This is a genomic window from Paracoccaceae bacterium Fryx2 (genome assembly GCA_032334235.1).
Classification (GTDB): Bacteria; Pseudomonadota; Alphaproteobacteria; order Rhodobacterales; family Rhodobacteraceae; genus JAVSGI01.
Genome location: JAVSGI010000003.1, coordinates 389843 through 446173 on the forward strand (window position 1 = coordinate 389843; position 56331 = coordinate 446173).

54 protein-coding genes, 1 tRNA gene and 1 other annotated feature (2 of these 56 only partly in view) are annotated in these 56331 nt (G+C 68.4%); of the genes, 39 read left to right on the forward strand and 16 right to left on the reverse strand.

The annotated features are described in order from the left end of the window. Positions 1-5, forward strand: the final stretch of a protein-coding gene (locus tag RNZ50_02940; GenBank protein MDT8854002.1) for a hypothetical protein. It extends 238 nt beyond the left edge of the window; 5 of the gene's 243 nt are visible here — the last part of the coding sequence; the start codon falls outside the window, past its left edge; its stop codon occupies positions 3-5. A gap of 169 nt (positions 6-174) precedes the next feature. On the opposite strand, the gene RNZ50_02945 is transcribed toward RNZ50_02940, so the two are convergent. The 3 genes from RNZ50_02945 to RNZ50_02955 form a co-directional block, all read right to left on the reverse strand. After that, positions 175-540 (reverse strand): DUF1127 domain-containing protein, encoded by a 366-nt coding sequence (locus RNZ50_02945; GenBank protein MDT8854003.1) that lies wholly within the window; start codon positions 538-540, stop codon positions 175-177. A gap of 158 nt (positions 541-698) precedes the next feature. Further along, a complete protein-coding gene (locus RNZ50_02950) occupies positions 699-1349 on the reverse strand; it encodes a GntR family transcriptional regulator (GenBank protein MDT8854004.1) in 651 nt (216 codons plus the stop codon). A 98-nt stretch (positions 1350-1447) separates the two neighbouring features. Next, complete coding sequence (locus RNZ50_02955; GenBank protein MDT8854005.1) at positions 1448-2134, reverse strand: SprT family zinc-dependent metalloprotease; 687 nt, start codon at positions 2132-2134, stop codon at positions 1448-1450. Between the two features lie 170 nt (positions 2135-2304). Here RNZ50_02955 and RNZ50_02960 point away from each other — a divergent pair, with 170 nt between their 5' ends. From RNZ50_02960 to RNZ50_02970, 3 genes are all read left to right on the forward strand, one after another. Next, on the forward strand, positions 2305-2640 hold the full coding sequence (locus tag RNZ50_02960; protein MDT8854006.1) for a TIGR02300 family protein: 336 nt from the start codon (positions 2305-2307) through the stop codon (positions 2638-2640). A 113-nt stretch (positions 2641-2753) separates the two neighbouring features. Next, positions 2754-2829 (forward strand) — tRNA-Ala (locus tag RNZ50_02965). 342 nt (positions 2830-3171) lie between these two features. Next, positions 3172-4593: an amidohydrolase gene (locus RNZ50_02970; GenBank protein MDT8854007.1), complete on the forward strand. Its 1422-nt coding sequence runs from the start codon at positions 3172-3174 to the stop codon at positions 4591-4593. A 695-nt stretch (positions 4594-5288) separates the two neighbouring features. Here the strand turns inward: RNZ50_02970 and RNZ50_02975 are convergent. Continuing rightward, positions 5289-6458 carry an MFS transporter gene (locus tag RNZ50_02975; GenBank protein ID MDT8854008.1) on the reverse strand — a complete coding sequence of 390 codons (1170 nt, stop codon included), beginning with the start codon at positions 6456-6458 and terminating at the stop codon, positions 5289-5291. Positions 6459-6515: 57 nt separating this feature from the next. On the opposite strand from RNZ50_02975, the gene RNZ50_02980 reads away from it, so the two are divergent. Continuing rightward, a complete protein-coding gene (locus RNZ50_02980) occupies positions 6516-6722 on the forward strand; it encodes a hypothetical protein (GenBank protein MDT8854009.1) in 207 nt (68 codons plus the stop codon). A 233-nt stretch (positions 6723-6955) separates the two neighbouring features. Here RNZ50_02980 and RNZ50_02985 read toward each other — a convergent pair whose 3' ends face one another. Both RNZ50_02985 and RNZ50_02990 read right to left on the reverse strand, forming a co-directional pair. Then, a complete protein-coding gene (locus RNZ50_02985) occupies positions 6956-7228 on the reverse strand; it encodes a hypothetical protein (protein ID MDT8854010.1) in 273 nt (90 codons plus the stop codon). A gap of 269 nt (positions 7229-7497) precedes the next feature. After that, positions 7498-8937: an HTTM domain-containing protein gene (locus RNZ50_02990; protein ID MDT8854011.1), complete on the reverse strand. Its 1440-nt coding sequence runs from the start codon at positions 8935-8937 to the stop codon at positions 7498-7500. A gap of 92 nt (positions 8938-9029) precedes the next feature. On the opposite strand from RNZ50_02990, the gene RNZ50_02995 reads away from it, so the two are divergent. Further along, positions 9030-9437 carry a DCC1-like thiol-disulfide oxidoreductase family protein gene (locus RNZ50_02995; GenBank protein MDT8854012.1) on the forward strand — a complete coding sequence of 136 codons (408 nt, stop codon included), beginning with the start codon at positions 9030-9032 and terminating at the stop codon, positions 9435-9437. Between the two features lie 262 nt (positions 9438-9699). Here RNZ50_02995 and RNZ50_03000 read toward each other — a convergent pair whose 3' ends face one another. Genes RNZ50_03000 through RNZ50_03020 form a run of 5 tightly spaced genes read right to left on the reverse strand, consistent with a single transcriptional unit; the run spans position 9700 to position 12474 of the window. After that, entirely contained in the window at positions 9700-10197 is a 498-nt protein-coding gene (locus tag RNZ50_03000) for a DUF2076 domain-containing protein (GenBank protein MDT8854013.1), read from the reverse strand. Positions 10198-10219: 22 nt separating this feature from the next. Then, the gene (locus RNZ50_03005; GenBank protein MDT8854014.1) at positions 10220-10930 is read right to left on the reverse strand and encodes a Bax inhibitor-1/YccA family protein; all 711 of its coding nucleotides are present in this window, start codon (positions 10928-10930) and stop codon (positions 10220-10222) included. Positions 10931-10947: 17 nt separating this feature from the next. Next, positions 10948-11715, reverse strand: a complete 768-nt coding sequence (locus tag RNZ50_03010; GenBank protein MDT8854015.1) for an anti-sigma factor — start codon at positions 11713-11715, stop codon at positions 10948-10950. Continuing rightward, positions 11699-12232 carry a sigma-70 family RNA polymerase sigma factor gene (locus tag RNZ50_03015; GenBank protein ID MDT8854016.1) on the reverse strand — a complete coding sequence of 178 codons (534 nt, stop codon included), beginning with the start codon at positions 12230-12232 and terminating at the stop codon, positions 11699-11701. The genes RNZ50_03010 and RNZ50_03015 overlap by 17 nt, the downstream gene beginning before the upstream one ends. Continuing rightward, the gene (locus RNZ50_03020) at positions 12229-12474 is read right to left on the reverse strand and encodes a hypothetical protein (protein ID MDT8854017.1); all 246 of its coding nucleotides are present in this window, start codon (positions 12472-12474) and stop codon (positions 12229-12231) included. The genes RNZ50_03015 and RNZ50_03020 overlap by 4 nt, the downstream gene beginning before the upstream one ends. Here RNZ50_03020 and RNZ50_03025 point away from each other — a divergent pair. The 5 genes from RNZ50_03025 to RNZ50_03045 all read left to right on the forward strand — a co-directional run bounded on the left by RNZ50_03025 (position 12473) and on the right by RNZ50_03045 (position 19165). After that, positions 12473-12817: a hypothetical protein gene (locus RNZ50_03025; GenBank protein ID MDT8854018.1), complete on the forward strand. Its 345-nt coding sequence runs from the start codon at positions 12473-12475 to the stop codon at positions 12815-12817. The genes RNZ50_03020 and RNZ50_03025 overlap by 2 nt on opposite strands. Before the next feature lie 224 nt (positions 12818-13041). After that, positions 13042-15672 (forward strand): protein translocase subunit SecD, encoded by a 2631-nt coding sequence (secD, locus tag RNZ50_03030; protein ID MDT8854019.1) that lies wholly within the window; start codon positions 13042-13044, stop codon positions 15670-15672. Between the two features lie 288 nt (positions 15673-15960). After that, the gene (locus tag RNZ50_03035) at positions 15961-16389 is read left to right on the forward strand and encodes a YqaA family protein (protein MDT8854020.1); all 429 of its coding nucleotides are present in this window, start codon (positions 15961-15963) and stop codon (positions 16387-16389) included. 288 nt (positions 16390-16677) lie between these two features. Beyond that, positions 16678-16733, forward strand: a sequence feature (sul1 is cis-regulatory element that is thought to sense ions involved in sulfur or methionine metabolism; They are found in Alphaproteobacteria). A gap of 69 nt (positions 16734-16802) precedes the next feature. Beyond that, a complete protein-coding gene (locus tag RNZ50_03040; protein MDT8854021.1) occupies positions 16803-18293 on the forward strand; it encodes a SulP family inorganic anion transporter in 1491 nt (496 codons plus the stop codon). Between the two features lie 11 nt (positions 18294-18304). Beyond that, the gene (locus RNZ50_03045) at positions 18305-19165 is read left to right on the forward strand and encodes a universal stress protein (GenBank protein ID MDT8854022.1); all 861 of its coding nucleotides are present in this window, start codon (positions 18305-18307) and stop codon (positions 19163-19165) included. A 198-nt stretch (positions 19166-19363) separates the two neighbouring features. Here the strand turns inward: RNZ50_03045 and RNZ50_03050 are convergent, their stop codons facing one another. Next, positions 19364-20293 (reverse strand): LysR substrate-binding domain-containing protein, encoded by a 930-nt coding sequence (locus RNZ50_03050; protein ID MDT8854023.1) that lies wholly within the window; start codon positions 20291-20293, stop codon positions 19364-19366. A 97-nt stretch (positions 20294-20390) separates the two neighbouring features. Here RNZ50_03050 and RNZ50_03055 point away from each other — a divergent pair, with 97 nt between their 5' ends. Beyond that, the gene (locus tag RNZ50_03055; protein MDT8854024.1) at positions 20391-21353 is read left to right on the forward strand and encodes a sodium-dependent bicarbonate transport family permease; all 963 of its coding nucleotides are present in this window, start codon (positions 20391-20393) and stop codon (positions 21351-21353) included. On the opposite strand, the gene RNZ50_03060 is transcribed toward RNZ50_03055, so the two are convergent. Then, on the reverse strand, positions 21307-22254 hold the full coding sequence (locus tag RNZ50_03060; protein ID MDT8854025.1) for a LysR family transcriptional regulator: 948 nt from the start codon (positions 22252-22254) through the stop codon (positions 21307-21309). The genes RNZ50_03055 and RNZ50_03060 overlap by 47 nt on opposite strands. A 110-nt stretch (positions 22255-22364) precedes the next feature. Between RNZ50_03060 and RNZ50_03065 the strand changes: the two genes are divergently transcribed. From RNZ50_03065 to RNZ50_03080, 4 genes are all read left to right on the forward strand, one after another. Continuing rightward, complete coding sequence (locus tag RNZ50_03065; GenBank protein MDT8854026.1) at positions 22365-23786, forward strand: form I ribulose bisphosphate carboxylase large subunit; 1422 nt, start codon at positions 22365-22367, stop codon at positions 23784-23786. 21 nt (positions 23787-23807) lie between these two features. After that, on the forward strand, positions 23808-24161 hold the full coding sequence (locus RNZ50_03070; protein ID MDT8854027.1) for a ribulose bisphosphate carboxylase small subunit: 354 nt from the start codon (positions 23808-23810) through the stop codon (positions 24159-24161). Positions 24162-24274: 113 nt separating this feature from the next. After that, positions 24275-25078 carry a CbbQ/NirQ/NorQ/GpvN family protein gene (locus RNZ50_03075; protein MDT8854028.1) on the forward strand — a complete coding sequence of 268 codons (804 nt, stop codon included), beginning with the start codon at positions 24275-24277 and terminating at the stop codon, positions 25076-25078. Positions 25079-25087: 9 nt separating this feature from the next. Beyond that, positions 25088-27325, forward strand: a complete 2238-nt coding sequence (locus tag RNZ50_03080; GenBank protein MDT8854029.1) for a VWA domain-containing protein — start codon at positions 25088-25090, stop codon at positions 27323-27325. A 69-nt stretch (positions 27326-27394) separates the two neighbouring features. Here the strand turns inward: RNZ50_03080 and RNZ50_03085 are convergent, their stop codons facing one another. Then, positions 27395-28753 (reverse strand): GntP family permease, encoded by a 1359-nt coding sequence (locus RNZ50_03085; GenBank protein ID MDT8854030.1) that lies wholly within the window; start codon positions 28751-28753, stop codon positions 27395-27397. A 530-nt stretch (positions 28754-29283) separates the two neighbouring features. Between RNZ50_03085 and RNZ50_03090 the strand changes: the two genes are divergently transcribed. From RNZ50_03090 to RNZ50_03135, 10 genes are all read left to right on the forward strand, one after another. After that, the gene (locus tag RNZ50_03090; GenBank protein MDT8854031.1) at positions 29284-30351 is read left to right on the forward strand and encodes a LacI family DNA-binding transcriptional regulator; all 1068 of its coding nucleotides are present in this window, start codon (positions 29284-29286) and stop codon (positions 30349-30351) included. Then, positions 30348-31406, forward strand: coding sequence for a sugar phosphate isomerase/epimerase (locus RNZ50_03095; GenBank protein ID MDT8854032.1), 1059 nt, complete (start codon positions 30348-30350; stop codon positions 31404-31406). The genes RNZ50_03090 and RNZ50_03095 overlap by 4 nt, the downstream gene beginning before the upstream one ends. A gap of 2 nt (positions 31407-31408) precedes the next feature. After that, positions 31409-32584 carry a Gfo/Idh/MocA family oxidoreductase gene (locus RNZ50_03100; GenBank protein ID MDT8854033.1) on the forward strand — a complete coding sequence of 392 codons (1176 nt, stop codon included), beginning with the start codon at positions 31409-31411 and terminating at the stop codon, positions 32582-32584. A 184-nt stretch (positions 32585-32768) separates the two neighbouring features. Further along, entirely contained in the window at positions 32769-34079 is a 1311-nt protein-coding gene (locus RNZ50_03105) for an extracellular solute-binding protein (GenBank protein MDT8854034.1), read from the forward strand. Between the two features lie 59 nt (positions 34080-34138). Beyond that, positions 34139-35086, forward strand: a complete 948-nt coding sequence (locus RNZ50_03110; GenBank protein MDT8854035.1) for a sugar ABC transporter permease — start codon at positions 34139-34141, stop codon at positions 35084-35086. Further along, positions 35083-36024 (forward strand): carbohydrate ABC transporter permease, encoded by a 942-nt coding sequence (locus tag RNZ50_03115; GenBank protein MDT8854036.1) that lies wholly within the window; start codon positions 35083-35085, stop codon positions 36022-36024. Before RNZ50_03110 ends, RNZ50_03115 begins: the two co-directional genes overlap by 4 nt. A 106-nt stretch (positions 36025-36130) precedes the next feature. Further along, the gene (locus tag RNZ50_03120) at positions 36131-36319 is read left to right on the forward strand and encodes a hypothetical protein (GenBank protein MDT8854037.1); all 189 of its coding nucleotides are present in this window, start codon (positions 36131-36133) and stop codon (positions 36317-36319) included. A gap of 4 nt (positions 36320-36323) precedes the next feature. Next, positions 36324-37421 carry an ABC transporter ATP-binding protein gene (locus tag RNZ50_03125; GenBank protein ID MDT8854038.1) on the forward strand — a complete coding sequence of 366 codons (1098 nt, stop codon included), beginning with the start codon at positions 36324-36326 and terminating at the stop codon, positions 37419-37421. Continuing rightward, positions 37414-38409, forward strand: coding sequence for an ABC transporter ATP-binding protein (locus RNZ50_03130; protein ID MDT8854039.1), 996 nt, complete (start codon positions 37414-37416; stop codon positions 38407-38409). Before RNZ50_03125 ends, RNZ50_03130 begins: the two co-directional genes overlap by 8 nt. 12 nt (positions 38410-38421) lie before the next feature. Next, positions 38422-40071, forward strand: coding sequence for a dihydroxyacetone kinase subunit DhaK (locus tag RNZ50_03135; GenBank protein MDT8854040.1), 1650 nt, complete (start codon positions 38422-38424; stop codon positions 40069-40071). On the opposite strand, the gene RNZ50_03140 is transcribed toward RNZ50_03135, so the two are convergent. Beyond that, positions 40043-40744: a GNAT family N-acetyltransferase gene (locus tag RNZ50_03140; GenBank protein MDT8854041.1), complete on the reverse strand. Its 702-nt coding sequence runs from the start codon at positions 40742-40744 to the stop codon at positions 40043-40045. The genes RNZ50_03135 and RNZ50_03140 overlap by 29 nt on opposite strands. Continuing rightward, the gene (menC, locus tag RNZ50_03145; GenBank protein ID MDT8854042.1) at positions 40741-41859 is read right to left on the reverse strand and encodes an o-succinylbenzoate synthase; all 1119 of its coding nucleotides are present in this window, start codon (positions 41857-41859) and stop codon (positions 40741-40743) included. The genes RNZ50_03140 and menC overlap by 4 nt, the downstream gene beginning before the upstream one ends. 114 nt (positions 41860-41973) lie before the next feature. Between menC and RNZ50_03150 the strand changes: the two genes are divergently transcribed. From RNZ50_03150 to RNZ50_03210, 13 genes are all read left to right on the forward strand, one after another. Beyond that, a complete protein-coding gene (locus RNZ50_03150) occupies positions 41974-42909 on the forward strand; it encodes a MurR/RpiR family transcriptional regulator (protein MDT8854043.1) in 936 nt (311 codons plus the stop codon). Next, positions 42906-44483: an ABC transporter substrate-binding protein gene (locus tag RNZ50_03155; protein ID MDT8854044.1), complete on the forward strand. Its 1578-nt coding sequence runs from the start codon at positions 42906-42908 to the stop codon at positions 44481-44483. The genes RNZ50_03150 and RNZ50_03155 overlap by 4 nt, the downstream gene beginning before the upstream one ends. 24 nt (positions 44484-44507) lie before the next feature. Continuing rightward, positions 44508-45434 carry an ABC transporter permease gene (locus RNZ50_03160; GenBank protein MDT8854045.1) on the forward strand — a complete coding sequence of 309 codons (927 nt, stop codon included), beginning with the start codon at positions 44508-44510 and terminating at the stop codon, positions 45432-45434. Beyond that, positions 45431-46282 (forward strand): ABC transporter permease, encoded by an 852-nt coding sequence (locus RNZ50_03165; protein MDT8854046.1) that lies wholly within the window; start codon positions 45431-45433, stop codon positions 46280-46282. The genes RNZ50_03160 and RNZ50_03165 overlap by 4 nt, the downstream gene beginning before the upstream one ends. Beyond that, positions 46279-47241 (forward strand): ABC transporter ATP-binding protein, encoded by a 963-nt coding sequence (locus tag RNZ50_03170; protein MDT8854047.1) that lies wholly within the window; start codon positions 46279-46281, stop codon positions 47239-47241. The genes RNZ50_03165 and RNZ50_03170 overlap by 4 nt, the downstream gene beginning before the upstream one ends. Beyond that, entirely contained in the window at positions 47234-48184 is a 951-nt protein-coding gene (locus RNZ50_03175) for an ABC transporter ATP-binding protein (GenBank protein ID MDT8854048.1), read from the forward strand. The genes RNZ50_03170 and RNZ50_03175 overlap by 8 nt, the downstream gene beginning before the upstream one ends. A gap of 14 nt (positions 48185-48198) precedes the next feature. Then, positions 48199-49704, forward strand: a complete 1506-nt coding sequence (locus tag RNZ50_03180) for a M81 family metallopeptidase (GenBank protein MDT8854049.1) — start codon at positions 48199-48201, stop codon at positions 49702-49704. Positions 49705-50073: 369 nt separating this feature from the next. Next, positions 50074-51927 (forward strand): phage tail sheath subtilisin-like domain-containing protein, encoded by a 1854-nt coding sequence (locus tag RNZ50_03185; protein MDT8854050.1) that lies wholly within the window; start codon positions 50074-50076, stop codon positions 51925-51927. A 15-nt stretch (positions 51928-51942) separates the two neighbouring features. Next, positions 51943-52467, forward strand: coding sequence for a phage tail protein (locus tag RNZ50_03190; GenBank protein MDT8854051.1), 525 nt, complete (start codon positions 51943-51945; stop codon positions 52465-52467). A 120-nt stretch (positions 52468-52587) separates the two neighbouring features. Next, on the forward strand, positions 52588-53256 hold the full coding sequence (locus tag RNZ50_03195) for a hypothetical protein (GenBank protein MDT8854052.1): 669 nt from the start codon (positions 52588-52590) through the stop codon (positions 53254-53256). A 771-nt stretch (positions 53257-54027) separates the two neighbouring features. Beyond that, positions 54028-54168, forward strand: coding sequence for a hypothetical protein (locus tag RNZ50_03200; protein MDT8854053.1), 141 nt, complete (start codon positions 54028-54030; stop codon positions 54166-54168). After that, positions 54165-55457, forward strand: coding sequence for a DUF4255 domain-containing protein (locus RNZ50_03205; protein ID MDT8854054.1), 1293 nt, complete (start codon positions 54165-54167; stop codon positions 55455-55457). Before RNZ50_03200 ends, RNZ50_03205 begins: the two co-directional genes overlap by 4 nt. Further along, positions 55454-56331: the 5' portion of an ATP-binding protein gene (locus RNZ50_03210; protein MDT8854055.1), read on the forward strand. The gene runs 979 nt beyond the window's last position; 878 of the gene's 1857 nt are visible here — the first part of the coding sequence; it begins with the start codon at positions 55454-55456; its stop codon lies beyond the right edge, outside the window. The genes RNZ50_03205 and RNZ50_03210 overlap by 4 nt, the downstream gene beginning before the upstream one ends.

Here is a 56331-nt window from a genome sequence, read left to right on the forward strand (position 1 = left end):
CCTGACCCCGCAACCGCGCCGCGCCGTCCCGAACGCAGTCGGCAGACGCCCTCGGCGCCTCGGGCGGCCGGGCCGGTCGAAATCCTTGCCAAAACCTTGATGTGTCGGATTATCTTCTTTGTTTTCAATGAGAAGCCGGAGTTTTCACGCGTGAAAACCCCGGCCCCGGCATCCTCAATGAACCCGAACCCTGCCCATTTCTGCATAGGCCGCTGCATTCGGGCAAAACCCGCAATCGGCCGGTTCCAGATCATCGGCATGGGCCAGCGCCGAAACGCAGACCTTGCGCGCGCCGCAGGTGGCACAGGTTTCCATCAGGTCGAGATACTCGGCATAGGCCTGCTGCAACTCGGCTTCGGTCAGGCCGAACACGGCGGCCATCTTCGCCATGCGCTCGGGCACGGCGGCGGGCATCCGCACGAAGCGGACCACCTGTTCGCGGGTCATGCCCATGTCGTCAAGCTCTCGGTCCGAAAGGTGGCTCACCTCTTGCAGGCTGCGCCACTGATCTATCATGGCCTGAATGCGTTCGCGGATCATCATCGGTCTCCAAGGGAATGTCTTGGTGGCAAGACCCTGCAGCAAGCCGTGGCGGCCTGCCATGACCTTGATCAAATGGTCGGCCGATCGCCTTCCCCCGGGCTGATCCTTGGGGGCTGCCGACCGCGACAGACGAATTTTCGTAGAAAATTCGCGCCTCACCCCGCCAGGTAGCGCAGGCCCTGCGTCACGTCTGTTCGCACCGCCAGGCGCAGGCCGGGTTCGTCCCCGGCCTTCAGGGCGGCCAGGATGACGCGGTGGTGGTGCGGCGGTTCGTTGCGCCGCAGCCGGGTGTAAAGTGCGCGCATCGTCGGGCCAAGCTGCAGCCACACCGTCTCGGCGATCGCCAGCATCGCCGGGGCCTGGGCGCGCAGGTAGAGCGTGCGGTGAAACTCGAGGTTGGTGCGGATGTAGGCCACCGCATCCTGCCGCGCCACGGCCTCGGCATTGGCGGCGTTGATCGCGGCCAGCCGGTCGATCAGCGCGAAATGGGCGCGCGGCATGGCGCGCGCCGCCAGTTCCGGTTCCAGCAGCGCCCGGATCGCCGCCAGTTCCTCGATCCGCTCCGATGTCAGCTGCGGCGTCGAGACCCGCCCCGAGGACGACAGCGTCAGCGCCCCTTCTGCCACCAGCCGCCGCAGCGCCTCGCGCGCGGGCGTCATCGAGACATCGAAGCTTTTCGCCAGCCCGCGCAGCGTCAGCGCCTGGCCGGGGGCAAGCTCGCCATGCATCACCTGGCTGCGCAGCGTGCGATAAACGCGGTCATGGGCGGCAAGCGTGCTGTCGGTGGGCGGGGTGGTCGGGGCCATGGTGCCAGGGGGTCAAAGGCGCGGAGCGCGCGGATCAGCGCATCTAAACACGCCATCGCCCGCATGGGAATGCCGCTGTCGGCGGCGCGCCCGCCCGGTCAGCCGTCGAACTGCCAGCCGTGCAGCGCCTGCCCTTCGCTTTTCAGCCAGCGCCGGGGCGCGGCGTGGCCGGGGCAAAGCTGCGCCACCACCGCCCAGAAGGCGGGCGAGTGGTTCATCTGCGCCAGATGTGCCACCTCGTGCGCCGCGACGTAATCCAGCACTGCGGGCGGCGCCATGATCAGCCGCCAGGAGAACATCAGCCCGCCCGCAGCGGTGCAGGAACCCCAGCGCGACCGGGTATCGCGCAGCGTCAGGCTGCGGTAGGGGCGGCCGAGGGCTGCCGCATGGCGGTCGCAGGCCTCGGCCAGCCGGTCGCGGGCCCGCAGTTTCAGGTAAGCGCCGACCCGGGTCGCCACCCGTGCGGCGTCGCCCGGCACCAGCAGCGAATCGCCCTCGATCCGGATCAGCCGCCCGGACCCGGGGCTCAGCACCAGCCCGTGCCCCTCGACCGGCACCACCGCCCCCAGCGCCACGCTGGCCGCTTTCGGCACGCCCGCCAGCGCCTTGCGGATCCAGCCTTCCTGATCGCGCAGGAAGGCCAGCGCCTCGGCCTCGCGGGCGCGCAGCGGCAACGACAGGGTGACGCGCCCGTCAAGCCGCGACACCCGCAACGAAAACCGCCGGGCGGTGGCCGAGCGGCGCAGGGTGATCTCGACAGGCGGGGCGCCGGGAAGGATGGGCATGGGGTCTCCGTGGCTGGCCTTGCCAGCATAGCCGACAGGGCGGCGGGCGAAAGCCCCGACGCATCCCCCGGCGGGCCGGATCGCGGGCGGTGCAAAAGCCTTTGACACCCGCCTGCCCTTGTGGCAAGCGACGCCTCTACTGCATCCGCCAGCCTTGCAAGGGGACCATCATGCCCAAGGAAGAATGGGGCACGAAGCGTATTTGTCCCACGACCGGGAAACGCTTCTACGACCTCAACAAATCGCCGATCGTCAGCCCCTACACCGGCGAGGTCGTCGATATCGAGATCGCGCGCCGCAAGATGGCCGCCGCCGTCATCTCGCGCGTTGTCCCCGAGAAGGACGACGACGTTCTGGTTGACGATCTCGAAGCCGATGACGATCTGCTGGAAACCGGCGTTGCCGATGACCCGGAACTGGATGACGACCTGCTGGAAGACGACGCCGACGACAACGTGTCGCTGGACGATCTGGCCGATGTCGCGGGCAACGAGGAAGACGTCTGACGAAAATCGGACGGTGCGCGATTTGGCGCGGGGTTCGGTGCTTTTCCTCTTGCACCCCTCCGCGCCCTCGCCTAAATACCCGCAGCGGCCCGGAAACAGGCCGCACCTCCGGTGGGGTCATAGCTCAGTTGGGAGAGCGCTTGAATGGCATTCAAGAGGTCCGCGGTTCGATCCCGCGTGGCTCCACCAAACTTCCCGTTAATCCTCAATGGCATGGGAAGTGCCTGACTTGAACGGAATGTCACTCGGACACCGCAAGTCATGACCCGATGTTTACGGCAGCAAAGCTGAGCCCGCCGGTCAGGTCGCGTTGTTCTGTCGGCAAACCTGAACGCTTAAGTGCCCGTCCATCGCGGCGAAGGCTGCGGCTTCCGTGGCTGTCAGAATGCCGACAACCGACCGGCGCCCGACGGCGCGAACCCGGGCGACGCAGCCCGGTGCGGGCCATGCTGCCACTCGCGGCGCATTGCGGGTTGCCTCTGCCGTGACCCGGGACCAGACTGCCGCCGCAAAACCGTGCCGGAGGCCGATGTGAAGAATACCCACCCGATCCTTGATGCCGTCGAGGCGCATCGCGCCGATCTGGCCGATCTGGCCGACCGTGTCTGGGCGACGCCCGAGCTGCTGTATGGCGAATACGCCTCCTGCGCGGCCCATGCGGATGTGCTGCGCGCCAAGGGCTTCCGCGTGACCGAGAATGTGGCGGGCATTCCCACCGCCGTGATGGGCGAGGCGGGAACGGGCGGGCCGGTGATCGCCATTCTGGGCGAATACGATGCCCTGCCGGGGCTGAGCCAGGTTGCGGGCCTTGCCGAGCCACGCCCGCTGATCGAAGGCGGCAACGGTCATGGCTGCGGGCACAACCTGCTGGGGGCGGCCTCGCTGCTGGCGGCCTGCGCGCTGAAGGACTGGCTTGCGGCCACCGGCACCCCGGGCCGGGTGCGCTACTACGGTTGCCCCGCCGAGGAAGGCGGCGCGGCCAAGACGTTCATGGTGCGCGACGGGGCCTTCGTCGGCGTCGATGCGGCGATCACCTGGCACCCCGACAGCATGACGCGGGTGGACGACCCCGAAAGCCTGGCGAACACGCGGATGGATTTCGACTTCACCGGCCGTGCCGCCCATGCGGCCGCCACACCGCACCTCGGGCGCTCGGCGCTTGACGCGGTGGAGCTGATGTCGGTCGGCGTGAACTACCTGCGCGAGCACATGGTGAATGGCGCGCGCATCCATTACGCCTATCTCGATGCGGGCGGCACGGCGCCCAACGTGGTGCAGGCGAAGGCGAAAGTGCGCTATTCGATCCGGGCGCTGGAACTGGCCGACATGCTGGCCCTCGTCGAGCGGGTGAAGGACGTGGCGCGCGGGGCGGCGCTGATGACGGGCACCGAAGTCGCGTTCAAGGTCTTCTCGGCGGTGTCGAACAACCTCGTCAACGAGGTGATGGACAAGGCGATGCAGCGCGTGCTGGACGAGTTGGGCGGCGTGCCGTTCGACGAGGCCGACCGCGCCTATGCCCGGGCCATCCAGGCCACGCTCGGCCCGGCCGACCGTGCCTCTCCCTACCGTGCCGTGGCGATGGAGCCGCGCGACGACGAAGCCCTGTGCGACTACATCGTGCCGCTGCGCCCCGGCGGGGAAAAGATGGTGGGTTCGACCGACGTGTCCGACGTGACCTGGACGGTGCCGACGACCGAGGTGCTGGTGGCCACCCACGCCATCGGCACCTCGGCGCACAGCTGGCAGATCACCGCGCAGGGCATGGCACCCGCAGCGCACAAGGGCATGACGCACGCCGCCCGGGCGATGGCCAGGCTTGGCCAGATGCTGTGCGACGACGCGGGCCTGCTGGCGGACGCCAAGGCCGAACATGCCCGCCGCCTGGCCCGCACGCCCTACCGCTGCCCCCTGCCCCCCGACCTCGCCCCGCCGCTGGTGCCGCGCCCCGCATGAGCCCTTCAGCCGCCGCGGCCTGACGCGGCGGCGATCTTCACCGAGGGGCGCTGTCGGCCCTGACACAGGCAAGGACCTGCGCGCGTCGGGGAAAAGGTGCGGCCTGCCGATACCCTCGCTGTCGCTTTAGGGGTTCGTTCTGAAATGAACCGAGGGAGAATCGTCTCGACAGACCGCAAGGATCTCAATAGCTTGCAACGGTGTCATTTCCTGTCAGGGCCTGATCAAGCCGTTCCGCGCGCGATTCTGTCCGGCAAGACAAAGCGCTTTATTCTGGCGGCGACCCGCCCGCATGTCGATATCGTCCTATCAACGGGACGGCCCATCTGGCCGAGGTCGCGATCCACGCCAACCCGTTTCGCACTCCAGCACTCGAGTTAGGCAAGCGAGGCGCCTGTCGCGAACAAGATAAACGCGAAGATGCTTGCGGGCGTCGGCTGACTTTTTCCGAGCGCCCAGACCCGGATTGCGCGACGATGCAAAGATGCTGCATTTCGCCGCCCGATTGTCAGGGGTGTACGTGCCTTGGACAAGCGTCGGCAACGGCCAGAACTGCGGCCTTGATTGAGATGTGTCGCCATGCAGCCAAGGTCGGCCCATAGCCGCCGGTCGACCCGCACGGCTCCGATCGTTAGCTTTCTCCTTGCCCCGGCAGACAGTCCTGTCTTGTGGGTCCGCTGACGGCCGGTCAGCCTTCAAAGCTGTGACGCCCACCTCGGATGCTCCTCATCAATGACGAACCTATGCGTATGGTGCCTCTGACCTTCCAGATGCGGGTGGTCAAGCGGCAGGTTTTCGTGGCTATGCCCGATGGCGTCAGGGTCAGTGGCCGGCCAGAGGCGCAACACCGCCACCACACCCGCCGCGCCGATGCCTGCCAGGACCAACGCCGCGGCAGATAGCCCGGCGCCGGCGCCGATCCAGCCTGCGAGCGGATAGGTGACAAGCCAGCCCGCGTGGCTGAGCGCGAATTGCGCGGCAAAGACCGCGCCGCGGTCGGCCTCGCGGGCGGAACGGTTGACGATCCGCCCGATGGGGGTCTGGGTCAGCGAAAAGCCGAAACCGATGACGGCCCACAGTGCGATCAGCGCGGCAAGGCTGCCCACCAGCGGCACCAGCGCCACGCCAGCGACCATCAGAGCGGCACCGTTGATCATCACCGGGCGGTCGTCCATCCGGGTCAGGATGCGCGGCAGCAGGAATGCGGCCAGCATCGAGCCTGCGCCAAAGCCCGCGAAGGCGAGCGCCACGGATTCCTCGCCTAGCCCCAGCCCCGCCTTCACCAGGACGACGGTGTTCACATAGACCATCGCACCAGCCGCGGCGACGGCGGCCTCCATCACCATCAGCCCGCGCAGGCGGGGGGTCCGGGTGTAGATGCGGATGCCCTTGGTGACATCAGCCCGGAACCGGCCACCCCCGGCCCGCGTTCGATCGGGCAGGCGCGCGGTGACCACCAGAACCGCCGAGGCAACGAACCCCGAGACCGTGCCCGCGAACAGCACCGGAAAGCTGACCACCGTCAGTAGCAAGGCCGCCAGGATCGGAGAGGCCAACTGCTCCAGATCCTCGGCCAGCCGGAGGAGCGAGAGGGCGTTGGTATACTCGTCCTCGTCGTTCAGCACATCCGGGATCACCGCCTGAAACGCGGGCGTGAACCCGGCCGAGGCCGCCTGCAGCGCGAAGATCAACACATAGACCTGCCAGACCTGATCGACGAGGGGCAGGCAGGCGATCACGCCCGCGCGGATCAGGTCCAGCGTCACCAGGAAGGCCCGGCGCGGCAGACGTTCTGCGATGGCCGCCGCCACCGGGGCCAGCGTGACGTAGGCCACCATCTTGATCGCCAGCGCCGTGCCAAGCACCGCACCCGCATTGTTACCGGCCAGTTGCCAGGCCAGCAGCCCCAGCGATGGGACGCGGTGAAGGGGACGCGGGCCGTCTGGGCGGTCGTCATCGCAATCTCTGTCGCGCAGTTCGCCGTGACTTATCTCGCACCGATCCAGGCGATACCCGGAACCGAAGCGGTGCCGCTGGCCGACGGGCCGCTGATTGTCGCAATCGTTGCGTGCTTCCTTGCGATCATCGACATCGAAAAAGCAGATCAGGCTGGGGCTTCGGAGAATTGACGCTTGAATCCCGGCCCCCCCTTGGCCTTTGGCCCCTCGCGGCAGCGTCAGGGGGCGCTTTCACCCAACGCGATCATCCTGATGTTTGACGCTGACAACCTGACTGGATGGCACCCGCGCTCGCGGGGCTGGGGGTGTGGCACGTTCGGGGGGCCGGTCACTTCATCCGCGGCGCTTCACCCCGAAATGCGGGCGGGCCCCGTAGGGCCCGCCTTCAGGCCCTTGGGGCGCGATCAGTCGTCGTCGTCATCGCGGCCGTTGTCGTCATCGTCGTTGCGGCCGTTGTCGTCGTCGTCGTCGCGGCCGTTGTCCTCGTCGTCGTCACGGTCCCACTTCTTGCCCTTCTTGCCCTTCTTGGCCTGGATCTGGAACAGATCGGGCGTGGTCAGGCCGTTCACTTCGAACAGCTCGACGAACGTCGGAAGCGGCACGGCCTGGGCCGGGGCCGTCGCTACGGCCATGGAGGCGGCCACACTGGCAGACAGCAGGAACTTTTTCGTAAGCATCGTCTTCTCCTTTGTTTGTGGTTGCAGCGTATGAATGAAACGGGCGGGCAGCGGCCTTTATTCCTTGCGGTTTCATTTCCGGGCCATGTCGGCCACCGCTGCGCGACGCATCGTCATGGACGGTCCGGGCAGCGGGTCGCCCCGCACGCTGATCCCGGGCTGCACGGTCTTTCTGCGGAACTTGTCCCTGGTGCCGAAGGTCGGGCCTGGTGCCGGGACACCAGGGCGGGCGTGCTGCGCCACCCCGCCCGCCGGGCGACGCTCGTCGCTCAGCCCCCGGCAGCGACGGTCGCGTTGTTGGCGCGGTCGGCCAGCCGGTTCTGCCGGACGCCCCAGACGGGTTCCTCCAGTGGCAGCACCCAGGCGTCCGGGCCGAACGGGTTGATCGGCACTGCCGTCAGGTCGGCCTCCGGGTCGATGTAGCGTTGCGGCGGGCGACCGTTCAACGACTTCACGATGTCCGCGCGCACCGCCACATCGCCGTGGCCGGTCGCACGCCAGACCTGTTCCAGATACCCGGCGAACTGGTGGATCATGTCGGGCCGCACGATCATCTTGCTGGCCTGGCGCCGGGTCAGAAAAGCCTCGGGGTCAACCTGCCATTCGGTGCCGTCGGCTGCGGTCACGCGAAACGCGGCATCGGCGCTGCGGTCATAGATCCGCATCCGCCACGAGAACTCGTGCCCGTCGCCGGTCCAGCGCACCTCGGTCGGGAACAGGCCCGCGCGCAGCGGCAGCGCCACCTGGACTGCCATCCAGACCACAATTCCGCCCAGCGCCACAGCCGGCAGGGCACGCGGCGCGGGCAGAGCGGGTGCGGCATAGGGCGGCAGCGCCTCGAAATGCCCGAGGGTCCAGCGTGCCAGCTGGCGTGGCCAGTCGGGCGCAAAGAAGATCGTCGTCGCGGCAATCGTCAGCCAGGGGAAGATGCCGATGTTGAAGAACTGCGCATTGGCCGCATGGAAGAAGCAGTAGACCAGAAAGGTGGCAAGCCGCGTGCGCTGCCACAACAGCAGCGGCGCGCCGACCAGATGCAGCGCGATGGTGCCCCAGGTGCCCGCGAGAATCACCCAGTCTTGCTGGAACAGGAACCCCAGCAGGGAGTCGTCCGCCTGCGCGCGCAGCCACAGACCCAGCGGTTCGCCCGCCAGCCAGTCGGGCGTGAGCTTCACCAGGCCCGCGAACACCAGCATGATCTCCATCTGCGCGCGCAACACGAAGACCGCCGCATAGGGCACCGTCGCCGGCCCGGCCTGCGGTAGCCGCCTGGCATCGACCGACAGCGCCCGCGCCGCGGGCAGGAAGCACATCAGGATCAGGAACAGGATGATCAGGTAGAAATGGTTCAGATACTCGGCCCGGTCGAGCAGGAGGAAATAGCTGAACAGCACGGTCAGCGCGATGATCGCCATCCGGTAGAACAACCCGATCATCACGAAGAACGCAGCCGCGCCCATCGCCAGCCAGGCCAGATGGATCCAGGGCTCGGGCAGCGGGGCCACCCAGCCGAAGCCGGGATAGATGAAGTGGAACTCGGGCTCGACGAAATAGCGGTAGATCCGGTCATACCTGACGAACCGCCAGCAATCCCAGACCAGCAGCGCGCCCATCGCGATGCGGAACGCCGCCAGCGACAACGCCGGAACCGGCGTTGCCAGCCGGTTGCCCATATCCTGCAGATTGCGGTTCAGGGTGGAGGTGAGGGGCATCTTCCTGTCTCCTTCTGTTGCATGCTGCGGGAATAACGCCCCGTCGGTCTACGTTATTCCGGGTGTGGCATTTCAGGATGGAGAAACTGCGGATGGCAGAGTCGGCGCCCCGGATCGAGGTGATCTATGACGGGCAATGCCCGTTCTGCTCCTCCTATGTGCGGATGGTCCGGCTGCGGGCCGAGGCGGGGCGCGTCGACCTTGTCGATGCCCGTTCGGCCGACACGCGAGTGGCCGAGATGCGAAGGGCGGGGTTCGATCTTGATGCGGGCATGGTGGTGCGTCACGGCGGGCAGGTCTTTCACGGCGAGGCGGCCATGCGCCACCTGTCGGTGCTGTCGGCACCGGGCGGCCTGTTCAACGACCTGATGCGCCGCATCTTCCGCTCGCCCCGCCGCGCGGCCGCGCTTTATCCGGTTCTGGCACGGGGGCGGCGGTTGACGCTGCGCCTGCTCGGCCGCCGCCCGCTTAAGGATCCGGGGCGGGATGCCGGGGAATGAGCCCGCTGCGGATCGGCCCCGCAGGCAACGAAGTATTCCGGTTCGGCCCGGCTACGGTCTGGGTGTGACAGTCCGCTCGACCGCATATTCGCTGGAAGATCAGGTGTATCAAGGGCACACGAACCGCCGCACATGCCGAGCGGGGCGGTGCCATGGTCGGGCGCCAAAAAAGCGGGGCCGCGATGGCGCGGCCCCTCGGCAGTCGGATCAGATCATCGCAAAGGCGGGCTTCTGTCGGCGTGCTACCTGCCCACGACGGCGCTCATTCCCAGCTGCTGTCGTCGTCGAAACCGGCATCCTGATCGGCTTCGGCCTCCGGCTCTCCGGCCTCGGCCGGGCCGGCGAACATGCCCCCGATCGCATTGGCCAGCAGCACACCGCCCGCCACGCCCATCGCGGTCTGCGCAGCCCCGGCTAGGAAGCCGCCGCCCTGGCCCTGCGGCATCGGGGCCGGCCTGCGTGCCGGTGCGGGGGCAGGCCCGCCGCCGAACAGCCGGCCGAACAGGCCGCCGCCCTGCCCGGCGCCCTGCTGCGACGCCGCAAGATCGGCCTCCAGTTCCTCGATCCGCGCCTGGGCAGAGTTCAGCGCATGTTCCTGCACCACGATGGTCTGCGCCATGAAGTAGGGCGCGGCGGGCTGGCGGGTGATGGCAGCGGCGATGAGCCGCTCGGCCTCGCCATCGCGCGGGGGGCTTTGCCCTTCCACCCGGGCGAGCTTGTCGAACAGCCCTTCGATGGCCTGCCGGTCGTTCTGGTCCATGAGTCTTGCGTCCTTCTTGCTGTCATTCTTCGCGCTGGCCGGTCAGGCTCAGCAGAAGCTGGAAGATGTTGATGAAGTTCAGGTAAAGCGACAACGCCCCCATGACGGCCATCTTCTGCCGGGTCTCGTGGTCGTGCTGCTGGGCGTATTGCAGCTTGATCGCCTGCGTGTCCCAGGCCGTCAGCCCGACGAAGACCAGAATCCCGATGATCGAGATGGCAAACTGCAGGGCCGAGGAGCCGAGGAAGATGTTGATGATGCTGGCGATGATCACCCCGATCAGGCCCATCATCAGGAAGCTGCCGAACTGGGTCAGGTCGCGTTTCGTGGTGTAGCCGTAAACGCTGAAGGCGGCGAACATCGCGGCCGCGCCGAAGAAGGCCCGGCCGATCGAAACGCCGGTGAACACCAGAAAGATCGAGGCCAGCGACAGGCCCATCACCGCGCAGAAGGCCCAGAACAGCGTCTGCGCCGTGGCGGCCGACACCGACTCGATCTTGAACGACAGGAACAGGATGAAGCCCAGCGGTGCGAGCATGACCAGCCATTTCAGCGGCGTGGTGAAGATCGGCACGTAGAGCGCCGGAACCGAGGCGACCAGAACCGCGACTATCCCGGTCAGCGCAAGGCCGAGGCCCATGTAGTTGTAGATCCGCAGCATGTGGGCGCGCAGGCCCTGGTCATAGGCGGCGGCGGGGGCAAAGCCGGCGTGGCGGCCCTGGATTTCGGGCATGGTATCCTCCTTGGGGGTCAATAAAGGCTGCCGCTCAGCTCTTCGGCCGCGGCGGTCAGGCGTTCGGCGTCACCGGTTTCGGCGATCAGCACATGGGCGGTTTCACCGATCTGGAACCAGACGAGCGGCAAGGTGCCGTAGGGCTCGGACCGGGGCAGCGTCACCGCGAAGGCGCCGGGGCGCACCGCGAAATGCGCGACCCGGCCCAGATCGGGCGTGTCGAACACGATCTCGATGCCAGGACCCTGCGGCGAAGGAAAGACCTGCGCATCCAGCACCGTCCAGTCCGGCGCGAAGGCAGGCAGCAGGATGCCGGTCATCGCGCGCAGTTCCTCGGGGTCAAGATCGGGCACCTCGGGCATCGAGTGCATGTTGAAGCGGATCGCGCTGACATCGCGCGCGGCCAGTGCCGCGGCCACGAACTCCGGCGGCCCGGCAGAGGCGTTGACGGTCGCGACTCCCAGCGGCAGCAGCCCGGCCCAGCCCAGCCAGCCGACCCCGGCCAGCACGGCAACCGGCGCAAACCGCAGGGCGCGGCGCATCAGCCCGTCACGGCGCAGCCCGCGCGACAGCCGGTCCGCGGCTTGCCGCGCGCCCGCCGACCCGGCGTCGGTCAGGGCCAGACGCAGTTCCCGCTGCAGATGCAGATCCTGCATCACCCGCGCCGCCGCCTCGGGGTGCCGCGCCAGATGCGCCTCGACCCGGACGCGCTGCCAGTCGTCGACCTGGCCATCGACATAGGCGGCCAGATCGAGATCGGTGACCGGTTCAGTCACGTTCTGCATCGCGCCCTCCCACCACTCGCAGGCCCGCGGCCCCGGTTTCGCCGTCCTCAAATGCTCTCAGGCTGGCGCGGGCTCGGGCCACGCGCGACATCAGCGTGCCCACCGGCACGCCTGCCACCTGTGCGGCCTCGGCATAGGTCAGCCCCTCAAGCGCGATCAGCGACAGCGCCTCGCGCTGCTCGTCCGGCAGGCCCAGAAAGGCACGCCGCACCTGGCCCAGCCGCACCACCGCTTCCTGCGGTGCGTCGATCGCCGTGGGAGCCAGGGCCGCCACCGCCGCCTCGCGCCGCGCCTCGGCCTGTCGGCTGCGGCGCCGGTCGATGAAGGCATGGCGCAGGATGGTGAAGAGCCAGCTTTTCAGGTTGCCGCCCGTGCGGAACATGCGCCGCTGCTCATGGCCGCGCAGCAAGGCCTCCTGAACCAGATCCTCGGCCTCTGACGGATCGCGCGACAGCGCAAGCGCGAAGCGCCGCAGGGCGGGCAACTGGCCGACGATGTTTTCAGGTTCGTTTGTCATCCTGCCAACCTTACGGAGCCGGAGAGGAGTCTTGTCCATCGTCGGGAGGTTTTTTTTCCTGCCGCCGATTGCGTTCCGGCTGGCCCGTCCGGCCGCGCGCCTTCCGGGCCGCTCTTCGGCACGCCCTTGCCGGCGATGGTGCGGGCAGATTCCGCCTCGGGCGGGCCGACCGCGTGATTGCCAATCGGCGCGATAGATGAGACACCAAACGCCATGGCCTCCGTCGCAATGATCACCAGCATGACCCGCCGGGCCTTCGTCGCCTGGGTCATCGTGCTGACCCTCGTCTGTGTCTGGGGCGCGGGACCGCGGGCGCATCTTTCCGCGCCAATGATGGCGGGGCAACTGGCCGCCCTTGGCGCCGCCACGTCGCCCGATCTGGCTGCGGTGCAGGTCAAACCCGGTCTTGTCCAGCGGGCGGCTGACGAGCGGCCTGCAACCGGCCCGCATCTGGCGCTGCCGGGGGCCGATTTCGGGGCGACGCCCGAACGGGTGATGTCGGCGGATGGGGTTGCGCCGGACTGGACGCTGCCACCGGACCGTCGGCCTCGGCTGCCCGAGCCGCGGGCGCCACCCGCCGCCTGACGCACCGGCATGTCGCGGGGCCGCGAGTCGGCTCTGCCTGCGTGCGATGCTGCGCCGGCGATGACGCGAAGCCCGGGCACCGGGTCGGTTCCTCCGTGCCGCAAGGCACGGGCGACCGCCCCGCGTGACCTGCGGCTTGCACGTCGCTTGTCCCAATTCTTGATGTCGACCCCGTCCCGCCGAGGGCGCGCCCCCGCAGGACGCCGGGTCACAAGGACATGATCATGTCGAAAACCCTGCTTTCGAAACGCCTTCTGATCTGGGGCGTCTGTCTCTGGGGGCTGCTGTTTGCCCTGCCCAATGCCTTCTATCCGCAGGTGGAGCGGCACAATGATGCCGTCGCGGTGCTGATGGAAAACGGCGCGCTGCCGCCCGACCGGCAGGCCGAACTGGATGGCTGGCCGTCCTGGCTGCCCTCCGGCCTGGTCAGCCTCGGGCTCGACCTGCGCGGCGGCGCGCATCTGCTGGCGGAAGTTCAGGTGGCCGAGGTCTATGCCGCGCGGATGGATGCTCTCTGGCCGCAGGCCCGCGACGCGCTGCGCACCATCCGCGATCAGGTCGGCGGCGTGCGCAGGCAGGCGGCCGCCCCCGGCGAGTTGCGCATCGCGCTGTCCGATCCCGCCGGGATGGAGGCCGCCCTTGCGGCGGTGCGGGCGCTGGCCACGCCGGTTGTCAGCCTCACGGGCGTCGGGCAGACCGATATCGCGGCCCGCGCCGAAGGCGGGGTGCTGGTCATCACGCTGACCGAGGCGGAACGCGCGGCATCGGACGAACGCACCATGCAGCAGAGCCTGGAGATCATCCGCCGCCGGGTGGATGAAGTCGGCACCCGCGAACCGACCATCCAGCGCCAGGGCGACAACCGCATCCTGATCCAGGTGCCCGGCATCGGGTCGGCATCGGACCTGAAAGACCTGATCGGCACCACCGCAAGGCTGACGTTCCATCCGGTCGTCGGCCGCGCCGCCAGCGCGGAAACCGACCCCGGCCCCGGCAACCTGATCCTGCCGTCGATGGACGAGCCCGGCGCCTTCTACATCATCGACCGGAGCCCGGTCGTCAGCGGCGACGAGCTGGTCGATGCGCAACCGGCCTTCGACCAGAACAACCGCCCCGCCGTCAGCTTCCGCTTCGATCCGGCGGGCGCGCGGGTGTTTGGCGACTATACCGCCGCCAACATCGGGGCCCCCTTCGCCATCGTGCTGGATGACGAGGTGATCTCGGCCCCGGTGATCCAGAGCCACATCCCCGGCGGATCGGGAATCATCACCGGGTCGTTCTCGGTCGAGGAAAGCACCGAGTTGGCCGTGCTTCTGCGGGCAGGTGCCCTGCCTGCGGGCATGACCTTTCTGGAAGAACGCACCATCGGCCCCGAACTGGGCCAGGACAGCATCGACGCAGGCAAGCGTGCCGCGGTCATCGGCATGGTGGCGGTGATCGGCTTCATGGTGGCCTGCTATGGCACGTTCGGCGTCATGGCCACTGTCGCGCTCGGGTTCAACATGGTGCTGCTCATGGCGGCGCTGTCGGTGCTGGGGGCAACGCTGACCCTGCCCGGCATCGCGGGGATCGTGCTGACCATGGGCATGGCGGTCGATGCCAACGTGCTGATCTTCGAGCGCATCCGCGAGGAGCTGCGACAGGGCCGCCCCGCCGCCCGGGCCATCGACATCGGTTTCGACAAGGCCCTGTCCGCGATCATGGACAGCAACATCACCGGCCTTCTGACCGCGCTGATCATGTTCGCCATCGGCTCCGGCGCGGTGCGCGGCTTTGCGGTGACGCTGGGGCTCGGCATCCTCACCTCGATGTTCACGGCGGTCTATGTGACCCGGCTGATCATCGGGTCGTGGATGCGGTGGCGCAAGCCGAAGGCGATCACCGTCAGGGGGTGGCTGAAGCTGGCACCCGACCACACCGTGATCGACTTCTTCCGCGTGCAATGGGTCACCTTCGGCGCCTCGGTCGCGGCGGTCGCGGCCGCGCTGCTGCTGGTCGCGACCATGGGCCTGAACTTCGGGATCGACTTCAAGGGCGGCACCACCTTCCGCACCGAGACGACGCAGGAACCGGATCTGGGGGCCTACCGCAGCGCGCTTTCCGCGCTGGAGCTTGGCGATGTAGCCATCTCGCAGGTGTTCGACCCGGCGTTCCGGGTCGACCAGCATGTCGCGATGATCCGCGTGCAGGCGCAGGCCGGGGCCGAGGCCATTGCGGCCGAAACCATCGCAGAGGTGCAGGAGGCGCTGCGGGCCGTCGATTCGGCGATCACCTTCACGGCGGTGGAATCGGTCGGCCCCAAGGTTTCGGCCGAACTGATCTGGCTGGCACTGATGGCCGTGGGGGCCGGTGCCATCGGCATCCTCGCCTATGTCTGGCTGCGGTTCGAATGGCAGTTCGCGGTGGGCACGGTCGCGGCGCTGGTGCATGACGTGATCGTCACGGTCGGCATCTTCGCGCTGTTCCAGCTGAAGTTCGACCTGACCATCGTGGCGGCGCTGCTGACCATCCTCGGCTATTCGGTGAACGACACCGTGGTGATCTTCGACCGGTTGCGCGAGAACCTGGCGAAATACAAGGCCATGCCCCTGCGCGACCTGATGAACCTGTCGGCCAACGAAACCCTGAGCCGCACCCTGATGACCGCGATGACCACGCTGATCGCGCTTGTCGTGCTGCTGGTCTTCGGCGGCGACGTGATCCGGGGCTTCGTCTTTGCCATGCTGTTCGGGGTGATCATCGGCACCTACTCGACGCTCTATGTGGCCAAGAACATCGTGCTGTTCCTCGGGCTGGACCGCAGCGACAAACCGAAGCGCGGCGCCGACCACGAATTCGCCAACATCGACGCGTGACCTTGCGCACCGGCCGCCGCAGAGCCCGGCCGGGCGCCTGCACCGAAGGGTCAGGGGCGACCCGCGCCGGGACGCGGGCGGTGCGGCCGGGTCCGGCGTCGGTCATCGGTCATCGGCCTTGCTATATCCCCCCCCGGGGGGATAGGCCCGACTGATGTCGAAACCCCGTGCCCAAGGCGCCCTGCCCCATGACCGGCCCGCCCACCCGCATCCGGCCGGGCACGGGCCGCACCGCTACCCTTTCGTGACCGGCGACCTGCACCGCCGTCGGCCGGAGCCGCCTGAGCCATGATCGAACTCGCCGGCATGTTCCTTGCCGCGCTTGCGGCCGCCACGCTGATCCCGGCGCAGTCCGAGGCGGCGCTGGTGGCTCTGATCGTTGCAGGGGGGCATCCGGTCTGGCTGTTGCTGGCGGTGGCGACGGCGGGCAACGTGCTGGGCTCTGTCGTGAACTGGGCCCTCGGCCGGTTCCTGATCCGCTTTGCCGACCGGCGCTGGTTCCCTGTCTCGCCCCGCCATATGGACCGGGCGACGGGCTGGTATGCCCGCTGGGGATACTGGAGCCTTCTGGCGGCCTGGGTGCCGGTGGTGGGCGACCCGCTGACGCTGGCGGCGGGGGTGATGCGCGAACCGTTCTGGCGGTTTGCGCTGATCGTCACGCTGGCCAAGGGCGGGCGCTACCTTGTGCTGGCCTGGGCCACGCTGCAATTCACCTGACCGGCCAGACCCGCCCGGCACCCCTTGCCGTGCCCCGCCGGACCACCGCGACACCACCTTCAGCGGCGTGAAAGTCCATGCGGCGATGCCGGCGGCTCGGCGCTTGTCTCAAGGTGTCGGGGGCAATGTCGCAAGGCCCTGCCCCGGGCCGTGCCGGAGATGCCCGGTCGTTGTGCGCGCCCGGCCGGAAAAGGTGCATCGGCCCCGGCCAGTCCGGCACCGCAGCGGCATCCGGCGGATTTCCGGTTGTCAAAGGCGGATGTTTGCGCATAGCAGGGCGCAGACACGCATGGACCCGGTGCAAGCCCGGGTGGCTCTTCCGGCCGCTGATCCGCCGGACCACCTGACCTGACACGCAGATCAACAATCGACGCGCGGCCGGTTTGGTCAGGGTCGATCAGGAACGGATTTACATGATTTCACTCCACGCTTACCGTGACCAATGGACGGGCAACATCCGGGGCGATCTGATGGCGGGGCTGGTCGTGGCCCTTGCGCTGATTCCCGAAGCCATCGCCTTTTCGATCATCGCGGGGGTGGACCCGAAGGTGGGGCTTTACGCCAGCTTTTCCATCGCGGTGCTGGTGGCGATCACCGGCGGGCGGCCGGGGATGATCTCGGCGGCGACGGCGGCGACGGCGGTGCTGATGATCACGCTGGTCAAGGACCACGGGCTGCAATACCTGCTGGCGGCCACGGTTCTGGCGGGCCTGATCCAGATCGGCGCGGGGCTGCTGAGGCTGGGCTTCGTGATGCGCTATGTCTCGAAATCGGTGATGACCGGGTTCGTGAACGCGCTGGCGATCCTGATCTTCCTCGCGCAATTGCCGGAACTGGACCCGAGACTGGTCTCATGGCTGACCTATGCGCTGGTCGCGGCGGGTCTGGCGATCATCTACCTTTTCCCGCTGCTGACCAAGGCGATTCCGTCGCCGCTGGTCACCATCGTGGTGCTGACCGGCCTGACGCTGTTCTTCGGCTGGGACGTGCGGACGGTGGGCGACATGGGCGCGCTGCCCGACACGCTGCCGGTCTTCCTGATCCCGCAGATTCCGCTGAACATCGAGACGCTGACGATCATCCTGCCCTATTCCGTCGCGGTTGCGGTGGTGGGGTTGCTGGAAAGCCTGATGACGCAGAACATCGTCGATGACCTGACCGACACCAGGTCGGACCGCAATCAGGAATGCATCGGCCAGGGGATCGCCAACACCGCCACCGGCTTCATCGGCGGCATGGCGGGCTGCGCGATGATCGGCCAGTCGATCATCAACGTGAAGTCGGGCGGCCGGGGGCGGCTTTCGTCTTTCGCGGCGGGGGTTTACCTTTTGTTCATGGTGGTCGTGCTGGGTGACCTTGTCAGCCAGATCCCGATGGCGGCGCTGGTCGCGATCATGATCATGGTCAGCGTCGGCACCTTCTCGTGGTCGTCGATCAAGAACCTGCGCCTGCACCCGCGCTCGTCGTCCGTCGTGATGGTCGCGACGGTCGTGGCCGTGGTCTATACCCACAACCTCGCAATCGGCGTGCTGGTCGGCGTGCTGCTGTCGGGCATCTTCTTTGCGGGCAAGATCGCGCAATTGTTCAACGTCACCAGCACCATCTCGAAGGACGGGCGGGTGCGGACCTATGTGGTCGAAGGCCAGCTGTTCTACGGGTCGGTCGAGGATTTCATGAACGCCTTCGACTTCAAGGAGGCGCTGGAAAAGGTGGTCATCGACGTGAGCCTCGCGCATATCTGGGATGTTTCCAGCGTGCAGGCGCTGGACATGGCGGTGCTGAAGTTCCGCCGCGACGGCGCCGAGGTCGAGATTGTCGGCATGAACCAGGCCACCGAAACCATCGTCGACAAGCTTGCCATCCATGACAAGCCGGGCGCGATGGACAAGCTGATGTCGCATTGAGGGAGGGGACCATGACAAACCCGCAGAAGATCGTCGCCCTGGTGGACGGCTCGATCTATTCGACCAGCGTCTGCGACCATGCCGCCTGGATCTCGCAGCGCACCGGCGCGCCGGTCGAGCTGATCCATGTGCTGGGCCGCCGCGAGGCGTCTGACACGCATGACCATTCGGGCGCGATCCGCCTTGGCGCGCGCACGGCGCTGCTGCAGGAACTGGCCGAGCTTGATGCGCAGCGGGCCAGGCTGATCAGCCACCGCGGCCGGGCCATTCTGGAGGATGCGCGCGCGATTCTCGACCGGGACGGCGTGACCGACATCACCACCCGCCTGCGCCATGGCGACATCGTCGAGGCGGTGGCCGAGGTCGAGGGCGACGCCCGTGTGATCATCATCGGCAAGCGCGGCGAGACCGCCGACAATGCCAAGGGCCATCTGGGGACGAACCTCGAACGGATCATCCGCGCCAGCCACCGGCCGGTCCTGGTGGCCTCGCGCGCGTTCAGGCCGATCACGAAGGTTCTGATGGCCCATGACGGCGGCCCCTCTGCGATGAAGGCGGTCGACCACATCGCCCGCAGCCCGCTGTTCCAGGGGCTTGCCGTCCACGTCGTCACGGTGGGCACCGCCACGGCCGAGGTGAAGAAGGGTCTTGAAGATGCACAGGCCCTGCTGCAGGCGGCCGGGATCGAGGCCGAAACCTCGATCCTGCCGGGCAACCCCGAAACCGCACTCGGCAAGCTGGTGGAAGAGGCGCAGTTCGACATGCTGTTGATGGGTGCCTACGGCCATTCCCGCATCCGCAACCTGATCATCGGGTCAACCACCACCGCCATGATCCGGTCCTGCAAGGCGTCGGTCGTGCTGATGCGGTAGGGGGGCCGGTCCGGCCGACAGGCTGGCGATGCGCGCCGGGCCGCGACGCCCCGGTGCGGGAGGCGCCGGCCCGCGGGCCGGGCGGTCGAAGGCGGCAGAGGGGTCGGCCCGTTTGCGGGCATCGCCACCGGGCCGACCTGATGCGACGCATGTTGGCGCCAGACAGCCGGATGTCGCAAGCCTGCCCGCACGCGGGGTTCAGCCCGGAACGCCGCCCGGCGTCCCGCCCGCCAGGCCCAGCGCGGCGACCGCATCCAGCAGCGCCGTCCGGACCAGATCGAGCCCGGCCTCGTCCTCGCCCGTCGGCTGAAGCAGGGCGATGTCGCGGCTGGCCCCTTCGGCGCGCAGAAGCCGGAGAACGACATCCCTGCGGATGGCGGCCTGCTCGCGGGCATAAAGCTCGGGCAGGATCGCGATGCCCGCGCCCGAGGCCGCCATGAGGCGCACCGAGTCGAGGCTGGTGCCCTCGTAATCGTCCGAGACGATGCCGCCGCAGGCCGAGGCAAGCGCATGGACGATCCGCGACAGCCGGTGCCCGCGGTCAAGCGTCAGGAAGACCCGCCCGCGCAGATCCCCGGCGGCCACCGGCGCCTCGGAGGCCGCCAGCGGGTCGTCGCGCGCCACCGCGATCCACAGCCTTTCGCCGAACAGCCGGACCTGGCGCGTGTTCGGATGATCCTCGGGGGTCGAGACGATCAGGTCGAAGCGGCCGGCGCGCAGGCCCTGCTCCAGCCCCTGGGTATTCTCCTCGCGCACCGCCACGCGGAGGTCGGGGTGCTGGCGGTGAATCGACGCGATCGCCCGCGGCAGAAGATAGGGCCCGATCGAAGGCAGCACGCCCAGCCGCAGCCGACCGCCGAACGGCAGGCCGTGGGTGACGCTGGCGCGCAGGTCCTCGACCTCGCGCAGGATCTTCTGGGCGCGCCGGATCACCTCGGCGCCCGCGGCGGTGGGCTGAACACCCTGTCGGCCGCGCAGGAACAGACGCGTGCCGAGGTCGGCCTCTACCTCGGCGATCTGTGCCGAAAGGCTGGGCTGGCTGACGTTCAGCGATTCGGCGGCAAGTCCGAAGCGGCCGTGACGGGCCACGGCGACGATGTATTCGAGTTGACGCAGGGTGGGGCGCATTTTCATAGCCTTGAACTATGGAAAGGTTAGAAACGATGTATTGGGCTTATGCAAGCGGCCAGTGCATCCGGGCGGTGACCTCAGCAAGGAGCCCGCCGTGCCGTCCACCCTCGATATCCTGACCGGAAACCTTCTGGTGCCGACCATCCTGTTCTTTGCGCTTGGCCTGATCGCGGCCTTCGCGCGTAGCGACCTGTCGATCCCCGGTGGCGCGGCGAAGTTCATGTCGATCTACCTGCTGCTGGCCATCGGCTTCAAGGGCGGGGTCAGCCTTGCCGACCATGGCGTCAGTTCGGACCTGTTCTTGGCGCTGCTGGCCGGGGTGGCGCTGTCGCTGGCGGTCCCCTTCGTGGCCTTCGCGCTGCTGCGGGTGATGTCGCGGCTCGACCGGCTGAATGCGGCGGCGGTGGCGGGGCACTACGGGTCAATCTCGATCGTGACCTTCGTCACCGCGACCAGCCTGCTCGACACGGCGGGCATCGCCTACGACGGCTACATGGTGGCCGTCGCCGCGGCGATGGAGGCGCCGGCCATCGTCTCGGCGCTGTGGCTGGCCCATCGCGGCGGCGGGGCTGCGGCGCGGCCGATCCGGCTGGGGCGCGAACTGCTGGCCAACGGCTCGATCGTGCTGCTGGTCGGCGCCTTCGCCATCGGCGCGTTGACCGGCGGCCGCGGGATGGAGATGATCGCGCCCTTCATCGTGACGCCCTTCACCGGCATCCTGTGCCTGTTCCTGCTTGACATGGGCGTGACCGCGGGGCGCAGCCTGATCGGAAACCGCCACCTGCTGTCGCCCGGCCTGCTGGCGGCGGGGGTGCTGATTCCGCTGGCCGGGGCGGCGATGGCGCTGGGGCTGGGGGGGCTGGTCGGGCTGTCGGGCGGCAGCCTGTTCCTGCTGACGGTGCTGGCGGCCTCGGCCTCCTACATCGCGGTTCCGGCGGCGATGCGCATTGCGCTGCCCGAGGCCGAACCGGGGATCTACCTGACCATGTCGCTGGGCGTCACCTTTCCCTTCAACCTGACGCTGGGCCTGCCGCTTTACCTCTGGCTGGCGACCTGACGGGGCGTGGCGGGGTCGGCGCGGTCCGGGTCAGATGGGCAAGAAAGGCCGCCGCCACCACCGACAGGTGCTTGCCGCGCGGATAGGCCACGTTCCAGACCCGCATCAGCGGAAAGCCCTGCACGTCCAGCGCCACCAGCCGGGGCGTCGCCGCCTCGGCCGCCATCGTGTCCTGCGACAGGATCGCCAGCCCCAGCCCCGCCACCACCGCCTCCTTGATCGCCTCGTTCGAGCCCAGCTCCATCCGCACCCGTGGCCGGATGCCGCACTCGGCAAAGAACCTCTCGGCGGCGGCGCGGGTGCCCGACCCCGGCTCGCGCAGGATGAAGGGCTCTCCGGCCAGCTGCGCGAACGGCAGGTCGCGCGCGCGCGCCAGCGGATGATCGGCCCGCGCCAGCAGCAGGATCGGATTGCGCGCCACGGGCGTTGCCACCACATCCAGCCCCTCGGGCGGCTGGCCCAGGATGCAGAGGTCGTCCTCGTTCGCGGCCAGCCGCGCGATCACCGTCTGGCGGTTGGTGACGGTCAGCGCCACCTCGACGCCAGGGTTCAGGGTGCAGAACTCTCCAAGCCGACGGGGCAGAAAATACTGCACTGTCGAGACGATAGCGATCTTCAGCCGCCCCCGCCGCAGGCCCTGGAGGTCGGCCAGCTGCATCTCCAGCCGCTCGATCCCCCCCAGCGTCTCGCGCGCGGTTTCGACCACCGCCCGCCCCGCTTCGGTCAGGTAAAGCCGCTTGCCGATCCGGTCCAGCAACGGCAGCCCGAGCGACTCTTCCAACTGCTTGACCTGCGCAAAGACCGCAGGCTGGGTCAGGTGCAGCTCTTCGGCGGCGCGGGTGTAGCTGGCGTGCCGCGCCACCGCGGCGAACACCTGCAACTGTCGGAACGTGCAGCGCATGATAACCTTTTCCCTGTTCTGAGACTAAAAACTATTCAGTTTGGTTTATTCATGCAAGGCGGCATACGGAAACCGACCCGAGACATCGGGCAAAGGCAAGCGAGGAACCCATGGCCGCAAAGACATATGACGCCGGTGTGAAGGACTACCGCTCCATCTACTGGGAGCCGCAATATCAGGTGAAGGACAGCGACATCCTTGCCGTGTTCAAGGTGGTGCCCCAGGCGGGCGTGAGCCGCGAGGAGGCCGCAGCAGCGGTCGCCGCCGAAAGCTCGACCGCCACCTGGACGACGGTCTGGACCGACCTTCTGACCGATCTGGACTATTACAAGGGCCGCGCCTACGCGATCGAAGACGTGCCGGGCAGCGACGATGCCTTCTATGCCTTCATCGCCTATCCGATGGACCTGTTCGAGGAAGGCTCGGTCGTCAACGTCTTCACCTCGCTGGTGGGCAACGTCTTCGGCTTCAAGGCGGTGCGCGCCCTGCGGCTGGAGGATGTGCGCTTCCCGCTGTGGTTCGTGATGACCTGCCCCGGCGCGCCGCACGGGATGAAGGTCGAACGCGACCTGCTGGACAAATACGGCCGCCCGCTTCTGGGCTGCACCATCAAGCCGAAGCTGGGGCTTTCGGCCAAGAACTACGGGCGCGCGGTCTATGAATGCCTGCGCGGCGGGCTCGACTTCACCAAGGACGACGAGAACGTGAACTCGCAGCCCTTCCTGCGCTGGCGCGACCGCTTCCTGTTCTGCCAGGAGGCGATCGTCAAGGCCGAGGCCGAGACCTCCGAGCGCAAGGGCCACTACATGAACGTGACCGCCGGCACGATGGAGGAAATGTACGAGCGCGCCGAGTTCGCCAAGGAGATCGGCACCCCGATCATCATGTCGGATTATCTGACCGTCGGCTGGTCGGCGCACACCAGCCTGTCGCGCTGGTGCCGCAAGAACGGGATGCTGCTGCACGTTCACCGCGCCATGCACGCCGTGATGGACCGCAACCCGAACCACGGCATCAACTTCCGGGTGCTGGCCAAGATCCTGCGGCTGATGGGCGGCGACCACCTGCATTCCGGCACCGTGGTCGGCAAGCTGGAAGGCGACCGCGAAGCCACCATCGGCTGGATCAACCTGCTGCGCGACCGCTTCATCAAGACCGACCGGTCGCGCGGGATCTTCTTCGATCAGGACTGGGGGCCGCAGCCGGGCGTGTTCCCGGTGGCCTCGGGCGGCATCCATGTCTGGCACATGCCGGCGCTGGTCTCGATCTTCGGCAATGACTCGGTGCTGCAGTTCGGCGGCGGCACGCTGGGCCACCCCTGGGGCAACGCCGCGGGCGCCTGCGCCAACCGCGTGGCGCTGGAAGCCTGCGTTCAGGCCCGCAACGACGGCCGCGACCTGGAAAAGGAAGGCAAGGAAATCCTGACCAAGGCCGCCAGGACCAGCCCCGAATTGCGGATGGCGATGGAGACCTGGAAAGAGATCCGCTTCGAATTCGACACCGTCGACAAGCTCGACGTGCAGCACCGCTGAGCCACAGGAAAGGACACCACAATGAGCGTTCAGGATTACAAGTCGCGGCTGTCGGACCCGGCCAGCCGCAAGATGGGCACCTTTTCCTATCTGCCGCCGATGACCGAGGACGAGATCCGCAGTCAGGTCGTGTGGATCGTGAAGAACGGCTGGAATCCGGCCATCGAACATACCGAGCCGCAATTTGCCGCGGGCACCTACTGGTACATGTGGAAGCTGCCGATGTTCGGGGAAACCGATGTCGATGTGATCCTCGCCGAGCTGAAAGCCTGTCATGAGGCCAACCCCGACAACCACGTCCGGCTGATCGGCTACGACAACCTGTCGCAGAGCCAGGGCGCCAACATGGTCGTGTATCGCGGCGCGGCCGTCTGATCCCGCCGCCCGCCACCCCATGCGGTGGCGGGCGGCACCCTGCCCGCCGCATCCTTTCCGCAGCGGGCCCCAGCCGCGCCCGTTGCGCGGCCCCCCCTTTCCCCGAGGTCATCATGGACGAAATCACCCGACCCTTCCGCATCGCCGACGAGCCCTGGTATCGCCCCGTGGCCGACGAGATCGCGTTGTTCGAGGCGGCCCATGCCGCGCACATGCCCGTCATGCTGAAAGGCCCCACCGGCTGCGGCAAGACCCGCTTTGTCGAGCACATGGCCTGGCGGCTGGGCAAGCCGCTGGTCACCGTCGCCTGCAACGAGGACATGACCGCATCGGACCTTGTCGGCCGCTTCCTGCTGGATGCGCAAGGCACGCGCTGGCAGGATGGCCCGCTGACCTTCGCCGCCCGTCACGGCGCGATCTGCTATCTGGATGAGGTGGTCGAGGCGCGGCAGGATACCACCGTGGTGATCCACCCGCTGACCGACAACCGCCGCGTGCTGCCGCTGGAAAAGAAGGGCGAGCTCTTGCGCGCGCACCCCGACTTCCATCTCGTGATCAGCTACAACCCCGGCTACCAGAGCCTGATGAAGGATCTGAAGCAATCCACCAAGCAGCGGTTCGGCGCGCTGGATTTCAGCTGGCCCGACCATGGCGTGGAGGTCGAGATCGTGGCGCACGAGGCGGGCGTGGACCGCGCGACCGCCGACAAGCTGGTCTCGATCGCCGAGCGGGCGCGCAACCTGAAGGGCCACGGGCTGGACGAGGGCATCTCGACCCGGATGCTGGTCCATGCCGGCGGGCTGATCGCGCAAGGGGTAGCACCGGTCCCGGCCTGCCGGATGGCGCTGGTCCGACCGATCACCGACGATCCCGACATGCGCGACGCGCTCGACGCCGCCGTCATCACCTTTTTCTGAGGTCTGGCCATGACCCTTGCAGAGCTTGACGACCTGCCCGCGGCCGCGCGCGCCCTTCTGGCGACCCTTGCACCCGAAGCCGCCCGCAGCCTTTCGCCGCAGGGGCGCGAGGTCTGGCGCGAAGGGGCGCAGGCGTTGCACCGCATGGGCCGGGGCGAAGAGCCGGTCTGCGCCTGGATCGAGGCTGCACCGCCGCTTGCGCGCGAACTGGGCGAGGATGTGCTGCCCGATCTGGCCCGCGAATGCCTGGGCCTCGCCTCGCGCACCTCGGGGGCGGTGATCGCGCAGGTGCTGGCGACGGCGCCTCTGGCCGCGCGGCGGCTGGGGGATGCCGATCTGTTCCGGGCCTATCTGGGCTTTCTGAACGTGCTGCTGGCGCAGGCGCCGCGGGCCTTGCGCCCGATGCTCGACCATCTGGACGAGCTGTTTGGCGTGCTGACCCTTGGCGGCCTGCGCCGCTGGGCGCTGTGGGGCGCCGAGGCGCACCGGACGAAACACGCGGAACTTCTGCGCTACTTTGCACTGGAAAGCGCCGAGGCGAAGGCTGTCCTGCAGCGCGAACGCAAGGGGGTGCTGTTCGTCGACATCCACCGCCGGATCGGCGCCTATCTGCGCGCGCTCTGGGGCCGCGACTTCGCCATGCGGCCGACCTCGGGCGACTACGAGGCGCGTGAGGGGCTGCGGCCGTTCATCGAGGACGGCACGCTGCACCTGCCCGACGCCTGGGATGACTGGCAGGGGATCGCGGGGCTTGATCTTTACCGCGCCGCCGCCGCCCATGCCGCAGCGCATGTGGTGGCCCGGCGCGCGCCGCTGGGGATGGACGGCCTCTCGCTGCTGCAGCGCGCCTGCATCGGCCTGATCGAGGACGCCCGCGCCGAGGCGCTGGCCATCGCCCGCTTCCCGCGCCTGCGCGACCTCTGGGCGCGGTTCCACACCGGCGACGGCCCGCTGGACCGGATCGCCCGCGCGCTGCTGCTGCCGGAGGCAGAGACGACCGACCCCCATGCCCTCTGGGCACGCGCGGCCTTCAAGGACGCGGACCTCTCTACAGAAGCGACATCGCGCGCCCTGGGCCTGACGCTGGCCGAGCGGCTTGGCGCCCTGCTCCCGCCGCCTTCCGCCCCTTACCGTGATGACAACCGCGCGCTGTGGGAGGCGGATGACTGCGACTGGGACGACGCCCCCGCCCCCGAACAGCGGCGCCTTTACGTCTCGGTCTCCGAAATGGTGAACGAGGTGGAGGTCGAGACCGCGGGCGAGGATGCGCAGGAGGTCTGGGTCTGCGCCACCGAGTTCTTCGACGATGACGGCATCAGCTACAACGCGCGCGAGGGCCGCGAGCCGGTTTCGCCGCCCCGCACCTACCCCGAGTTCGACCACCGCATCGGCCTGCACCGGCCCGACTGGGCCACCGTGCTGGAAAAGCGCCCGAAGCCGGGCGATCCGCAGGTTGCCGAGGCGATCCTGCGCGACCACCGCCCGGTCCTTTCCCGGATGCGCCGCGTGCTGGAGGCGATGCAGCCACAGGGGGTGCGGCGCCTGCGCAGGCTGGAGGAAGGCGACGATCTCGACCTGAACGCCGCCATTGCCGCGCGGCTGGACATGCGGCTTGGCCAACAGCCCGACCCGCGGGTGATGATGCGGCTGGTCCGCAGCACGCGCGACGTGGCGGTGATGCTGCTGCTCGACCTGTCGGAATCGACCAACGACCCGGTGGGGCAGGACGGCCGACGCCTGATCGACATGACACGCGAGGCGACCGTGCTGCTGGCCGAGGCGGTGCATCGCGTGGGCGACCCCTTCGCGCTGCACGGTTTCTGCTCGGACGGGCGGCACAACGTGTTCTACCAGCGGTTCAAGGACTTCAGCGATGACTGGGGCCCCCTGCCCAAAGCCCGCGTGGCCGGAATGGAGGGCCGCCTTTCGACCCGCATGGGCGCCGCGATCCGCCATGCGGGCTGGCACCTCGGCCAGCAGCGCGCGGCGCGCAAGCTGCTTCTGGTGCTGACCGACGGCGCGCCCGCCGACATCGACACGCGCGACCCCGCGCACCTGCGCCACGACGCCCGCGCCGCGGTGGACGAGGTGACCCGCCAGGGCGTGCAGCCTTTCTGCCTGTCGCTCGACCCGCAGGCGGATGGCTATGTGGCGCAGATCTTCGGCCCGCGCGGCTACCAGATCCTCGACCGGATCGACCGCCTGCCCGAACGCCTTCCCCGGCTCTACGCCGGCCTGACGCGCTGACCCTCGGGCTGGGGCGGCATGAACAGCGCAGGGATCGCCCGGTGCGATCCCTGTTGCGGCCTCTGCGGGTCAGAAGCTTCCGAACGCCATCCCGAGCGCGATGATCAGGACGCAGGCCACCGTGGGCACCAGCACCGCCACCACAAAGATGTCGCCATAGGCCTGGCGGTGGGTCATGCCGCAGATTCCCAGAAGCGTTATCACCGCGCCATTGTGCGGCAGCGTATCAAGGCCGCCGGTTGCAACGGCGACAACCCGGTGCAGCAGCGCGGGGTCCACGCCCTGGATGGCACCTTGCGCCAGGAGCGTCGGCCCCAGCACATCCAGCGCGATCGACATCCCGCCCGAAGCCGACCCGGTGATTCCGGCCAGGGCGCCCGAGGAAAGCGCCGCCGAGATCAGCACATGCCCGCCCGACAGCCCGTCCAGGCTTGCCCGCAAGACCTCGAACCCCGGCAACGAGGCGATGACCGCGCCAAAGCCGACCAGGCTGGCGGTGTTGAAAAGCGGCAGAAGCGCGGATTCCGCGCCGGAGTTCAGAACCTGCATCACCTGCGGCGGACGGCTGAGGATCAGCGCCAGCGCCAGCGCCACCCCAAGCGCGGTGATGACCGACCACAGCCCCTTGACGCGCGAGATCTCGGTCTGGCCATAGACTGCCCCGGCAAGATACCCCGTATCCAGCGCAGGCAGGATGAAGCTGCCCATGATCAGCGTCACCAGCCCCACCGACAGGATCGGCAGCAGCGCGATCCAGAAGGAGATCGGCTCGCCGTTGGCCGGCGCATCGGGAACAACGGGCACGGCATCGCCCAGCAGCGACGTTGCGCGGGTTTGCAGCCAGATCACGCCAAGCCCCAGCATGACAGCGCCCGCAATCAGCCCGAGGCCGGGCGCGGCAAAGGGCGTGGTGCCGAAGGTCGCCATGGGAATCGCGTTCTGGATCGATGGCGTGCCGGGCAAGGCGGTCATGGTGAAGGTAAAGGCCCCGAGCGCAATCGTCGCCGGGACCAGCCGCGCCGGAAGGCCGGTCGTGGCGAACAGCGCGCGCGCAAGTGGCCACGCGGCAAAGGCCACCACGAACAGCGACACGCCGCCATAGGTCAACATCGCGCAGGCCATGACCACCGCCAGAATGGCGTTCTTCGGGCCAAGGGCCGAGGCGATCCCCGAGGCCAGGCGGGCGGCGGCCCCCGAAGCCTCCATGACCTTGCCGAACAATGCGCCCAGCAGGAACAACGGGAAGAACGACACCACGAAGCCCCCCGCCGCCGCCATGAATATCTGTGTATAGCCTGCGAGGACCGGCATACCCGTCGCCGCGGCGGCCGACAGTGCCAGCACGGGCGCCAGCAACAGCACCGAAACCCCGCGCCATGCCCCGATGATCAGCAGAGCCAGTGACAGGACGAGCGGCAGCGCGGACATGTGACCTCCTTTTGCTGCGATGCAGCATAGCCGAGTTCGCGGGCAAGCGCGAGGTGCCCAAACCGCAATTTCCGGCAGGGGCCGCGGTCTTTGGCGGCCGCTTCGGGCGAACGGGAAATGCTCCGGGCTGGCCGGCGCATGGCCAAGCCCGCCATGGGTGGTGCCGACCAGGGCTGCCCCGTTGCCCGACACGGAACGCCTTGTCGCGGGTGGTTCAGGGGCCCGGTGCCAGGGGAAAAGATGCTGAATGTCGTGGCCGATTGAAGCGGCCACCCTCTACCGGCACGAAAGCGGCAGTTTCCTGCCGCCCCGGCCCGCCGTTTGCAGCCGCGCAGACACCCGATCGCACCGACCCTGCCCATCATCCCGATTCGGGGTTGCCATTCCCCTGACGGCTGCGGCCGGGTGTCGTCCCGGGCCGGACGGTCTGCACCGGCCCGCCGCGGCCGGATGCCCCGGCCTTGGACCACGGCGCTGATTGACGTACCTCAGACTTGGCGGGATAGTCGCCCCCAGGGGGGGGACTTGCCGTGCGACCAACCGTCAACGACATCGCCAGAGAGGCGGGCGTCAGCCTTGCCACCGTGGACCGCGTGCTGAACGCCCGGCCGGGCGTGCGCGACAAGACCATCCGCGCGGTGCAGGACGCGATTGCCCGGCTGGGCTATGTGCGCGACGTGGCGGCGGCCAATCTGGCGCGGCAGCGCACCTACCGGCTGGCCTTCGTGCTGCCCGACACCGAAAGCCAGTTCGTCGGCACGCTGGTCTCGGCGCTGCACGCCGCCCGCCCGATGGCCGCCAGCCTGCGCAGCGAGGTGCAGCTTTGCCGCTTTCCCGCCGAAGACCCGCACGCGCTGGCGCACCTGCTGGCCGAACTGGCGGCGCAGGGCGTGGCGGGTGTGGCGCTGATGGCGCCGGAAACCCCGATCCTGCGCGACGCGATCCGGGCGCTGCGCCAGCGCGGCGTGGCGGTGGTGGCGCTGGTGTCCGACCTGCCGAACACCGAGCGCGACCATTTCGTCGGCATCGACAACCGCGCGGCGGGGCGCACCGCGGCGGTGCTGATGGGGCGCTTCCTGCGGGCGGGGCCTGCCAGGGTGATCGTGCTCGCGCAATCCATGCTGCTGCGCGAAAGCAACGAGCGGCGGCTGGGCTTCGACGAGGTCATGCTGCGCGACTTTCCGCAGGTGACGGCGCTGCCGACGCTGGAAAGCCACGGCTCGGCGCGCATCCTCGGGCAGGCCATCACCGAAACCCTGCGCCACACGCCCGAGGTCGGCGGTATCTACCTTCTGGGCAGCGGGCATCGCTACCTGAGCCAGGCATTGCGCGACCGGGGGCTGGCGGGCAGGCTGGTGGTGATCGGGCATGAACTGACGCCGCATGTCCGCGCGGCGCTGGAGGCGGGCAGCATGGATGCCGTCATCACCCAGAACGTCGGGCATCTGGTGCGCTCGGCCCTGCGGGTGCTGCGCGGCAAGATCGACCACAGCCCGATCGACGCGGGGCAGGAGCAGATCAGGATCGAGGTGGTGCTCCGCGAAAACCTGCCCGCATTGGCCGACGACACCGAGGATGACATCAGGGAGGCATCATGAAGACGATCAAGGGACCGGCGCTGTTTCTGGCGCAATTCGCGGGCGACGCGGCCCCGTTCAACGACTGGCGCTCGATCACCCGCTGGGCAGCCGATTGCGGATACGTTGGCGTACAGGTGCCAAGCTGGGACGCGCGGCTGTTCGATCTGGCCCGCGCTGCGGAATCGGTCGATTACTGTCATGAATTCAAGGATATCGCCGCCGAAAGCGGTATCGTGGTGACCGAGCTTTCAACCCATCTGCAAGGGCAGCTGGTGGCGGTGCATCCGGCCTATGACATTGCGTTCGACGGCTTTGCCGCGCCCGCGATGCGCGGCAACCCCAAGGCGCGGCAGGAATGGGCGGTGGAACAGCTGCGTCTGGCGCTGACCGCCTCGCGCAATCTGGGGCTGACGGCGCATGTCACCTTTTCCGGCGCGCTGGCCTGGCCCTACGTCTACCCCTGGCCGCAGCGCCCGGCGGGGCTGGTGGAAACCGCGTTCGACGAACTGGCAACACGCTGGCGGCCGATCCTCGATCATGCCGAGGAGAAGGGGGTCGATCTATGCTACGAGATTCATCCGGGCGAAGACCTGCACGACGGCATCAGCTTCGAGATGTTTCTGGAACGCGTGGGTAACCACGCCCGGGCGAACATGCTGTACGACCCCAGCCACTACGTCCTGCAACACCTTGATTACCTTGACAACATCGACATCTACCACGACCGCATCCGCATGTTCCACGTCAAGGATGCCGAGTTGAACCCCACCGGGCGGCAGGGGGTCTATGGCGGCTACCAGCCTTGGGTCAACCGGGCGGGCCGGTTCCGCAGTCTGGGCGACGGGCAGGTGGATTTCGGCGCGGTGTTCTCGAAACTCACGCAATACGGCTTTGACGGCTGGGCGGTGGTCGAATGGGAATGCGCGCTGAAGAACGCCGAGGACGGCGCGCGTGAAGGCGCGGCATTCGTGCGCGACCACATCATCCGCGTCACCGAAAAGGCGTTCGACGATTTCGCAGGCGGCGGCACCGATCAGGCCGCCAACCGCCGGATGCTGGGGCTGGAGGGCTGACCATGGCGATCGAGGGAAAAACCACGGCGCGCGCGCCGCGCATCCGGCTGGGCATGGTCGGCGGCGGGCGCGATGCCTTCATCGGCGCGGTGCACCGCATCGCGGCACGGCTGGATGACCAGTATGATCTGGTGGCGGGCTGCTTCAGCGCCACGGCGGAAAAGTCGCACGCCTCTGGCGCCGACCTCGGCCTGCCCGAGACCCGCGTCTATGCCGATTTCACAGAAATGGCCGCCCGCGAGTCCCGGCTGAAGGACGGGATCGAGGTGGTCGCCATCGTCACGCCCAACCACATGCACGCCCCCGTGGCGCTGCAATTCCTGCGGCGCGGCATCCACGTGATCTGCGACAAGCCGCTGACCGCCACCCTGCCCGAGGCGAAACGGCTGGCCAAGGCGGCAGAAGCGTCGGGCGCGGTCTTCGTGCTGACGCACAACTATACCGGCTATCCGATGGTGCGGCAGGCCCGCGCGATGGTGGCTGCGGGCGATCTGGGCGAGATCCGGGTGGTGCAGGTCGAATATGCGCAGGACTGGCTGGCCGAACCGATCGAGGCCACGGGCCAGAAACAGGCCGACTGGCGCACCGATCCGGCGCGGTCTGGTGCCGGCGGGGCCACCGGCGACATCGGCACCCATGCCTTCAACCTCGCCTCCTTCGTCACCGGCCTGACGCTGGAAAGCCTTGCCGCCGACCTGCAAAGCTTCGTGCCGGGGCGGCGGGTCGATGACAACGGCCATGTGCTCTTGCGCTTTCAGGGCGGGGCGCGGGGGATGCTGTGGTGCAGCCAGGTGGCGACCGGCAATGAAAACGCGTTGCGCCTGCGGGTGCATGGCACCAAGGCGGGGCTCGACTGGTGCCAGGAAGACCCGAACGCGCTGTGGTTCACGCCGCTGGGCCAGCCGCGCCAGCGAATCACCCGGGGCGGCGCCGGGGCGGGGCCGGAGGCCGCGCGGATGACTAGGGTGCCGCCCGGCCACCCCGAAGGCTATCTGGAAGCCTTCGCCAACATCTATCTGGAAGCGGCCGCGGCGATCCGGGCGGCACAGGCGGGCACCTCCCCTGAACCGGAGGTTGTGTATCCGACCGTGGCCGACGGCGTGGCGGGGGTGGCCTTCGTCGATGCCTGCGTGCGCTCGTCGCGCAAGAACGGCGCATGGGTCAAGCCAAACCTCTGATCTAAAAGACAATGACACCGGCCCGATGCTGCGCCCACAACGTCGGGCCGGTCGCCTCGCAGAAATGAGGGGCGTACCTCAAAAATCCGTTTACAGCGCCCTGCCCGCTTCGCTATCCTCATTCCCAAGAACGAAGGCCGGACGGATTCGATCCGGCACTTAAGTCAACCCGGGAGGAGACGAGATGACACGCAGATTTCTTGCCGCCACGTCCGCCGTGGCGATCATCGCAGGTGCCGCAGCGGCACAGGCGGAAGACCTGACCCTGTGCTGGGCCGCATGGGACCCGGCCAACGCGTTGGTCGAACTGTCGAAGGATTTCGAGGCCCAGTCCGGCCACAAGATGAACTTCGAGTTCGTGCCCTGGCCCAACTTTGCCGACCGGATGCTGAACGAGCTGAACTCGGGCGGCAAGCTGTGCGACCTGCTGATCGGCGACAGCCAGTGGATCGGCGGTGGCGCGGAAAACGGCCATTACGTCAAGCTGAACGACTTCTTCGACACCGCGGGCATCAGCATGGACGATTTCATGCCCGCCACCGTCTATGCCTATTCCACATGGCCCAAGGGCACGCCGAACTACTACGCCCTGCCCGCGATGGCCGATGCCAATGCCTGGTTCTACCGCAAGGACTGGTTCGCCCGCCCCGAGATTCAAGCGGCGTTCAAGGAAAAATACGGCCGCGATCTGGCCGAACCCAAGTCCCAGACCGAACTGCTTGAAATCGCGCAATTCTTCCAGGGGCGCGAGATCGACGGCAAGACGGTCTATGGTGCGTCGATCTTCACCGAGCGCGGGTCCGAAGGCATCACCATGGGCGTCACCGGCGCGCTCTATGCCTGGGGCGTCAAATACGAAAACACGCCGGGGAAGTATGACATGGAAGGCGCGATCAACTCGCCCGCCGCTGTCGAGGCGCTGGAATTCTACAAGGCGCTTTACGACACCGCGACCCCGCCCGGCTACACCAATGCCTACATGGGCGAAAGCCTCGACGCGTTCAAATCCGGGCAGGTGGCGCTGGCGATGAACTGGTTCGCCTTCTTCCCCGGCCTCGCCGCCGACCCCGAGATCGGTGACAAGATCGACTTCTTCGTGAACCCGCCGCAGGTCACCGCAGGCTCCACGCTGGGCGGTCAGGGCATCTCGGTCGTCAGCTATTCCGAAAAGCAGGACGCCGCACTGGAATACATCAAGTGGTTTGCCCAGCCAGAGGTGCAGGCCAAATGGTCCCAGCTTGGCGGCTATTCCGCCGCCAACTCGGTGGTGAATGACCCCGCCTTCAAGGACTCCAGCGCCTTCGCGGGCGACTTCCTCGAAGCGATGGGCGCGGTGCAGGACTTCTGGCAGGAGCCGGCCTATGCCGAACTGCTGCTGGCGATGCAGTCGCGGATGCATGACTACGTCGTGGCAGGAAAGGGCACCGCCAAGGAGGCGCTGGACGGTCTGGTCGCCGACTGGACCGAGGTCTTCAAGGAAGAAGGCAAGCTCTGACCTCCCCGGGCGCGCCGCCCCTTCCGGCGCGCCCGTCACCTCCGGCAGGACATGCGGCCATGACAAGCAACCCCATCGACCGGCTGGCGCGCGCCACCCCGGCGCCAATGGCGGCACGGATGCGCGGCCTGTCGGACCGCGCCATCGCGTGGCTGTTCGTGGCGCCGACCATCTTCCTGCTGCTGGCGGTCAACATCTTTCCGCTGATCTGGACGGTGCGGCTTTCCTTCACCAACTTCCGCGCCAACCGGCCAAATCAGGCGGTGGAATGGGTGGGGCTCGAGAATTACACCCGCATCCTGACCGATCCGGGCATCTGGCAGAACATGCAGGTCACCGCGCATTTCCTGTTCTGGACGATTTTCTTCCAGGTGATCATCGGCTTCAGCCTTGCCTGGCTGATCAACCGCAAGTTCCGCGGCAATGACCTGTGGACCACGCTGATCGTGATTCCGATGATGCTGTCTCCGGCGGTGGTCGGCAACTTCTGGACCTTCCTCTATCAACCCCAGATCGGCCTGTTCAATTATGTCGTCGAATTTCTGACCGGCACCCCCGCCGCCAGTTTCCAGATGCTGGGGTCGGTCACCCTGTCGCCCTGGGCCATCGTGATCGTCGACACCTGGATGTGGACGCCCTTCGTTATGCTGATCTGCCTCGCCGGGCTGCGCTCGATCCCCGACTACATCTATGAAGCGGCCGAGATCGACCGTGCGTCGAAGCTGCGGCAGTTCTTCACCCTGACGGTGCCGATGGTTCTGCCCTTCCTGATGCTGGCCGTGCTGTTCCGCGGCATCGAGAACTTCAAGATGTTCGACCTCGTCGTGCAACTGACCGGCGGCGGGCCCGGGTCGGTGACCGAGCTTGCCTCGATCAACCTCAAGCGCGAGGCGTTCGAGAAATGGCGCACCGGCTATTCCTCGGCCTACGCGATCATCCTGTTCGTGACGGTGTTCGGCCTCGCCTCGATCTACGTCAAGGCCCTGAACAAGGTGAAGGAAAGATGAGCGCCTATTCCATCACCGAACCGTCGGGGCGCCAGAAATGGGTCGCGGGCACGCTGGTGATCGGCTACGCGCTGATCACGCTGCTGCCGCTGGTCTGGATCATCATGACCGGCTTCAAGACCCCGGCCGACGCGATCAGCTATCCGCCGAAGGTGGTGTTCCAGCCCTCGCTGGAAGGTTACGTCAACCTGTTCACCACCCGCACCCGGGTCACACCCGAGGCGCTGGCCGCCCTGCCCCCGCCCTCGGGCTTTGCCGAAACCATCGTGCGCAACCGCGGCATGGTGATCGCCGGGCCGTCGAAGTTCGGCGAGCGTTTCGTGAATTCGGTGATCATCGGCTTCGGCTCGACGTTCCTGTCGATCGTGCTCGGCACGCTGGCGGCCTATGCCTTCTCGCGCTTCAAGATTCCGCTGAAGGATGACCTCTTGTTCTTCATCCTTTCGACCCGGATGATGCCGCCCATCGCCGTCGCGATCCCGATCTTCCTGATGTATCGCAGCCTCGGGCTGTCCGACACGCATCTGGGCATGATCCTGCTCTACACCGCCGTCAACATCAGCCTCGCCGTCTGGCTTCTGAAGGGTTTCATCGACGAGATTCCCCGCGAATACGAGGAGGCGGCGCTGATCGACGGCTACACCCGCTTTCAGGCCTTCGTGAAGGTGGTGCTGCCGCAGGCCGCAACCGGCATCGCCTCGACCGCGATCTTCTGCCTGATCTTCGCCTGGAACGAATATGCCTTTGCCGTGCTGCTGACCTCGGGCACCGCCCAGACCGCGCCGCCGTTCATCCCGACCATCATCGGGATCGGCGGGCAGGACTGGCCGGCCGTCGCCGCCGGGGCCACGCTGTTCCTGCTGCCGGTGATGGTGTTCACCATCCTGCTGCGCAAGCACCTCTTGCGCGGCATCACCTTCGGGGCGGTGCGCAAATGACCTCTGCTGCATTCATCTTGGCCCAAGTATCCCCGCCGGAGGCACCCGGCACCGGCGGCGGGAGCCTCCGGCGGGGATATTTGAAAACAGAAGAAAGGGGTGGGGCATGAAGGCGTTCCTGTCCGGTCTGGTCCGGTTGCGCCGCGGTCCGTGGGAAATGCTGGCCACGCTGCTGATAGCACTTGGGGTGGTGATGCTGATGCAGCCCTTCGTGCTCTGGGCCTTCACCTGGTCGTTCCTTGTCACGCTGCTGGGCACGGTGATGTTCATCATCACCAGCCACTTTCCGGAGTAACCCCTTGGTCGAGATCGTCATCCGCAACCTGCGCAAGGAGTTCGGCGCCTTCGTCGCGGTGAAGGAATCGTCCTTCACCATCCGCGACGGCGAGTTCTTCATGCTGCTGGGGCCGTCGGGCTGCGGCAAGACCACCACGCTGCGGATGATCGCGGGGCTGGAACTGCCGACCAGCGGCGAGATCTGGCTGGGCGGCGACGAGGTCAGCCAGAAGCCCGCCAGCCAGCGCGACATTGCCTTCGTGTTCCAGATGTTTGCGCTTTACCCGCACATGAACGTGCGGCGCAACATTTCCTACCCGCTGGTCAGTCAGGGGATGCCGCGCGCCGAAGTGCGGGCGCGGGTGGCCGAGGTGGCGCGGATTCTGGGCATCGAAAGCATCCTCGACGCGCCGGTGGGAGGGCTTTCGGGCGGCGACCGTCAGCGGGTGGCGCTGGGCCGTGCCATCGTGCGCCGCCCCGCTGCCTTCATGATGGACGAACCGCTGGGCGCGCTGGATGCCGAGTTCCGCGAGCGCATGGCGGAAGAACTGCGCGCCCTGCACGACCGGATGGGGGCGACCACCGTCTATGTCACCCATGACCAACTCGAGGCGATGCAGATGGGCGACAAGATCGTGGTGATGAATCACGGCTCGGTCGAACAGTTCGGCACGCCGCAGGATATCTACGACCACCCGGCCACACTGTTCGTCGCCGATTTCATCGGCAGCCCGTCAATGAACTTCCTGCGGTTCGACGGTTCGTTCCGGGCGGGCGACGCGCAGATCAGCCTGGGCGGCCATGCCGTCGCCACGCCGGAACTGCACGACAGCGCCACCCTGCGCCCGCTGGTGCTGGGCGTGCGGCCCGAGCATGTGCGTCTGAGCGATGCCGGGGCCTACCGGGGCCGGATCGAGGCGGCGGAATATCTGGGCACCACCCAGATCGTCACCCTCACCACGCCGCATGGCACGGTGAAGGCGCGGATCGGGTCGGGCAGCCCGGCGCGGGTGGGCGAGGTCGTGGGGTTGGAGTTCACCGGCTCCACCCTGTCACTGTTCGATGCCGCCACCGGGCGCGCCTTCCGCACGGCGGCGAATGCGGGGGTGAACCATGGCTGAGGTGGTGCTGGACGGTCTTTCCAAATCCTTCGGCAAGACCAAAGCCTTGCAACTGGTTTCTCTGGTCATCCGCGATGGCGCCTTCGTCGTGCTGCTGGGCCCCACCGGCGCGGGCAAGACCACCACCCTGCGCCTGATTGCCGGGCTGGAGAAGCCCGACGCGGGCGACATCCGCATCGGCGGCACCTCGGTGCTGGGCGACATGCCGGCCCAGCGCGACGTGGCGATGGTGTTCCAGCAATACTCGCTTTACCCGCATCTGACGGTGCGGGAAAACCTCGCCTTTCCGCTGCGCTCGCCCATCCTGCGCTGGGGGCAGGCGGCGATCGAAAAGCGGGTGAAGGACGTGGCCGAAGTGCTTCGGATTGCACACAAACTCGACAACAAGGCCACCCAGCTTTCGGGCGGCGAGATGCAGCGGGTGTCGATCGGGCGGGCGCTGGTGCGCAGCCCGCGCATCTTCCTTATGGATGAACCGCTGTCCTCGCTCGACGCGAAACGGCGCGCCGACCTGCGGGTGGAGCTGAAGCGCATCCATGCCGAACTTGGCGCGACCTTCCTTTACGTGACGCATGACCAGATCGAGGCGATGACCATGGCGACCCATGTCGGCGTGCTGGATGCCGGGCGGCTGGTGCAGTTCGGCAGCCCGCGCGCGATCTACGAACACCCGGTCAGCACCTATGTCGCGACCCGGCTGGGCCAGCCGCGCATCAACCTGCTGCCCGCCACCCTGTTCGGCCCGGCCCCGGCGCGGGCGGCGCAGATCGGGCTGCGCCCCGAACATATCGTGCAGGGCGAGGGGCTGGATGCCACCGTGCGCCGGGTCGAGCATCTGGGCGACCAGACCCGCCTGCACCTGACGCTCGGCCCCCACGACCTGATCACGCTGAGCGACGTTCACACCCCGCTGAAACCCGGCGACACCCTCGCCATCCGCCCGCAGGACCCCTTGTGGTTCGATGCCGGCGGGCTGCGGCTGACCTGAGGAGGAGAGGCGATGAAACAGTTCATCAACAGCAAGGAATCGCTGGTGACCGAGGCGACAGACGGGCTGGTGCGCACCTCGGGCGGTCGGCTGGCGCGGCTTGACGGCTATCCGCACATCCGCGTCGTGCTCCGCGCCGACTGGGACCGGGGACGGGTGGCGCTGGTGTCGGGTGGCGGGTCGGGGCATGAACCCAGCCACGCGGGCTTCGTGGGGCGCGGGATGCTGACGGCCGCGGTCTGCGGCGACGTGTTCGCCAGCCCCTCGGTCGATGCGGTGCTCGCGGGGATTCTGGCGGTGACCGGCAAGGCGGGCTGCCTGCTGATCGTCAAGAACTACACCGGCGACCGGCTGAACTTCGGGCTGGCGGCGGAACGGGCGCGGGCCTTCGGGCTGCGCGTGTCGATGGTGATCGTGGATGACGACGTGGCGCTGCCCGACCTGCCGCAGGCGCGCGGCGTGGCGGGCACGCTGTTCGTGCACAAGATCGCGGGTGCGCTGGCGGAAGGCGGCGCCGACCTTGATGCCGTGACGACTGCGGCCGAGCGGGTGATCGGCGGGGCAATTTCCATCGGGATGTCGCTCGACACCTGCACCGTGCCCGGCTCGCCCAAGGAGGACCGGATCGGCCAGGGCAAGGCCGAACTTGGCCTTGGCATCCACGGCGAGGCCGGAGTGGAGCAGGTCGATTTCGCAGGCGCCCGCGCCGCGATGGCGATGGTGGTGGAACGCTTGGCGCCGCATGTCGGGCCGGGGGCGCATGTCGCGCTCTTGAACAACCTCGGCGGCGCGATGCCGCTGGAAATGAGCGTGCTGGCCGAGGAACTGGCCCGATCTGCGCTGGCCGACCGGGTGCAGTGGATCGTGGGGCCGGCCGCGATGATGACCTCGCTCGACATGCAGGGGTTTTCGGTGTCGCTGCTGCCGGTGACGCAGGATGAGGTGGCAGCCCTGGCGGCCCCGGTCGCCCTGCCCGCCTGGCCCGGCCTGAACGCGCTGGGCGGGGTGGCGCTGCGGCCGCTGCCCGACGGGCTGACCCCGATCCAGGCGCTGGCCTCGGCGCATCCCGGCCACCGCGCCGTGGTGGATCGCTGCTGCCGCGCGCTGATCGCGGCGGAGCGTGACCTGAACGCGCTGGATGCCCGGTCGGGCGACGGCGACACCGGCTCCACCCTGGCATCGGCGGCGCGTGCCCTGATTGCGGCGCTGGACCGACTGCCGCTGGCCGACACGACGCAGCTTTACCGCGCCATCGGGACAGAGCTGAGCCAGACCATGGGCGGATCGTCCGGGGTGCTGCTGGCGATCTTCTTTGCCGCCGCGGGCGATGCCTCGGCTTCCGGCAAGGGCTGGATCGGGGCGCTGGTCGCGGGGCTGGAGCGGATCAGCCAGGTCGGCGGCGCGGTGCCGGGTGACCGCACGATGATCGACGCGATGGCCCCGGCGCTGGCGGCCTTGCCCGGGGGCCTCGCGGCGGCGGCTTCGGCGGCGCGGGAAGGGGCGGATGCCACCGCCCGCATCACCCGCGCCAAGGCCGGGCGGTCAAGCTATCTGGGGGCCGACAAGCTGGCGGGCCACAACGACCCCGGCGCCGAAGGCGTGGCACGGGTGTTCGAGGATCTGGCAAGAGCCGTCACCGCGCCAGCAGATACTCCCGCCTGACCACGTCATAGCCCTGCACCGCAAGGCCGTCGGCAAAGGCCGCCTGCATCGCCGCGCGCACCTCAAGCCGTGCCGCCAGCGCCGCCGCCGGATCGGCGGTCAGCAAGGCGCCGAAATCGGCGGGGATCGCGATGCGCAGGGCATCGGCAGGCGCGTCAGCCACGCCCCCCGCCGCCAGCGCCGCGACATGGGGGGCATCCAGCGCCCAGTCGGCCAGCAGCCGGTCCGACGGACTGCCGCTGTTGATGCCCGCCATCACGCCATAGTAATCCTGACAATAAACCGAGACCCGCGCCCCCAGACGCGCGATGTTCAGCGCGGCGTTGGCGTGGCGCAGCGGGTCGTAGGTCCAGCGCACGCAGGTGATGCCGCGCGCCAGACACCAGTCGCGCTGATACCATTTCAGCGCCGCCCCCAGCCCCTGCCCGCGCGCCTGCGGCAGAACCGCCAGCCGGTGCGAATGCTGCATCCCCGGCGTCGCGGTTGGGAAGCCGAACACATAGCCCAGCAACTGCCCGCCCTCGAACGCCCCCGCTGCAATCCCCCCTTCGGCCTGGACAACCATCATCAGGTCGGCCGGGTCTTCCTTGTCGCCCGCGCCCCAGACCGTGCATTGCAGCGCCTCGGCGGCGCGGAATTCGTCCATCCCCGCCAGATCGCGCAGAAGGGTCACGCGGCCACCTTCTCGCGGCTCAGCGTCATGCGGTCGAGGAAATCCCAGTCAAGGCTCACCCCGATGCCCGGGCCTTCCGGCACCGGCATGGAACCGTTCGACGCCTCCAGCCTTTCCACGATGATGTCGCGGGCGAAATAGCGGCTGGAACTGGAGGTGTCGCCCGGCTTGGTGAAATTGGCGAGCGTTGACAGGTGGATGTTGTGCGCCCGCCCGATGCCCGATTCGAGCATCCCCCCGCACCACACCGGCACGTTGAAGGCGGCGCAGAGGTCATGGATGCGCAGGCTTTCCAGATATCCGCCCGACCGCCCGACCTTGATGTTGATCACCCGCGTCGCATCGGTCTGCAACGCCTTGCGCGCGTCCGCCGCCGAGCGGATGCTTTCATCCAGACAGACCGGCGTGGCGATGCGGGCCTGCAGCGTGGCGTGGTCGTGGATGTCATCCCAGGCCAGCGGCTGCTCGATGTAGTCCAGAGCGAAATCGTCCAGCCGCCGCAGCACCGCCATGTCGGCCAGCGTATAGGCGCTGTTGGCATCGACGCTCAGGTGAATGTCGGGGAACGCATTCCGCACCGCAGCCAGCAGACCGAGGTCATGCCCCGGCATGATCTTCAGCTTGATCCGCTTGTAGCCCTGATCGTGATGCGCGCGCACCCGGTCCACCGTGCCGGGCACCGGCCCGATGCCCAGCGACACGCCGACATCGACCGCCGTGCCGGTGCCGCCCAGCAGGGTTTTCAGCGGCAGGTTCAAGGACTTGGCCCACAGGTCCCAGAACGCCATCTCGACCGTGGCCTTGATCATCTGGTGCCCGCGCCAGGGCAGCAGCAGCTTTTCCAGCGCGGCGGGGTTCTCGAAACTGGCGCCCACGATGCGCGGCAGCAGAACCTCGCGCAACAGCGCCAGCGCGCCGGGAATGGTTTCGTCCAGATAGTCGGGCAGCGGGTCCATCACCCCTTCGGCATAGCCCTCCAGCCCGCCCGAGCGCAGGATCAGCAGCGGAAACAGCTTTTCCGTCATCGTTCCGGTGGAAATGGTAAAGGGCGTCAGCAGCGGCAGGCGCACCAGCCGCAGTTCGGCGCTGTCGATATGAAGGGGGGCGTGGGTCATGGCGGCTCCTTTTCGGGCGGCATGGCGAAACTCTAGGCTTCTAATAGTTTTCTTGCAAGATTGACGGTTGGAAAGTTTTCTGACACGCTTTCCCGATCAGCCAGGGGAGACGGCATGGGGCGAGTCGACGGGCAGCAAGCGGCGGAACCATCAGACCTCGCGCAGCGGCTGTCTGCCAGCATGACCACCGCCACCCGCACCGAGCGCGCGATTGCCGGCTACATGCTGACCAACCTGAAAAGCCTGCCGTTCGAAACCGCGGCTTCCGTGGCGCAGAAGATCGGCGTTTCCGAGGCGTCGATCGGGCGCTACTGCCGCGCCATCGGCCTTGCCCATTTCAAGGATCTGAAATCGCGGTTGCAGGATGATCTGGGCGACAAGGCCTGGCTGATCGGCGACCGGCTGCGCGACTTCCACGCCCGGTCGCGCAATGGCGATGCCGAGGCGGCGCGGGCGCTGGAACTGGAGCTGGCGGCGATTGTCGCGGTGCATGACATGGCAGCGGGGCCCGAGTTTGCCCGCACCGTGGCGCGGCTGGCCGCCTGCCCCGCCGTGCATGTCGCGGGCTTCCAGACCGAACGCTGCCATGCGATGCAGCTTGCCAACGGGCTGCACTACCTGCGTCCCGGCGTGCATCTGGCCGACCTTGCGGGCGGCAACTTTGCCGAGATCCTGCTGGCCGACCCGGCCAAGACCTGCCTCGTGCTGATCGACGGGCGGCGCTATTCGCGGCTGACGTGGAAACTGGCGGTCGATGCGCGCGGCCTTGGCATTCCGGTCACGCTGATCACCGACCCCTATTGCGACTGGGGGCGCGGCGTGGCGACCGAGATGTTCGCGGTGCCGACCGACCTCAACCATTTCTGGGATGCCACATCGGCCATGGCCAGTCTGATCGGGCTGATGGTCAACGGCGTCTTCAACCAGCTTGGCGCCGGGGTCGAGGCCCGCATGGCGCGCGTCTCGTCGCTTTATGGCGACTTCATCGGCCACACCGGCGACCCAAGAACCACAAGAAAACAAACCACCCCAACAGGAGCGACCCCATGACCTTTTCCCTGCACCGCAAGCTATTGGCCGCCAGCGTCAGCCTGACCGCGCTTCTGGCGCTGAACCCCGCCTGGGCACAGGAGGCGGTGATCGTGCTGCCGTCCTCCGAGGTCGGGGTTCCGACCTACAACGTGGTGGCGGCATCGAACACCAACACCGGCTCGACGCTGATCTACGATACGCTGGTGTTGCAGGATGCCGACCAGTCCTATGCGCCCGGCCTTGCCGAAAGCTGGGAAGAGGCGGCAGACGGCATGGCCTGGACCTTCAAGCTGAAATCCGGCGTCAGCTTCCACAACGGCGAGCCGCTTAACGCCGCTGCCGTGGCGGAATGGCTGGGCTTCTATGCCAGCACCGACAACAGCTACATGACGCAAAGCATCGAGAAGATCGAGGCGGTGGATGATGCCACGGTCAAGCTGACGATGAAATTCCCCGACCCGAACCTGCTTTACAACCTGTCGAGCAGCTTCATGGGCGTGGTGGAACCCAAGGCCTACAAGGAACTGGGCGAGGATTACGGCGTGACCGAAGCCGTCGGCACCGGCCCGTTCAAGATGGAAAGCTTCACCATCGGCACCGAAACCGTGCTGGTGCGCAACGACGATTACACCTGGGGCCCGTCGCTGGCGGTCAACAAGGGCCCGGCCAAGATCGAACGCCTGACCCTGCGCGAGATTGCCGAGGACAGCACCGCCTTCCTGGAACTGAAAACCGGCGGCGTCGACATGCTGATGAGCGTGCCGACCGACTTCCTCGGCGAACTCGCCAAGGAACCCAACATCGCCACCCTTACCCTGCCGGGGCTGGAGGTGGTCTACATGCCGTTCAACGTGACCAAGGAACCCTTCACCGACATCAAGGTGCGCCAGGCCGCGGCGCTGGCGGTCAACCAGCAGGAAATCCTTGAATCGGTCTATGGCAACGTGGGCTCGGTGGCCGACACTTTCCTGATTTCCTCGCTGCCCGAAGGCGATGTCGCGCCGGAATACAAGATCAGCTATGACCCGGCAAAGGCCAACGCCCTGCTCGACGAGGCGGGCTGGATGATGGGCCCCGACGGCGTGCGCGCCAAGGACGGCACGCCGCTGTCCATCACGCTCTGGACGCAAAGCGACAGCATCTTCCGCCGCCTGACCGAAGTCATTCAGGCCGAACTGAAGGCGGTGGGCATCGCGTCCGAAATCACCACCTTCGACAGTTCCACCATCCGCGACCAGTACAAGACCGGCGAACAGCAGGCCGCCGTGCGGTCGTATTTCTGGAACAATGCCGACATCGTGGACTGGTTCTTCGGCGCCGACCGGCTGGGCTATCCCAACGTGTCGATGTTCAACGACCCCAAGGCCGAGGAACTGCGCGCCAAGGCCATGACCGGCTCGAAGAACCAGGAAGAGCGCATCGCCAACTTCGTCGCCTATCATGAATACGTGCTGTCGCAATTCCCGATGGCGCCGATCTACCAGCCGGTGCAGAACATCGGCTACAACAAGGATCGCCTGAAGCTGCCCGAAACCATCCGCTCGCCGCAGTTCCAGGGGCTTGCGATCCTGGAAATGGAAGTGATCGAGTGATCTGAAGCCAGGCGGGGAAAACCGATGATCGGCTACGTGCTCAGGCGGCTCTTGCTGCTGATCCCGGTGTTCCTCGCCGTGTCGCTGATCATTTTCGCGATCATCCACCTGATTCCGGGTGATCCGATCGACAGCCTGATCAAGGTCGGCTCCGGCCCCGAACAGCGCGCGGTGATCGCCGCGCGCTACGGGCTGGACCGGTCCTTGCCGGAACAGTATTTCATCTGGCTGGGCAAGCTTCTGACCGGCGATCTTGGCACCGCCATCGTCGGGCGCCGCCCGGTGATCGACCTGATCGCGCAGGCCCTGCCGCATTCGCTGGCGCTGGGCGGGTTTGCGCTGCTGTTTTCCACCGTGATGGGCATATTTCTGGGCGTCGTGGCGGCGCTGAACCGCGAGAAGCTGGCCGATCAGGTGATCATGGGCGGCGTGCTGCTGGGTTCCACCCTGCCCGGCTTCTGGCTGGGGCTTCTGCTGATCCTGGCCTTTTCGGTGCATTTCCAGTGGTTTCCGGTGTCCGGCGCGCGCGGCTGGTCGTCGCTGGTGCTGCCGGTGCTGACCATCGGCCTTGGCGGCACCGCGCTGGTCGCCCGCGTCACCCGCGTCGCGATGATCGAGGCCGGGCAGCGCGATTTCGTGCTGCTCCTGCACGCCAAGGGGATGCACCCGCTGCGCATCCAGCTTGCCCATGTGCTGCGCCACGCCCTGATCCCGGTGGTGACGATTCTGGCGCTCCGCATCGGCTGGGTGCTGGGCGGCGCCGTCACGGTCGAGGTGGTGTTCGCCCGCCCCGGCCTTGGCACGCTGCTGATCAAGGCCCTGAACCAGCATGATTATCCTGTGGTGCAGGCGTGCCTCCTGATGCTCGCCATGGCCGTCATGCTGGGCACCCTGCTGGGCGACATATTGCAGGCCGTGATGGACCCGCGCGTTCGGGCGGCGCTGAAATGACCGCCACGCCGCACGGCGCGCTGCGCCGCACCATCGCCACGCCGAAGGGCGCGATTGCCGGGCTGTGGCTCGCAGGCCTCGTGCTGATGGCGATTTTTGCGCCGCTGCTGACGCCCTACGACTACGACGTGCAGAACCTGAAGGGCGCGTTCCAGCCGCCCTCGGCCCAGCACTGGCTCGGCACCGACGAATTCGGCCGCGATCTTCTGACCCGCATCATGCACGGCGCGCGCACCTCGCTGTCGGTTTCGTCCATCGCCATCGGCATCTCGGTCACGGTCGGCATGATGCTGGGGGCGGCGGCGGGGTATTTCGGCGGGCGCTTCGACCGGGCGGTGACGGTGGTGGTGGACCTCACATGGTCCTTCCCCGAAATCCTCGTCGCGCTGATCCTGGTGGCGATCATCGGCCCCGGCATCACCGGCACCATGGCGGCCATCGGGGTGGCCTATCTGGCGCAGTTCACCCGCCTGACCCGCGCGCAGATCATGGCGATCAAGGGCGAAACCTACATCGAGGCTGCCCGCAGCCTTGGCGGCTCCAACATCCACATCGTGTTCCGCCACCTGATCCCCAACGCGCTGGCGCCGGTGCTGGTCAGCGCCATGCTCGCCACCGGCGACGCGATCATCCTTGAGGCGACCCTGGGCTTCTTCGGCCTTGGCGCGCAGCCGCCCACGCCAAGCTGGGGCGCCATGATGTCCTCTGGCACGGCACTCCTGTTCAAGGCGCCGTGGATCATCCTGTTTCCCGGCCTTGCCGTCGCGATCACCGTGGTGATGATCAACCTCTTTGGCGATGCCCTGATCCGCGCGCTCGACATCCGCGCCCGACTGAGGGAGGCATGATGCTGCTGGAAGTCGAAGCCCTGTCGGTCGCCATCGAACGCGTCCAGCCGCTGGACCGCATCGGCTTTGCGGTGGACCGGGGCCAGATTCTGGGGCTGGTGGGCGAATCCGGATCGGGCAAGTCGCTGACCGCGCTGGCGATCACCGGCCTTCTGCCGCTGATCGGCGGGCGCATCACCGCAGGCCGAGTGCTGTTCGACGGCACCGATCTGGCACAACTGCCCGAGGCGCGCCTGCGCGCCCTGCGCGGCCGCCGCATCGCCTTCATCACCCAGAACCCGATGACCGCACTCGACCCGGTGCAGCGCATCGGCGAACAGATCGACGTGGTGTCGCGCCTGCACCTGTCGCTGAACCGCGCCGACGCCCGCGCGCGCAGCATCGACCTTCTGACGCAACTCCGCATCCCCGAGGCGGCGGCGATCTGCGACGCCTACCCCCATCAGCTTTCGGGCGGCATGAAGCAGCGCATCGTCATCGCCATGGCGCTGGCGGGCAAGCCCGACCTGATCGTGGCCGACGAGCCGACCACCGCGCTTGATGTCACGGTGCAGGCGCAGATCGTGCACATCCTTGCCACGCTGGTGCGCGAACAGGGGCTGGCGCTGATCCTGATCACGCATGACATGGGGGTGGTGGCGCAGGTCTGCGACTCCGTCGCGGTGCTCTATGCCGGCCGTCTGGCCGAGGCGCGCCCCGTCCGCCCGCTGTTCGCGCAGCCTTCCCATCCCTACACCGCCGCGCTGATCGACTGCATCCCGCGCGAGGGCATGGCCCCCGGCGCGCTGACCGGCATCCCAGGTGCTGTGCCCGGCGTGGCGCGCTACCCCGAAGGCTGCCGCTTCCACCCCCGCTGCCCCGCCTGCCGACCCCGCTGCCAGACCGAGGTGCCGCTGCCGCGCCCGCTCGGCGATGGCGTGGTGGCCTGCCATTTCCCGCTGGGGGGCGCCGATGCCTGAACCCCTTCTGACCCTGACCGATCTTTCCCGCCGCTTCACCAGCCCCGGCGGCTGGCTGTCGAAACCGCGCAGCATGATGGCGGTGCGCGGCGTGTCGCTGTCCATCCCGCGCGGCGCGGTGGTCGGCGTGGTGGGCGAAAGCGGCTGCGGCAAGTCCACCCTCGCCCGGCTGGTGCTGCGCCTGCTGGAACCGACCGGCGGCTCTGTGCGCTTCGACGGCACCGACCTTGCTGCGCTGAAGCCGCGCGACCTGCGCCGCCTGCGCCGCCGGATGGGCATGGTGTTCCAGGACCCCTACTCCTCGCTTGACCCGCGCTACAGCATCGCCGAGGTGCTGGCCGAAGCCTTCGTGGTGCAGGGCGAACCGCTGCCGAAGGGCCATGTCGCCGCACTGCTCGATCAGGTCGGCCTGTCCTCCGCCTTCGCCACCAGCTACCCGCACCAGCTTTCTGGCGGCCAGCGGCAGCGCGTCGGTATCGCCCGCGCATTGGCTCTGCATCCCGATTTCGTGGTGCTGGACGAGCCGACCGCCTCGCTCGACGTGTCGATCCAGGCGCAGATCGTAGCCCTGTTGCAGGACCTTCAGGCGCGGCTGGGGCTGACCTACCTGTTCATCAGCCATGACCTCGGCCTTGTCCGTTACTTCTGCGACCGGATCGTGGTGATGTATCTGGGCTCGGTGGTCGAAGACCTGCCCGACCCGCAGGCCGCCCCGCGCCACCCCTACACCGCCGCGCTGATGGCCAGCAACTTCACCCCCGACCCGCTGCACCGCAAGGAGCTTTCGAACCTGACGGGCGAGATTCCCTCGGCCTTCGCCCTGCCCCCCGGTTGCGCCTTCGCCGCCCGCTGCCCGCGCGCCACCGAGCAATGCCGCGCGAGCGTGCCACCCCTGACCACCGACGCAGGCGGCCATTCCGCAGCCTGCTTTCACCCGATCTGACTCCCGGAGCCCCCATGACCCGCCACGTTCTGACCGCCGAATTCCTGCACGAAAGCAACACCTTCAAGCAAGGCTCCACCGACCTGCCCGCCTTCCGTACCCAGATGCTTGCCGAAGGCGCCGAGGCCATCGCCGCCCGCGGTGCCGCCAATACCGAGCTTGGCGGCTTCATGGATGCGGCGGCCGAGGCGGGCTGGCGGATGACCCATGTCATCTCCGCCCATGCCGAACCGGGGGCCAAGGTGGCGCGCGCGGCCTATGACCTGATCGCGGGCAGGATCTGCGACGCGGTGGCGGCCCAGAAAGACAGCCTCGACGGCATCCTGCTGGGCCTCCACGGCGCGATGGTCCCTGATTTCTGCGAGGATGGCGAGGGCGAGCTTTTGTCGCGCATCCGCGCCATCACCGGGCCCGACCTGCCGATCGCCATCACACTGGACCTGCACGCCAACGCCACGCCGCAGATGGCGGCGCTTGCCGACATCATCGTGTCCTACAAGACATACCCGCACATCGACATGCGCGCCCGCGGCCTTCAGGCCGGCCGCCTGCTCGATGCCGCCATGTCGGGCAAGACCGCCCCCGCCACCCTGCGCGCGCACCGCCCGATGCTTGATGAAACCAATGGCGGGCGCACCGACAGGGGGCCGATGCTGCCGGTTTACGCCCGCGCGCTGGCGGCAGAAAGCGAGCCCGGCATCCTCGCCGTGTCGATCAACGCGGGCTTCGGCGATGCCGACATCCGCGATGTCGGCCCCAGCGTGCTGGTGACGCATGACCGCAAGGTGCCGGGGGCCGCGACGCGTGCCCGCGAACTGGCCGAGAGCCTCGCCGATGCGGTCTGGGACATGCGCTTCACCTCGGAAAACACTTTCCTCGACGTGGCCGAGGCCGCCGCGATGGGCAAGGCGTTCGATGCCGCAAACGGCCCGCTGATCATCGCAGACTATGCCGACAACCCCGGATCGGGCGCCTATGGGGATGCGACCAACCTGCTGGCCGCGATGCTGGATGCGGGACTGACCAATGCCACCTTCGCCCCGGTGATCGACCCCGAAGCCGCCGCGATCCTGACCACGCACAAGCCCGGCGACGAAGTGACGCTCGCCCTTGGCGGCAAGGTCGATCCCAGCTTCGGCGGCGGCCCGCTGACCCTGACCGGCACGGTGATGCATGTCTCGGACGGCGCGCTGACCGGAGACGGGCCGATGATCGGCGGGCTGCACTTCACCTTCGGCCCCACGGCGGTGCTGCGGGTGGCGGGCATCGACATCCTGGTGGTGACCGAGCGCGGCCAGATGCTCGACCAGCAGCAGTTCAAGGCTTTCGGCATCCAGCCCGCCGAAAAGACCGTGGTGGCGCTGAAATCGATGCAGCATTTCCGCGCCGCCTTCGAGCCCATCGCGGGCAAGGTGATCGTGTGCGACTCGGGCGCGCTTTCCACCCCGCAGGCCCATCGCCGCCCCTACCGCAACGTGCCGCGCCCGATCTTCCCGCTCGACCGCGACATGGTGCTCTGACCGCAACCAACCAGCGCCCCCGGAGACGCCTCCGGGGCCGCCTCGCCCGTCCCCTTTCTTCTGTTCGAAAATATCCCCCGCGGAGCGTCCGCCCGCGCCGTTGTCCCACGGTCTCAGGATCGGAAACCACGCGGACACCCCTCCCGGCCTGCCCCGAATCGAATCCCACTCGACGCCCTGTCCGCGTGCTGCGCGGTAGCGCGGCCGCGCCATGCGGGGTTTTGCGCGCTCTTCTGAAGGAACGGGCGTAAGCCCGCACAGCCTCAGCGCAATTTCCGGCTGTGGCGCGCTTTCACGTTCAATTTGAAAGTGAACGAAATTTTTGGTAAGATTATCCCATGTTCTTGAAATAATTATTGGGTGAGCAGCATGTCGATTGTTGGCACTTTCCCGGGCCTTTACATTCAGGAAATTCCCTCCGGTGTCCGGACCATTGCAGGCGTTCCCACCTCGGTGGCGGCCCTGATCGGTCGGGCGCGGCGCGGCCCCGTGAATGTTCCGGTCGTCATAAACTCCTACGGCGATTTCGAACGGACCTTCGGCGGTCTGTGGACCGGCTCCACCCTCAGCTTCGCCACGAAGGATTTCTTCGTGAACGGCGGCGGCCAGGCGGTGATCGTGCGGCTGTTCGCCCCCAGCTTCGCCAACGAGGCGGCGCGCCAGGCCGCCCTTGCCGCGGCACAGGCGGCGGCACAGACGGCGGCCGATGCCATCGTCGCCGCGGCGCAGGCGGCCGTGGATGCCCCGGTGGCAACCGAGCAGGAGGTGGCCGATGCCGCCACCGCCGCCGTGGCTGCGGCCGGTGCGCCGGGTGCGGCGGCCCTGTCGGCCGCAACCGCGGTGGCCGCCGCGGCCGAAGCCTCCGTCGCGGGTGCCGCAGCCCTGACCGACGTGCTCGACGCCGCAACGGCGGCCGTGGCGGGTGCCGTGACCGCCGCCGCCAATGCCGCGGCCCCGGTCACCCGCGCGCGGATCAACCTTGGCGGCGGGCTGTCGCTGGAGGCCGCGAGCGAGGGCGCCTGGGCCAATGGCCTGCGCGCCCGGGTCGATCACAACGTGCCTGCTGCGGCGGGGGACGCCTTCAACCTGTCGATCCGCGATGGCGGCACCGGCACGGTCGAGGTGTTCCGCAACCTGTCGGTCGCCGCCGACAGCCCGCGCCGGGTCGATCTGGTGCTGGCCAACGGCTCCACGCTGGTGCGCGCCTTCGGGGCGCTGCCGGGGGGGCGCCCGGCCGACAGCGGCCCGGTGCCGCTGGGCGGCGACGCCTTCGCCGCCGCCGTGTCCACCGGGGTCACGGTGCCAGCCTCGGACGGGGTGGCGCTGACCGCACCCGACTACCTGGGCTCGCGCGCCAACAAGCAGGGCATCTATGCCCTAGAGGATGCAGACATCTTCAACCTGCTCTGCATTCCGCCCTTCGCCCCCGAAACCGACACCACCGCCCCGGTCTGGACCGAGGCGGCGACCTACTGCGAGGAACGCCGGGCGGTGCTGATTGTCGATCCGCCTTCGGGCTGGGGCACGGTGGCGCAGGCGGTGGCGGGCATGGCGGCGGGGGTCGGCACGGTCAGCAGCAACGCGGTGCTCTACTTCCCGCGCCTGCGCCAGCCCAACGTGCTGCGCGACGGCCAGATCGAATCCTTCGCCCCCTGCGGCGCGATTGCGGGCGTGATCGCCAACACCGACAGCCGCATCGGGGTCTGGAAGGCCCCGGCCGGCCTTCAGGCGGTGCTGCGCGGCGTGCCCGCCCTGACGGTGCCGCTGACCAATGCCGAGAACGGGCAACTGAACCCGCTGGGGCTGAACTGCCTGCGCAGCCTGCCCCCGGCCGGGCGAGTGGTCTGGGGCGCGCGCACCCTGCAGGGCGACGACCGGCTGGCCAGCGAATGGAAATACCTGCCGGTGCGGCGCACGGCACTTTACATCGAGGAAAGCCTCTACCGCGGCCTGCAATGGGTGGTGTTCGAACCCAACGACAATCCGCTCTGGGCGCAGATCCGTCTGAACGTCGGGTCTTTCATGAACGGGCTGTTCCGCAAGGGGGCGTTCCAGGGCGCCTCGGCCGATGACGCCTTCTTTGTCAAATGCGATGCCGAGACGACGACGCAGGCCGACATCGACCGCGGCATCGTCAACATCAGCGTCGGCTTCGCGCCGCTGAAACCGGCCGAATTCGTGGTCATCCAGCTCCAGCAGATCGCTGGCGAGAGCGCGGCGTAAGGGGGGCCGGGAAACATGGCACAGTTCAGCGTCAACACCAACCGCTTCGATCCCTACAAGAACTTCAAGTTCCGCGTGAAATGGGACAACGAGTATGTGCTGGGCGTCAGCAAGACCAGTATGCTCAAGCGCACCACCGAGGTCATCAAGCACCGCGAGGGCGGCGACCCTTCCACCTCGCGCAAGAGCCCCGGGCGGACGGAATACGAGGCGATCACCCTGGAACGCGGCGTGACCCACGACCCGCGGTTCGAGCAGTGGGCCAACAAGGTGTGGAACTGGGGCGCGGGGCTGGGGGCCGAAACCTCGCTGGCCGACTTCCGCAAGGATCTGACGCTGGAGGTCTACAACGAGGCCGGGCAACTGGCGCTCGCCTACAAGATCTACCGCTGCTGGGTCAGCGAATACCAGGCGCTGCCCGACCTTGACGCCAATGCCAATGCCATCGCCATCCAGATGATCAAGCTCGATCACGAGGGCTGGGAACGGGATTACGACGTCAGGGAGCCGACCGAAGGATCGTTCACCGAACCGGCCTGACCGGGGTTCGGCCGGGGTCCGCCCCGGCAGAGCAGCGGCAGGCGAACAGCAGGGGGCAGCTTGCCTCCCGGGTATGCATGTGCCCGGGCAGGCCTGCGGCCCGAAAGAAGGCAGGACGTGATGAACAGGGTTATGCAAGAGGCCGACGTGCTGTTGCTGGCCACGTCCGGGCCGGTCTCGCCGGCGCGGCGGGCGCTGGCACTGGCCGGGGCCGGGGGGATAGAGGCCGCCGCAGACCTGCCTTTGGGGGCGCGCGACGCCGCCCTGATGCGGCTGCGCGCGCTGTGGTTCGGGGCGGATTGCCCCTGCGAGGACACCTGCCCCGCCTGCGGCCAGCGGGTCGAGTTCACCGCGCCCCTTCCCGCCCTTGCCGAAGCCGCCGCCCCGGCGCCGACCGGGTGCGGCCGCCTAACCCCCCGCAGGCTGACCACCGCCGACATCCTTGCCATCGAGGGCCTGCCCCGCGCCGAGGCACGTCTGGCACTGGCCCGCGCCGCCGCCGGGTCGGACGATCTGTCCGAAGCCGAGGTCGCCCGGATCGAGGACTGGCTCGCGGCCGCCGATCCGCTGGCGCATGTGGTGTTCGACCTGACCTGCGCCCATTGCGCGGCGGCGTGGTCGCGCCCCTTCGACATCGTGCGCCACCTCTGGGCCGACCTCGCCGGGGCGGGCCGGCGGCTGCTGGCCGAGATTCATGTGCTGGCCAGCGCCTATCATTGGACCGAGGCCGAGATTCTGGCGGTGCCCCCTGCCCGGCGCCGCGCGTATCTGGAGATGATCGGGTCATGAACCGGCCGTTTCCCCACCGCATCCCGCCTGCCGACGCCCCGCTGCCCCCTGCCCGGCGCCGCGCCCGTTCAGCGAAAGGCGGCCCATGAAACGCCTGTTCGATCACCTCATCGACCGGGCGCGCGGGGTTGAAGCCTCGGTTGCACCCGGAGGCAGGCCGCCCCTCGCGGACCCTTGGGCGCCCGAGGAGGCAGAGCCGGAGCCCGCCCCCCCCCGCACCACGCCCGCCCTGCCGGTGCCGGGCCCGCCGGGGCCACCCGGCGCGGCGGCGTCTGCCCCGCCCGTCGAGACGCCCGGCCCCCCGGTTGCTGCGGCCCCGGGAAGGGGCGGGGTGCCGGGCCGGGCCGGGCCGGCCGGGAATGCCGGGGCCGCGGGCCGGGATGGCCCGGCCGGGCCACCCTCTGCCACGCGGCCGGACCCGGCCCCCCGCATCGTCGCGGCCGAACCGACGCCGCAAGCCCCCCGGCCTCGCGCCCCCCCGCCCCGGCCCTGCCCCGCCGCACGGTCGCGCCGCCACTCGCTGCCCGCCCCCAGGCCCCGCCGCCGGAACCCGCGCGTCCGCCCGTCCGGCCCGAACGCACGCCCGCCCCAGCCGCGTCGCGCCCGGAACTTTCCGCCCCCGCACCCGCCGCCGCACAGGCCGCACCCACGCCCCCGGCGCGTGCCCCAGCCGCACCCCAGCCCATCCGGCAGGATCCGCTGCCCCGCGCCCTGCAGGCGACGGCGCGAGCTGCCCCCGGCACCCCGCCAAAGGCCCCCGCCCTGCCCCCCGTGCGGATCGAGATCGGCACCGTCGAGATCCACGCCCCCGCCCCGGCCGCACCGCCCGCCGCAACCGTGCGCAAGCCCGCCCCGCGCCGCCCCGCGCTCAGCCTCGACGCCTATCTTTCCGGCAAGGGGGGCGGCGCATGAGCACCGTTCTCGCCCTGGCCGGCGTGACCGCGATCCTGCAGGACATGCTGGCGAACCGGCTGGCCGAAGACCCAGTGGCCGCCGCCGCAGGCCCGGTGGCAATGACTGCCCTGCCGCCCGACCGGGTCGATCTGGGCGAGGCCAACGACCCGACGCAGGTCAACGTGTTCCTCTACCAGATCAGCCGCAATACCGGCTGGGTCAATCTGGGCGAGCCGGTGCGCTCGGCCCGGGGCGATCGGCTGTCCGCCCCGCCGCTGGCGCTTGACCTGCACTACCTGATCACCGCCTATGCAGCCCAACCCCTGCGCGCCGAGATCCTGCTGGCCCAGATCGCGCAGACCTTCCACGAAACCCCGGTGCCGACGCGCGGGATGATCGGCCAGGCCCTGCAACCCGCCGCCCCGCCCGCCGGGTTTCCGCCGGGGCTGGGGCAGACCGGCCTTGCCGGCCAGTTCGAGCATCTGCGCATCACCCCCGAGGCGATGCCGAACGAGGACATGTCGCGGTTGTGGAGCGCGCTGGAAGCCCGCTTCCGCCCGACGCTGGCCTACCGCGTCACCACCGTGCTGATCGACAGCGATCTGGGCACGCGGCAGGCGCTGCCCGCGCTGCACCCCCGCGCCCGCGCCGCGACGCAGCCCCGCCCGGTGATCCTGACCGTCGCCGCCGAGGACGGCCCGCTCGCGGCGGTGCTGCCGGGCGGCGTGCTGGTGATCACCGGCACCGGCCTGCAGGCCCCCGGGATGCGGCTGACCATTGGCGAGGCCGACCTCACGGCCGAAATCACCAATGTCGCCCCCGACCGGATCGCGCTGACCCTGCCCGCGCCCGGCCCCCTGCGCGCCGGTGCGCATCCGGTGACGATCCGGCATCTGGCGTTGCTGGGCGACCCGCCCGCCCTGCGCGAGACGGCCACGTCGAACCGGGGCATCATGGTGCTGCAACCGCAGGTCACCGCCGCCTTCGTCCAGGGCGGCGAGGTGATCGAGGATGGCGTGACGCTGCGCGACGGCGTGCTGACCCTGACTCTGGTGCCCGATCTGGGCCGCAGCCAGCGGGTCGCCGTGGTGCTGAACGCCCGCGACGGCTCGGGCCGCGCCTACAGCTTCCGCGCGCCCGACGGCAATGGCATGGACCCCGCCACCGAAGCCGCAGCCAGCGTCGGGGTGCCGCTGGCCCGGGTGGTGGCGGGCGACTACCTGCTGCGGGTGCAGGTCGATGCCGCCGAAAGCCCGCTGGGCATCGCCGGGGACGGGAGCTTTGACAGCCCCGTCGTCACGATATGACCTCCGCCCCCGCCAACCCTTTTGCCGCGCTGCAATCGGCCTGCGCCGCCGCCCGCGCGCGCCTGCTGGGCGAGGATGCGGCACCCCAGCCTCACGACCGGCTCGACCGGCTGGTGGCGGCCTTCGGGCTAAGCGGTTTTGAGCGCGACGTGCTGCTGCTGGCGGCGGGGATCGAGGTTGACAAGGGTCTTGCCCCCGCTCTGGCCGCACTCGACCCGGAAGGGCGGCCCGGCCTCGGCCTCGCCCTGCCGCTGGCCCGCCTGCCCGGCGCGCATTGGAGCGCGCTGTCGCCCGACCGGCCGCTGCGCCGCTGGCAACTGGTCAGCCTTGGGACCGGCCGCCCGCTGGCCCGCGCCGAGGTGACGGTGGACGAGCGCATCCTGCACCATCTGGCCGGGCTCGACCCGCTGGACGACCGTCTGTCCCCCTACCTCGCCCGCCTGCCCGAACCCGGCTGGATGCCGGACGCGCTGGCCCGGCTGACGGACCGGGCGGCGGCGGCGCTGCAATCCGACCGACCGCCGCTGATCGAGATCGAGGCCGACGACCCCCGCGACGCACGGGCGCTGGCGGCACGGGCGGCGGCAACGGCGGGGCTTGGCCTGTGGCGGCTGCGCGCGACCGACCTGCCCGCGCCTGCGACCGAACGGCGGGCCTTTGCGACCCTCTGGGCGCGCGAGGTGCATCTGTGCGGCCGCGCCCTGATGATCGAGGCGCCGGGGCCTGCGGTGACCGATCTGGTGGCCGGACCGGGGGCGATGTTCCTGCACGGGGCGGCGGGCGATCTTGCCGGGCCGCGCCCGCGCCTGCGGCTGCGGCTGCCCGCCCTTGGCCCCGCCGAACAGGCGCAGCTTTGGCGCGACCGGCTGGGGGC

What these genes read in the sequence shown, in the direction of transcription:
- RNZ50_02945 (MDT8854003.1), bottom strand. Translation starts at nt 540, where the DNA reads ATGATCCGCGAACGCATTCAGGCCATGATAGATCAGTGGCGCAGCCTG.
- RNZ50_02950 (MDT8854004.1), bottom strand. Translation starts at nt 1,349, where the DNA reads ATGGCCCCGACCACCCCGCCCACCGACAGCACGCTTGCCGCCCATGAC.
- RNZ50_02955 (MDT8854005.1), bottom strand. Translation starts at nt 2,134, where the DNA reads ATGCCCATCCTTCCCGGCGCCCCGCCTGTCGAGATCACCCTGCGCCGC.
- RNZ50_02960 (MDT8854006.1), top strand. Translation starts at nt 2,305, where the DNA reads ATGCCCAAGGAAGAATGGGGCACGAAGCGTATTTGTCCCACGACCGGG.
- RNZ50_02985 (MDT8854010.1), bottom strand. Translation starts at nt 7,228, where the DNA reads ATGCTTACGAAAAAGTTCCTGCTGTCTGCCAGTGTGGCCGCCTCCATG.
- RNZ50_02990 (MDT8854011.1), bottom strand. Translation starts at nt 8,937, where the DNA reads ATGCCCCTCACCTCCACCCTGAACCGCAATCTGCAGGATATGGGCAAC.
- RNZ50_02995 (MDT8854012.1), top strand. Translation starts at nt 9,030, where the DNA reads ATGGCAGAGTCGGCGCCCCGGATCGAGGTGATCTATGACGGGCAATGC.
- RNZ50_03000 (MDT8854013.1), bottom strand. Translation starts at nt 10,197, where the DNA reads ATGGACCAGAACGACCGGCAGGCCATCGAAGGGCTGTTCGACAAGCTC.
- RNZ50_03005 (MDT8854014.1), bottom strand. Translation starts at nt 10,930, where the DNA reads ATGCCCGAAATCCAGGGCCGCCACGCCGGCTTTGCCCCCGCCGCCGCC.
- RNZ50_03010 (MDT8854015.1), bottom strand. Translation starts at nt 11,715, where the DNA reads ATGCAGAACGTGACTGAACCGGTCACCGATCTCGATCTGGCCGCCTAT.
- RNZ50_03015 (MDT8854016.1), bottom strand. Translation starts at nt 12,232, where the DNA reads ATGACAAACGAACCTGAAAACATCGTCGGCCAGTTGCCCGCCCTGCGG.
- RNZ50_03025 (MDT8854018.1), top strand. Translation starts at nt 12,473, where the DNA reads ATGACCCGCCGGGCCTTCGTCGCCTGGGTCATCGTGCTGACCCTCGTC.
- RNZ50_03020 (MDT8854017.1), bottom strand. Translation starts at nt 12,474, where the DNA reads ATGCTGGTGATCATTGCGACGGAGGCCATGGCGTTTGGTGTCTCATCT.
- secD (MDT8854019.1), top strand. Translation starts at nt 13,042, where the DNA reads ATGTCGAAAACCCTGCTTTCGAAACGCCTTCTGATCTGGGGCGTCTGT.
- RNZ50_03035 (MDT8854020.1), top strand. Translation starts at nt 15,961, where the DNA reads ATGATCGAACTCGCCGGCATGTTCCTTGCCGCGCTTGCGGCCGCCACG.
- RNZ50_03040 (MDT8854021.1), top strand. Translation starts at nt 16,803, where the DNA reads ATGATTTCACTCCACGCTTACCGTGACCAATGGACGGGCAACATCCGG.
- RNZ50_03045 (MDT8854022.1), top strand. Translation starts at nt 18,305, where the DNA reads ATGACAAACCCGCAGAAGATCGTCGCCCTGGTGGACGGCTCGATCTAT.
- RNZ50_03050 (MDT8854023.1), bottom strand. Translation starts at nt 20,293, where the DNA reads ATGCGCCCCACCCTGCGTCAACTCGAATACATCGTCGCCGTGGCCCGT.
- RNZ50_03060 (MDT8854025.1), bottom strand. Translation starts at nt 22,254, where the DNA reads ATGCGCTGCACGTTCCGACAGTTGCAGGTGTTCGCCGCGGTGGCGCGG.
- RNZ50_03065 (MDT8854026.1), top strand. Translation starts at nt 22,365, where the DNA reads ATGGCCGCAAAGACATATGACGCCGGTGTGAAGGACTACCGCTCCATC.
- RNZ50_03070 (MDT8854027.1), top strand. Translation starts at nt 23,808, where the DNA reads ATGAGCGTTCAGGATTACAAGTCGCGGCTGTCGGACCCGGCCAGCCGC.
- RNZ50_03075 (MDT8854028.1), top strand. Translation starts at nt 24,275, where the DNA reads ATGGACGAAATCACCCGACCCTTCCGCATCGCCGACGAGCCCTGGTAT.
- RNZ50_03080 (MDT8854029.1), top strand. Translation starts at nt 25,088, where the DNA reads ATGACCCTTGCAGAGCTTGACGACCTGCCCGCGGCCGCGCGCGCCCTT.
- RNZ50_03085 (MDT8854030.1), bottom strand. Translation starts at nt 28,753, where the DNA reads ATGTCCGCGCTGCCGCTCGTCCTGTCACTGGCTCTGCTGATCATCGGG.
- RNZ50_03095 (MDT8854032.1), top strand. Translation starts at nt 30,348, where the DNA reads ATGAAGACGATCAAGGGACCGGCGCTGTTTCTGGCGCAATTCGCGGGC.
- RNZ50_03100 (MDT8854033.1), top strand. Translation starts at nt 31,409, where the DNA reads ATGGCGATCGAGGGAAAAACCACGGCGCGCGCGCCGCGCATCCGGCTG.
- RNZ50_03105 (MDT8854034.1), top strand. Translation starts at nt 32,769, where the DNA reads ATGACACGCAGATTTCTTGCCGCCACGTCCGCCGTGGCGATCATCGCA.
- RNZ50_03110 (MDT8854035.1), top strand. Translation starts at nt 34,139, where the DNA reads ATGACAAGCAACCCCATCGACCGGCTGGCGCGCGCCACCCCGGCGCCA.
- RNZ50_03115 (MDT8854036.1), top strand. Translation starts at nt 35,083, where the DNA reads ATGAGCGCCTATTCCATCACCGAACCGTCGGGGCGCCAGAAATGGGTC.
- RNZ50_03120 (MDT8854037.1), top strand. Translation starts at nt 36,131, where the DNA reads ATGAAGGCGTTCCTGTCCGGTCTGGTCCGGTTGCGCCGCGGTCCGTGG.
- RNZ50_03130 (MDT8854039.1), top strand. Translation starts at nt 37,414, where the DNA reads ATGGCTGAGGTGGTGCTGGACGGTCTTTCCAAATCCTTCGGCAAGACC.
- RNZ50_03135 (MDT8854040.1), top strand. Translation starts at nt 38,422, where the DNA reads ATGAAACAGTTCATCAACAGCAAGGAATCGCTGGTGACCGAGGCGACA.
- menC (MDT8854042.1), bottom strand. Translation starts at nt 41,859, where the DNA reads ATGACCCACGCCCCCCTTCATATCGACAGCGCCGAACTGCGGCTGGTG.
- RNZ50_03150 (MDT8854043.1), top strand. Translation starts at nt 41,974, where the DNA reads ATGGGGCGAGTCGACGGGCAGCAAGCGGCGGAACCATCAGACCTCGCG.
- RNZ50_03155 (MDT8854044.1), top strand. Translation starts at nt 42,906, where the DNA reads ATGACCTTTTCCCTGCACCGCAAGCTATTGGCCGCCAGCGTCAGCCTG.
- RNZ50_03160 (MDT8854045.1), top strand. Translation starts at nt 44,508, where the DNA reads ATGATCGGCTACGTGCTCAGGCGGCTCTTGCTGCTGATCCCGGTGTTC.
- RNZ50_03165 (MDT8854046.1), top strand. Translation starts at nt 45,431, where the DNA reads ATGACCGCCACGCCGCACGGCGCGCTGCGCCGCACCATCGCCACGCCG.
- RNZ50_03170 (MDT8854047.1), top strand. Translation starts at nt 46,279, where the DNA reads ATGATGCTGCTGGAAGTCGAAGCCCTGTCGGTCGCCATCGAACGCGTC.
- RNZ50_03175 (MDT8854048.1), top strand. Translation starts at nt 47,234, where the DNA reads ATGCCTGAACCCCTTCTGACCCTGACCGATCTTTCCCGCCGCTTCACC.
- RNZ50_03180 (MDT8854049.1), top strand. Translation starts at nt 48,199, where the DNA reads ATGACCCGCCACGTTCTGACCGCCGAATTCCTGCACGAAAGCAACACC.
- RNZ50_03185 (MDT8854050.1), top strand. Translation starts at nt 50,074, where the DNA reads ATGTCGATTGTTGGCACTTTCCCGGGCCTTTACATTCAGGAAATTCCC.
- RNZ50_03190 (MDT8854051.1), top strand. Translation starts at nt 51,943, where the DNA reads ATGGCACAGTTCAGCGTCAACACCAACCGCTTCGATCCCTACAAGAAC.
- RNZ50_03195 (MDT8854052.1), top strand. Translation starts at nt 52,588, where the DNA reads ATGAACAGGGTTATGCAAGAGGCCGACGTGCTGTTGCTGGCCACGTCC.
- RNZ50_03205 (MDT8854054.1), top strand. Translation starts at nt 54,165, where the DNA reads ATGAGCACCGTTCTCGCCCTGGCCGGCGTGACCGCGATCCTGCAGGAC.